Origin of the sequence: Stenotrophomonas sp. A3_2 (genome assembly GCF_036624925.1) — a bacterium.
Classification (GTDB): Bacteria; Pseudomonadota; Gammaproteobacteria; order Xanthomonadales; family Xanthomonadaceae; genus Stenotrophomonas; species Stenotrophomonas hibiscicola.
The window spans coordinates 1-57047 of sequence record NZ_JAZKVY010000235.1 but is presented as its reverse complement, the minus strand read 5'-3'; the positions used below and the strand labels follow the sequence as shown (position 1 = coordinate 57047).

48 protein-coding genes, 1 pseudogene and 1 riboswitch (1 of these 50 running past the window's edge) are annotated in these 57047 nt (G+C 67.3%); of the genes and pseudogenes, 33 read left to right on the top strand and 16 right to left on the bottom strand.

All coding sequences use genetic code 11. The features are described 5' to 3' along the window. The 10 genes and pseudogenes from murF to lpxC form a co-directional block, all read left to right on the top strand. On the top strand, nt 1-1256 hold the 3' portion of the coding sequence (gene murF, locus R5H29_RS08470; RefSeq protein WP_134731232.1) for a UDP-N-acetylmuramoyl-tripeptide--D-alanyl-D-alanine ligase. The gene continues 139 nt to the left of window position 1, outside the view; the window shows 1256 of its 1395 coding nt (coding positions 140-1395); the start codon falls outside the window, past its left edge; the stop codon is at nt 1254-1256. Beyond that, nucleotides 1246-2331 (top strand): phospho-N-acetylmuramoyl-pentapeptide-transferase, encoded by a 1086-nt coding sequence (mraY, locus tag R5H29_RS08465; RefSeq protein WP_019661070.1) that lies wholly within the window; start codon nt 1246-1248, stop codon nt 2329-2331. Before murF ends, mraY begins: the two co-directional genes overlap by 11 nt. Nucleotide 2332: 1 nt before the next feature. After that, nucleotides 2333-3658: a putative lipid II flippase FtsW gene (gene ftsW, locus R5H29_RS08460; protein ID WP_019661071.1), complete on the top strand. Its 1326-nt coding sequence runs from the start codon at nt 2333-2335 to the stop codon at nt 3656-3658. Then, nucleotides 3655-4743, top strand: a complete 1089-nt coding sequence (gene murG, locus R5H29_RS08455) for an undecaprenyldiphospho-muramoylpentapeptide beta-N-acetylglucosaminyltransferase (RefSeq protein ID WP_332329068.1) — start codon at nt 3655-3657, stop codon at nt 4741-4743. The genes ftsW and murG overlap by 4 nt, the downstream gene beginning before the upstream one ends. Nucleotides 4744-4783: 40 nt before the next feature. Beyond that, nucleotides 4784-6220 (top strand): UDP-N-acetylmuramate--L-alanine ligase, encoded by a 1437-nt coding sequence (gene murC, locus R5H29_RS08450; protein ID WP_019661073.1) that lies wholly within the window; start codon nt 4784-4786, stop codon nt 6218-6220. Continuing rightward, nucleotides 6217-7179, top strand: coding sequence for a D-alanine--D-alanine ligase (locus tag R5H29_RS08445; RefSeq protein WP_332329067.1), 963 nt, complete (start codon nt 6217-6219; stop codon nt 7177-7179). The genes murC and R5H29_RS08445 overlap by 4 nt, the downstream gene beginning before the upstream one ends. After that, nucleotides 7176-7853 (top strand): annotated as a pseudogene (locus R5H29_RS08440) (cell division protein FtsQ/DivIB); the annotation flags it as partial. The gene R5H29_RS08445 and the pseudogene R5H29_RS08440, both read left to right, overlap by 4 nt. Before the next feature lie 68 nt (nt 7854-7921). Next, nucleotides 7922-9157 (top strand): cell division protein FtsA, encoded by a 1236-nt coding sequence (gene ftsA / locus R5H29_RS08435; RefSeq protein WP_005408083.1) that lies wholly within the window; start codon nt 7922-7924, stop codon nt 9155-9157. A gap of 177 nt (nt 9158-9334) precedes the next feature. Then, nucleotides 9335-10570 carry a cell division protein FtsZ gene (gene ftsZ / locus R5H29_RS08430; protein ID WP_058980418.1) on the top strand — a complete coding sequence of 412 codons (1236 nt, stop codon included), beginning with the start codon at nt 9335-9337 and terminating at the stop codon, nt 10568-10570. Nucleotides 10571-10741: 171 nt separating this feature from the next. Then, the gene (gene lpxC, locus R5H29_RS08425) at nt 10742-11653 is read left to right on the top strand and encodes a UDP-3-O-acyl-N-acetylglucosamine deacetylase (protein WP_019661076.1); all 912 of its coding nucleotides are present in this window, start codon (nt 10742-10744) and stop codon (nt 11651-11653) included. Nucleotides 11654-11935: 282 nt separating this feature from the next. Here lpxC and R5H29_RS08420 read toward each other — a convergent pair whose 3' ends face one another. Next, the gene (locus R5H29_RS08420; protein WP_026347140.1) at nt 11936-12385 is read right to left on the bottom strand and encodes a DUF721 domain-containing protein; all 450 of its coding nucleotides are present in this window, start codon (nt 12383-12385) and stop codon (nt 11936-11938) included. A gap of 12 nt (nt 12386-12397) precedes the next feature. Between R5H29_RS08420 and R5H29_RS08415 the strand changes: the two genes are divergently transcribed. The 3 genes from R5H29_RS08415 (at nt 12398) to R5H29_RS08405 (ending at nt 17412) form a co-directional block, all read left to right on the top strand. Further along, nucleotides 12398-13354 (top strand): M23 family metallopeptidase, encoded by a 957-nt coding sequence (locus tag R5H29_RS08415; protein ID WP_332329066.1) that lies wholly within the window; start codon nt 12398-12400, stop codon nt 13352-13354. Between the two features lie 267 nt (nt 13355-13621). Continuing rightward, complete coding sequence (secA, locus tag R5H29_RS08410; protein ID WP_332329065.1) at nt 13622-16354, top strand: preprotein translocase subunit SecA; 2733 nt, start codon at nt 13622-13624, stop codon at nt 16352-16354. A gap of 101 nt (nt 16355-16455) precedes the next feature. Further along, nucleotides 16456-17412, top strand: a complete 957-nt coding sequence (locus R5H29_RS08405) for a Nudix family hydrolase (protein WP_171953437.1) — start codon at nt 16456-16458, stop codon at nt 17410-17412. A 51-nt stretch (nt 17413-17463) separates the two neighbouring features. On the opposite strand, the gene R5H29_RS08400 is transcribed toward R5H29_RS08405, so the two are convergent. Together R5H29_RS08400 and metF are read right to left on the bottom strand one after the other, a co-directional pair. Further along, nucleotides 17464-18048, bottom strand: a complete 585-nt coding sequence (locus tag R5H29_RS08400) for a DUF4124 domain-containing protein (protein ID WP_021203435.1) — start codon at nt 18046-18048, stop codon at nt 17464-17466. Nucleotides 18049-18088: 40 nt separating this feature from the next. Continuing rightward, nucleotides 18089-18916 (bottom strand): methylenetetrahydrofolate reductase [NAD(P)H], encoded by an 828-nt coding sequence (gene metF, locus R5H29_RS08395; RefSeq protein ID WP_019661081.1) that lies wholly within the window; start codon nt 18914-18916, stop codon nt 18089-18091. Between the two features lie 203 nt (nt 18917-19119). On the opposite strand from metF, the gene R5H29_RS08390 reads away from it, so the two are divergent. Genes R5H29_RS08390 through R5H29_RS08375 form a run of 4 tightly spaced genes read left to right on the top strand, consistent with a single transcriptional unit; the run spans nt 19120 to nt 22457 of the window. Further along, nucleotides 19120-20046, top strand: coding sequence for an alpha/beta hydrolase (locus tag R5H29_RS08390; protein ID WP_332329064.1), 927 nt, complete (start codon nt 19120-19122; stop codon nt 20044-20046). 24 nt (nt 20047-20070) lie between these two features. Beyond that, nucleotides 20071-21120 (top strand): histidine kinase, encoded by a 1050-nt coding sequence (locus R5H29_RS08385; protein ID WP_332329063.1) that lies wholly within the window; start codon nt 20071-20073, stop codon nt 21118-21120. Next, the gene (locus tag R5H29_RS08380) at nt 21117-21848 is read left to right on the top strand and encodes a LytTR family DNA-binding domain-containing protein (protein ID WP_134735116.1); all 732 of its coding nucleotides are present in this window, start codon (nt 21117-21119) and stop codon (nt 21846-21848) included. The genes R5H29_RS08385 and R5H29_RS08380 overlap by 4 nt, the downstream gene beginning before the upstream one ends. Before the next feature lie 51 nt (nt 21849-21899). Then, nucleotides 21900-22457, top strand: coding sequence for a DUF3228 family protein (locus tag R5H29_RS08375; RefSeq protein ID WP_134731244.1), 558 nt, complete (start codon nt 21900-21902; stop codon nt 22455-22457). Nucleotides 22458-22532: 75 nt separating this feature from the next. Here R5H29_RS08375 and R5H29_RS08370 read toward each other — a convergent pair whose 3' ends face one another. The 3 genes from R5H29_RS08370 to ahcY all read right to left on the bottom strand — a co-directional run bounded on the left by R5H29_RS08370 (nt 22533) and on the right by ahcY (nt 25097). Next, entirely contained in the window at nt 22533-23018 is a 486-nt protein-coding gene (locus R5H29_RS08370) for a hypothetical protein (RefSeq protein WP_332329062.1), read from the bottom strand. Continuing rightward, the gene (gene ybaK / locus R5H29_RS08365; protein WP_134731248.1) at nt 23018-23491 is read right to left on the bottom strand and encodes a Cys-tRNA(Pro) deacylase; all 474 of its coding nucleotides are present in this window, start codon (nt 23489-23491) and stop codon (nt 23018-23020) included. Before ybaK ends, R5H29_RS08370 begins: the two co-directional genes overlap by 1 nt. Before the next feature lie 160 nt (nt 23492-23651). Next, entirely contained in the window at nt 23652-25097 is a 1446-nt protein-coding gene (ahcY, locus tag R5H29_RS08360; RefSeq protein WP_019661087.1) for an adenosylhomocysteinase, read from the bottom strand. A gap of 36 nt (nt 25098-25133) precedes the next feature. Beyond that, nucleotides 25134-25217: riboswitch (S-adenosyl-L-homocysteine riboswitch) on the bottom strand. Nucleotides 25218-25337: 120 nt separating this feature from the next. Between ahcY and R5H29_RS08355 the strand changes: the two genes are divergently transcribed. Together R5H29_RS08355 and ppc are read left to right on the top strand one after the other, a co-directional pair. Then, complete coding sequence (locus tag R5H29_RS08355) at nt 25338-27854, top strand: prolyl oligopeptidase family serine peptidase (protein ID WP_332329061.1); 2517 nt, start codon at nt 25338-25340, stop codon at nt 27852-27854. A gap of 237 nt (nt 27855-28091) precedes the next feature. After that, nucleotides 28092-30803, top strand: a complete 2712-nt coding sequence (gene ppc / locus R5H29_RS08350; RefSeq protein ID WP_332329073.1) for a phosphoenolpyruvate carboxylase — start codon at nt 28092-28094, stop codon at nt 30801-30803. Between the two features lie 67 nt (nt 30804-30870). Here ppc and R5H29_RS08345 read toward each other — a convergent pair whose 3' ends face one another. Both R5H29_RS08345 and metK read right to left on the bottom strand, forming a co-directional pair. After that, nucleotides 30871-31377, bottom strand: coding sequence for an acyl-CoA thioesterase (locus tag R5H29_RS08345; protein WP_019661090.1), 507 nt, complete (start codon nt 31375-31377; stop codon nt 30871-30873). Nucleotides 31378-31517: 140 nt separating this feature from the next. Further along, on the bottom strand, nt 31518-32729 hold the full coding sequence (gene metK / locus R5H29_RS08340) for a methionine adenosyltransferase (RefSeq protein ID WP_005408103.1): 1212 nt from the start codon (nt 32727-32729) through the stop codon (nt 31518-31520). A 327-nt stretch (nt 32730-33056) separates the two neighbouring features. Here metK and R5H29_RS08335 point away from each other — a divergent pair, with 327 nt between their 5' ends. The 3 genes from R5H29_RS08335 (at nt 33057) to R5H29_RS08325 (ending at nt 36739) form a co-directional block, all read left to right on the top strand. Beyond that, nucleotides 33057-34772: a lysophospholipid acyltransferase family protein gene (locus R5H29_RS08335; RefSeq protein ID WP_019661091.1), complete on the top strand. Its 1716-nt coding sequence runs from the start codon at nt 33057-33059 to the stop codon at nt 34770-34772. Next, a complete protein-coding gene (locus tag R5H29_RS08330) occupies nt 34769-35569 on the top strand; it encodes a UDP-2,3-diacylglucosamine diphosphatase (RefSeq protein ID WP_329846531.1) in 801 nt (266 codons plus the stop codon). Before R5H29_RS08335 ends, R5H29_RS08330 begins: the two co-directional genes overlap by 4 nt. Nucleotides 35570-35692: 123 nt before the next feature. Continuing rightward, the gene (locus R5H29_RS08325) at nt 35693-36739 is read left to right on the top strand and encodes a metal-dependent hydrolase (protein WP_332329060.1); all 1047 of its coding nucleotides are present in this window, start codon (nt 35693-35695) and stop codon (nt 36737-36739) included. A 44-nt stretch (nt 36740-36783) separates the two neighbouring features. On the opposite strand, the gene R5H29_RS08320 is transcribed toward R5H29_RS08325, so the two are convergent. From R5H29_RS08320 to R5H29_RS08300, 5 genes are all read right to left on the bottom strand, one after another. Next, nucleotides 36784-37611, bottom strand: coding sequence for a methyltransferase domain-containing protein (locus R5H29_RS08320; RefSeq protein WP_155028968.1), 828 nt, complete (start codon nt 37609-37611; stop codon nt 36784-36786). Between the two features lie 59 nt (nt 37612-37670). Then, nucleotides 37671-38666 (bottom strand): tRNA dihydrouridine synthase DusB, encoded by a 996-nt coding sequence (dusB, locus tag R5H29_RS08315; protein ID WP_155030412.1) that lies wholly within the window; start codon nt 38664-38666, stop codon nt 37671-37673. 147 nt (nt 38667-38813) lie between these two features. Then, nucleotides 38814-39245, bottom strand: coding sequence for a hypothetical protein (locus R5H29_RS08310; RefSeq protein WP_021203449.1), 432 nt, complete (start codon nt 39243-39245; stop codon nt 38814-38816). A 149-nt stretch (nt 39246-39394) separates the two neighbouring features. Next, nucleotides 39395-40360 (bottom strand): ribokinase, encoded by a 966-nt coding sequence (locus tag R5H29_RS08305; RefSeq protein ID WP_019661097.1) that lies wholly within the window; start codon nt 40358-40360, stop codon nt 39395-39397. Between the two features lie 25 nt (nt 40361-40385). Continuing rightward, the gene (locus R5H29_RS08300; RefSeq protein ID WP_019661098.1) at nt 40386-41684 is read right to left on the bottom strand and encodes a NupC/NupG family nucleoside CNT transporter; all 1299 of its coding nucleotides are present in this window, start codon (nt 41682-41684) and stop codon (nt 40386-40388) included. Between the two features lie 193 nt (nt 41685-41877). On the opposite strand from R5H29_RS08300, the gene R5H29_RS08295 reads away from it, so the two are divergent. From R5H29_RS08295 to R5H29_RS08275, 5 genes are all read left to right on the top strand, one after another. Further along, entirely contained in the window at nt 41878-42849 is a 972-nt protein-coding gene (locus R5H29_RS08295) for an aldo/keto reductase (RefSeq protein ID WP_134735121.1), read from the top strand. 262 nt (nt 42850-43111) lie between these two features. Continuing rightward, a complete protein-coding gene (hemP, locus tag R5H29_RS08290) occupies nt 43112-43306 on the top strand; it encodes a hemin uptake protein HemP (protein WP_005412278.1) in 195 nt (64 codons plus the stop codon). A gap of 153 nt (nt 43307-43459) precedes the next feature. Then, nucleotides 43460-45703, top strand: coding sequence for a TonB-dependent hemoglobin/transferrin/lactoferrin family receptor (locus R5H29_RS08285; RefSeq protein WP_332329059.1), 2244 nt, complete (start codon nt 43460-43462; stop codon nt 45701-45703). A gap of 4 nt (nt 45704-45707) precedes the next feature. Then, nucleotides 45708-46307: a Hemin transport protein gene (locus R5H29_RS08280; RefSeq protein ID WP_332329058.1), complete on the top strand. Its 600-nt coding sequence runs from the start codon at nt 45708-45710 to the stop codon at nt 46305-46307. A gap of 73 nt (nt 46308-46380) precedes the next feature. After that, nucleotides 46381-47307 (top strand): DUF6607 family protein, encoded by a 927-nt coding sequence (locus tag R5H29_RS08275; protein ID WP_332329057.1) that lies wholly within the window; start codon nt 46381-46383, stop codon nt 47305-47307. A gap of 107 nt (nt 47308-47414) precedes the next feature. Here R5H29_RS08275 and R5H29_RS08270 read toward each other — a convergent pair whose 3' ends face one another. Together R5H29_RS08270 and R5H29_RS08265 are read right to left on the bottom strand one after the other, a co-directional pair. Continuing rightward, nucleotides 47415-49931: an FtsX-like permease family protein gene (locus R5H29_RS08270; protein ID WP_332329056.1), complete on the bottom strand. Its 2517-nt coding sequence runs from the start codon at nt 49929-49931 to the stop codon at nt 47415-47417. Then, nucleotides 49928-50575, bottom strand: coding sequence for an ABC transporter ATP-binding protein (locus R5H29_RS08265; protein ID WP_019661104.1), 648 nt, complete (start codon nt 50573-50575; stop codon nt 49928-49930). Before R5H29_RS08265 ends, R5H29_RS08270 begins: the two co-directional genes overlap by 4 nt. 75 nt (nt 50576-50650) lie before the next feature. Between R5H29_RS08265 and R5H29_RS08260 the strand changes: the two genes are divergently transcribed. The 3 genes from R5H29_RS08260 (at nt 50651) to R5H29_RS08250 (ending at nt 53521) form a co-directional block, all read left to right on the top strand. After that, nucleotides 50651-51295, top strand: coding sequence for an arylesterase (locus R5H29_RS08260; RefSeq protein ID WP_019661105.1), 645 nt, complete (start codon nt 50651-50653; stop codon nt 51293-51295). A gap of 87 nt (nt 51296-51382) precedes the next feature. After that, nucleotides 51383-52096 (top strand): response regulator transcription factor, encoded by a 714-nt coding sequence (locus tag R5H29_RS08255; RefSeq protein ID WP_002811889.1) that lies wholly within the window; start codon nt 51383-51385, stop codon nt 52094-52096. 153 nt (nt 52097-52249) lie between these two features. Then, the gene (locus R5H29_RS08250; protein WP_019661107.1) at nt 52250-53521 is read left to right on the top strand and encodes a HAMP domain-containing sensor histidine kinase; all 1272 of its coding nucleotides are present in this window, start codon (nt 52250-52252) and stop codon (nt 53519-53521) included. Nucleotides 53522-53614: 93 nt separating this feature from the next. Here R5H29_RS08250 and R5H29_RS08245 read toward each other — a convergent pair whose 3' ends face one another. Beyond that, a complete protein-coding gene (locus R5H29_RS08245; RefSeq protein ID WP_019661108.1) occupies nt 53615-54316 on the bottom strand; it encodes an SGNH/GDSL hydrolase family protein in 702 nt (233 codons plus the stop codon). 212 nt (nt 54317-54528) lie between these two features. Here R5H29_RS08245 and R5H29_RS08240 point away from each other — a divergent pair, with 212 nt between their 5' ends. From R5H29_RS08240 to R5H29_RS08230, 3 genes are all read left to right on the top strand, one after another. Beyond that, nucleotides 54529-54924, top strand: a complete 396-nt coding sequence (locus tag R5H29_RS08240) for a diacylglycerol kinase (RefSeq protein WP_019661109.1) — start codon at nt 54529-54531, stop codon at nt 54922-54924. Between the two features lie 33 nt (nt 54925-54957). Beyond that, nucleotides 54958-55707 (top strand): TerC family protein, encoded by a 750-nt coding sequence (locus R5H29_RS08235; RefSeq protein WP_019661110.1) that lies wholly within the window; start codon nt 54958-54960, stop codon nt 55705-55707. A gap of 226 nt (nt 55708-55933) precedes the next feature. After that, on the top strand, nt 55934-57047 hold a 1114-nt coding region (locus R5H29_RS08230; RefSeq protein ID WP_332329055.1), incomplete at its 3' end, for an MFS transporter.

Sequence of the window (57047 nt, the reverse complement as noted above, 5' to 3'; positions counted from 1 at the left end):
GCTTCGACGGCCATGACTTTGCCGCCGACGCACAGGTGCGCGGTGCCAGCGCGCTGCTGGTCGAGCGCCTGCTGCCGGTCGAGCTGCCGCAGGTGCTGGTGGCCGACAGCGAGCTTGCACTGGCGAAGATCGCCACCGGCATGCAGCGTGACCGGGACACCGAGGTGTTCGCGATCACCGGCAGCAACGGCAAGACCAGCGTGAAGAGCCTGCTGCTGTCGATCCTTCAGCAGGTGGCCCAGCACGCCCACAAGGTGGTCTACGCCAACCCGGGCAACCGCAACAACGAGATCGGCCTGCCGCTGGCGGTGATCGATGCGCCGGAAGATGCCGACTACGCCGTCTACGAGATGGGCGCCGGCAAGCCGGGTGATATCGCCTACCTGACCGAAATCGCCCGCCCGCGCTATGCCCTGGTCAACAACATCGCCCCGGCACACCTGGAACGCATGGGCAGCCTGCTTGGCGTGGCGGTGACCAAGGGCGCAATCTATGCCGCACTGCCGGCCGATGGCGTGGCGGTGATCAACGCCGACGATGCCTACGGCCGCTGGTTCGAACAGCATTTCGTCGGTACCCCGGCACGCTGCCGCGTGCTGCGCTACGGCCTGGAACATACTGCTGATGTGACCGCGCGCGACATCCGCGCAGGTGCGCAGGGCAGCCAGTTCACCCTGGTCTCGCCGGCCGGCGAGGCTCGCGTGGTGCTCGGCCTGCCGGGTCGCCACAACGTCAGCAATGCGCTGGCTGCCGCCAGCCTGGCGCTGTCCGCCGGTGTCGATCTGTCGCTGATCGCGGCTGGCCTGGCCGAGGCGCAGCCGGTACCGGGCCGCCAGATTGCCCATCTGCTGCGCAATGGCGCGGTGCTGGTGGACGACAGCTACAACGCCAATCCCGGTTCGCTGGCCGCGGCCATCGACGCCCTGGCCGCCGCGCCGGAAGAGGGCTGGCTGGTGCTGGGCGACATGCGTGAGCTGGGTCCGGACGCCGGAGCGCTGCACGCGCAGGCCGGGCTCCGCGCGCGGTCGGCCGGCCTCAAGCGCCTGTATGCGCTGGGCCCGCTCAGCGCCGCTGCCGCTACCGCTTTCGGCGAAGGCGGCCGTCATTTCGCCACCCATGACGCGCTGTCGAAGGCGCTGAAGGACGAGCTGCACGCCGGCGTGCGCTGCCTGGTCAAGGGTTCCCGTGGCAGCGCCATGGACACGATTGTCAAAGCGCTGCTGGCGCAAGGAGAGGAATCCCCGCATGTTGTATGAACTGGCTCGATGGTTGCAGCAGTTGGAGAGCCTGTTCGGGCTGTTCAACTACCAGACGTTCCGCGCCATCCTTGCCGCGCTGACGGCCCTGTTCCTGTCGCTGTGGCTCGGCCCGGCGATGATCCGCAAGCTTGCCCAGTTCAAGGGCGGCCAGCCGATCCGCAAGGACGGTCCGCAGACCCATTTCTCCAAGGCCGGTACGCCGACCATGGGTGGCTCGCTGATCCTGCTGACCGTCACCCTGTCGGTGCTGATGTGGGCCGACCTGCGCAACCGCTACGTGTGGCTGGTGCTGGCAGTGATGCTGTGCTTCGGTGCCATCGGCTGGTATGACGACTGGATCAAGATCGTCCGCCGCGACCCGAACGGGCTGAAGTCGCGCTGGAAATACCTGTTGCAGTCGATCTTCGGCCTGGCTGCTGGCCTGTTCCTGTTCCATACAGCCGACGTGCCGGCAGCGCTGACCTTCTACATCCCGATGTTCAAGTCGGTGGCGCTGCCGCTGGCCGGCATCGGCTTCGTGGCCATCGCCTACTTCTGGATCGTCGGCTTCTCCAATGCGGTGAACCTGACCGACGGCCTGGATGGGCTGGCGATCATGCCGACCGTGCTGGTGGCCTGCGCGCTGGGCGTGTTCGCCTACGCCTCGGGCAACGTAGTGTTCGCCAACTACCTGCAGATCCCGCAGATCCCGGGGGCCGGCGAACTGGTCATCATCTGCGCGGCCATCGCCGGCGCGGGCCTGGGCTTCCTGTGGTTCAACACCTATCCGGCCATGGTGTTCATGGGCGACATCGGCGCGCTGGCGCTGGGCGCGGTGCTGGGCACCATCGCGGTGATCACCCGCCAGGAGCTGGTGCTGGTGATCATGGGCGGCGTGTTCGTCATCGAGACGCTGTCGGTGATGATCCAGGTGGCCTCGTTCAAGCTGACCGGCAAGCGCGTGTTCCGCATGGCGCCGATCCACCACCATTTCGAACTGAAGGGCTGGCCGGAGCCGCGCGTGATCGTGCGCTTCTGGATCATCTCCGTCGTGCTCGTGCTGATCGGCCTGGCCACGTTGAAGGTGCGCTGAGATGAACGACCTGTCCCGCCAGGCAACACGCCTTGAAGCCATCGAAGGCAGCTACGACAAGTGGCTGCTGGGCGCGATCATCGCGCTCACCGGCATTGGCGTGGTGATGGTGGCGTCCAGCTCGATCGCGCTGATGAGCAGCCCGTTCTACTACCTGAACCGCCACCTGATCTTCCTGGCGGTGGGTATCGTGCTGGCGGTGCTTGCCGCCCGTACCGAGCTGAAGTCCATCGAGCAGTACAACCAGATGCTGCTGCTGGGCTGCTTCGTGCTGCTGCTGGCGGTGTTCGCGCCGGGCCTGGGCAGCACGGTCAACGGTGCGCGCCGCTGGATCAACCTGGGCATCTCCAAGTTCCAGACGGTCGAGGCGGTGAAAGTGCTCTACATCGTCTGGCTGTCCAGCTACCTGGTGCGCTTCCGCGACGAGGTCAACGCGACCTGGCCGGCGATGCTCAAGCCGCTGGGCGTGGCCGGTGCGCTGGTGGTGCTGTTGCTGCTGCAGCCGGACTTCGGCTCGTCCACCCTGCTGCTGGCGATCACCGCCGGCATGCTGGTATTGGGCGGGGTGAACATGCCGCGCATGTCGATGCCGGTGATCATCGGCCTGGTCGGCATGAGCGCGCTGGCGATCATCGAGCCTTACCGCATGCGCCGCATCACCTCCTTCCTGGACCCGTGGGCCGACCAGCAGGGCGACGGCTACCAGCTGTCCAACGCGCTGATGGCGGTGGGCCGTGGCGAGTGGACCGGCGTCGGCCTGGGCAACTCGGTGCAGAAGCTGTACTACCTGCCCGAAGCGCATACCGACTTCATCTTCTCGGTCACCGCCGAGGAATTCGGCTTCCTGGGCACCTGCGTGATCGTGGCCCTGTACGCGCTGCTGGTCGGCCGGACCTTCTGGCTGGGCATGCGCTGCGTGGAAATGAAGCGCCACTTCTCTGGCTACATCGCCTTCGGCATCGGCCTGTGGATCAGCATGCAGACCTTCGTCTCGATCGGCGTGAACCTGGGCATCCTGCCGACCAAGGGACTGACTCTGCCGCTGATTTCCTCCGGCGGTTCGTCGGTGCTGATGACCTGCGTTGCGATGGGCCTGTTGCTGCGCGTGTCCTATGAACTCAAGCGTGCCGAGCGCCGCCAGGCCGTGCGCATCGGTGGTGCCGAAGACGCAGCTGCTGAGCCGGTGGGCGAGCCAGCCGTGCAGGTGGCCGCCAGCGCGCCGATCAGCGCCGGGGCGACGGCCGCAGCTCCAGCTCCAGCAAACGCCGCGCGCGGCACCAGCCGCCTTCAGTCGCGTATCGAACCGACCTTCGGGAGGCTGTCATGAGCGCGGCCACCGATAGCGTGCGCCCGGTGATGATCCTGGCCGGTGGCACCGGCGGTCACATCTTTCCCGGCCTGGCTGTGGCCCGCGTGCTGCGCGAGCGCGGCGTGCCGGTGACCTGGATGGGCGCCGACGGCGCGATGGAAACGCGACTGGTGCCGCAGCACGACATTCCAATCGACACGCTGGCCATCACCGGCCTGCGCGGCAAGGGCAAGCTGGCCCTGCTAGGCGCGCCGTGGCGGCTGATGCGCGCCCTGCGCGCTGCCGGCATGATCATCCGCAAGCGCCAGCCGCGTGCGGTGGTCGCCTTCGGTGGCTTTGCCTCTGGCCCCGGTGGCATGGCCACCCGCCTGCACGGCCTCCCGCTGCTGGTGCACGAACAGAATCGCGCGCCCGGCATGACCAACCGCATCCTGTCGCGCTATGCGCGCCGCCTCCTCACCGGCTTCCCGGGTACCTTCGCCGAGCGTGAGGAGTTCGTCGGCAATCCGGTGCGCGCAGAGATCGCCGCCACCGCACCGCCGGAACAGCGCTTCGCCGACCGCCACGGACCGCTGCGCGTGCTGGTGGTTGGCGGCAGCCAGGGCGCGCGTGCACTGAACACCGGCGTGCCGCAGGCGATCGCCGCACTCGGCCCCGGCATTCCGGTACAGGTGCGCCACCAGAGTGGCGAGAAAATGCACGCCGAAGCGGTGGAGGCGTATGCAAAGGCCAACGTGCTGGCCGACATCACGCCGTTCATCGCCGACATGGCCGAGGCCTTCGCCTGGGCCGACCTGGTGGTGTGCCGCGCGGGCGCTTCGACGCTGGCCGAGCTGTGCGCGGTCGGTGTCGGCAGTGTGCTGGTGCCATTCCCCGCTGCCGTCGACGATCACCAGACCCGCAATGCGGAGTATCTGGTCGAGCGCGGTGCTGCGGTTTTGCTGAAGCAGGACGGAACGCTGGCCGACGGCATTGCCGCACTGCTGCGCGATCTGTCCGAAAATCCCGCCCGCCGCATGCAGATGGCGCAAGCCGCGCGTGCCCTGGCCAAGGTCGATGCCGCCGAGCGCATCGCCGATATCATTCTTGAGGAAGCTGTATGAAGAAGGCATGCCACCGCGCCTGCCCTGCGCGAGGCCGCGCATGATCCGTCGCCTGCACGACACCAACGACCTGGTGCGCGCGTTCCCGCGCGTGCATTTCGTCGGCATCGGCGGCACCGGCATGAGCGGTATCGCCGAAGTGATGCTGACGCTGGGCTATGAGGTGTCCGGCTCGGACAACGCCGACAACGTGGCAACCCGTCGGCTGGCCAGCCTGGGTGCGCGCATCATGCGCGGCCACTCGGCAGCCAACGTACTGGGCACCGACTGCGTGGTGGTCTCCAGTGCCATCCGCGAAGACAACCCGGAACTGATGGAAGCGCGCAGCCAGCGCATTCCGATCATGCCGCGTGCGGCGATGCTGGCCGAGCTGATGCGCTTCCGCCGCGGCATCGCCGTGGCCGGTACCCATGGCAAGACCACCACCACCAGCCTGACTGCTGCGGTGCTGAGCGAAGGTGGCCTGGACCCGACGTTCGTGATCGGTGGCCAACTGCTGGCGGCCGGTGCCAACGCCAAGCTGGGCGGAGGCCAGTGGCTGGTGGCCGAGGCCGACGAAAGCGATGGCAGCTTCCTGCGCCTGAACCCGCTGATGTCGATCATCACCAACATTGATGCCGACCATCTGGAAAACTACGGCAACGACTTTGCCCGCGTGCAGGCGGCGTTCGCCGAATTCCTGCAGCGCCTGCCGTTCTACGGCCTGGCCGTGCTGTGCATCGATGACCCGGAAGTGGCCGCGCTGGCCGCCAAAACCCCGCGTCACGTGATGAGCTACGGCATGAGCCCGCAGGCCGACGTGCGCGCCGAGAACGTGGTGCAGGAAGGGCCGCGCATGCGCTTCACCCTGCGCCTGCCGCAGGGCACCAGCCAGGAAGTGGTGCTGGCGCTGCCGGGCAGGCACAACGTGCTCAACGCGCTGGCCGCCGCCGCAGTGGGCTGGCAGCTGGGCGTGGCGCCGGATGCCATCGCGCGTGCGTTGGAAAGCTTCGCCGGTGTCGGCCGTCGCTTCAACGATCTGGGCGAAGTGACCACCGCCAGTGGTGCCAAGGTCCGTATCATCGATGACTACGGCCATCACCCGAGCGAGCTGGAGGCCGTGTTCGCCGCGGCCCGCGGTGGCTGGGCTGACAAGCGCCTGGTGGTGGCCTTCCAGCCGCACCGCTACAGCCGCACCCGTGACCAGTTCGACAAGTTCGCTGCGGTGCTGTCCAGCGTCGACGCACTGGTACTGAGCGAGGTCTACCCGGCCGGTGAGGAGCCGATTGCCGGTGCCGACTCGCATGCGCTGGCCCGCGCCATCCGCGCCCGCGGTCGCAGCGAGCCGGTGGTGGTGGGCAAGGCTGCCGAACTGGCCAGCGTGCTGCCGGACGTGCTGCAGGACGGTGACCTGCTGCTGATGATGGGGGCGGGCGATATTGGCGCCGTGGCCACCCACATCGCGGTGGAAGGCTTCAAGGGGGAGGGCGAGGCGTGAGCACGCTGACCTTCCCGCCGCTGCGCGTGACCGACCCGGCTGTGTTCGGTCGCGTCGCCGTGCTGCTCGGTGGCACTTCCAGCGAACGCGAGGTGTCGCTGGATTCCGGCCGCAACGTACTGGAAGCACTGCAGTCGCGCGGTGTCGATGCGTTCGCGGTGGACGGCATTCCGGCGCTGGCCAAGGCGCTGGCTGCCGGCGGCATCGACCGTGTGTTCAACATCCTGCACGGCCACAACGGTGGTGGTGAGGACGGCATCGTGCAGGGCCTGATGGACGCCTTCGGCGTGCCGTACACCGGCTCGGACGTGCTGGGCTCTGCGCTGAGCATGGACAAGATCCGTACCAAGCAGGTGTGGTTGTCGCTGGGCCTGCCGACCCCGCAATACCGCAGGGTCGAAGCATCGAACGTGCATGCACTGGCGGCCGAGCTGGGCCTGCCGGTGGTGGTCAAGCCGGCCAACGAAGGCTCCAGCGTGGGCATCAGCCGGGTCACCGACGAGGCTGGCCTGGACGAGGCCGTGACCCTGGCCGCGCGCTACGACGGCCAGTTGCTGATGGAGCAGATGGTGGTGGGCGATGAGCTGACCGTGGCCATCCTCGGCGACGTTGCCCTGCCGTCGATCCGCATCGTGCCCAAGGGCCAGTGGTACGACTACAACGCCAAGTACATCGCCGAGGACACCCAGTACCTCTGCCCGGGCCTGGACGGTGACGACGAAGAAGAAATCCGGCGCATCGCGCTGGCCGCATTCCGTGCCGCCGGTTGCCGTGGCTGGGGTCGCGTGGACGTGATGCGCGATCGCAGCAGCGGCCGCTTCTTCCTGCTGGAAGTGAACACCGCGCCGGGCATGACCAGCCATTCGCTGGTGCCCAAGGCCGCGGGCCAGGCCGGCATCAGCTTCGAAGAGCTGGTGTGGCGCGTGCTGGAACAGACCCTGGAGGCCTCGCACGCATGAACGCGGTGCTGCGCATCTTCGTCTGGCTGTTGGCGCTGTCGGTGGTTGCACTGCCGGTGGTGGCCGTGGTCAATGGCTGGGTCGGCGCCGAGCGCTGGCCGCTGGCGAAGCTGCGCGTGCATGGCGAGTTCAAGCGGGTACCGGCCGAGCAGCTGCAGCAGGTGCTGCTGCCGTATGCGCGCGCCGGCTTCTTCGCGGTCAAGCTGCAGGACGCGCAGGACGCACTGGAAAAACTGCCGTGGGTGGAAAGCGCGCGGGTGCGCAAGCAGTGGCCGGACGTGCTGGAAGTGACCCTGGTCGAGCACAAGCCGTTCGCGCGCTGGGGCAACGACCGCCTGGTTTCCGAGCAGGGCAAGTTGTTCCCCACGCCGAAGAAGCTGGCCGACCTGGCGTTGCCCGAACTGGACGGCCCGGACAGCCAGACCGAAGAAGTGATGAAGCTGTACAGCGACTCGCGTGCATTGTTCGCACCGGCCGGCGTCGATGTGCGCCGGGTAACGATGGATGCACGCGGCAGCTGGTCGCTGGTGCTGAGCAACGGCACCGAAGTGGTGGTCGGCCGTGACGATGCGCGCTCGCGCCTGCAGCGCTTCGTCAAGGTACTGCCACAGCTCAACCGCCAGGACGCGCCGATCGAGCGCGCCGACCTCCGCTACACCAATGGTTTCACGCTGAGCTGGGGTACCCCGGCCACGCCGGCGAAAACGCCGGCGACCCCAGCCAGCAGGACGCAGGAAAGGACATGAATCGCAAGGGTGACAAATCGCTGATCGTTGGCCTGGACATCGGCACCTCCAAGGTGGTGGCGCTGGTGGGTGAGTATTCGCCGGGCAACCCGATCGAAGTGATCGGCATCGGCTCGCACGAATCGCGCGGGTTGAAGCGCGGCGTGGTGGTGGACATCGAATCGACCGTGCAGTCGATCCAGCGCGCGGTGGAAGAAGCCGAGCTGATGGCCGGCTGCGAGATCCGCTCGGTGTACGCCTCGATCTCCGGCAACCACGTGCAGTGCAAGAACTCGCCCGGCATCGTGCCGATCCGTGACGGGGAAGTGACCTGGGGCGACCTGGATCGCGTGCTCGATGCGGCCAAGGCGGTGGCGATTCCGGCCGACCAGAAGATCCTGCACGCGATCCCGCGCGAGTACGTGCTGGACGATTCGCAGGAAGGCATCCGCAACCCGGTCGGCATGACCGGCGTGCGCCTGGAGGTGCATGCGCACCTGGTGGTGTGCGCGCAGTCGGCCGCAGCCAACATCAGCAAGTGCGTGCAGCGCTGTGGCCTGCAGGTGGACGACCTGGTGCTGTCCTCGCTGGCCTCCAGCGTGGCGGTGCTGACCGCTGACGAACGCGAGCTGGGCGTGGTGCTGGTCGACATGGGCGCCGGCACCACCGACATCGCGGTGTTCGTGCAGGGCGCGATCTGCCACACGGCCTCGCTGCCGATTGCCGGCGACCACGTCACCAACGATATCGCGCACATGCTGCGCACGCCCACCCCGGAAGCTGAGCAGATCAAGGTGCGCTACGCCTGCGCCCTGGCCCAGCTGGCCACCGCCGAGGAAAGCATCCAGGTGCCGTCGGTGGGCGACCGTCCACCGCGCCGCATGCCGCGCCATTCGCTGGCGCAGGCGGTGCAGGGCCGCTACGAGGAGATCTTCGAGATGGTGCAGGCCGAACTGCGCCGCTCCGGCTTCGAGGAACTGGTGCGCGCCGGCATGGTGCTGACCGGTGGCGCCTCGAAGATGGAGGGCGTGGTCGAACTGGCCGAGGAAATGCTGCAGATGCCGGTGCGCGTGGGCATCCCGCAGCACGTCACCGGCCTGGGCGAAGTGGTGGGCAACCCAGTGCACGCCACCGGCGTGGGCCTGCTGCTGATGGGCAGCCAGATCGAGCACCCGCGGCGGCCATCGCTGCCGACCGGGCGCGCTGGAAGCATGTTCAAGAAACTCAAGACCTGGTTCCGCGGCGAGTTCTGACGCGGAACCCGCAACTCCGGGCCCGGCCCGGCGCAACACCCGCAGTACCCGCATCACAACGCAACAACGCAACAACGCAATACACAACCCACACAGCCGCAACGGCAACATGACACGCGAAGGCAGGAGGCCCGACCGTCCATGCCACCGACAAGCGGATACAACGAGGACACGGACATGGCGCATTTTGAACTGATCGAAAAGATGGCACCCAATGCGGTGATCAAGGTGGTTGGCGTGGGCGGCGGCGGCGGCAATGCCGTGGCGCACATGGTCAACTCGGCGGTGGACGGCGTGGAATTCATCACCGCCAACACCGACTCGCAGGCCATCAAGAATTGTGGTGCCAAGCTGCAGCTGCAGCTGGGTACCAACGTGACCAAGGGCCTGGGCGCAGGCGCGAACCCGGAAGTCGGCCGCCAGGCCGCGCTGGAAGACCGTGAGCGCATCATGGACGCGCTGCAGGGCGCGGACATGGTGTTCATCACCGCCGGCATGGGCGGCGGCACCGGCACCGGCGCTGCGCCGGTGGTGGCACAGCTGGCCAAGGAAATGGGCATCCTGACCGTGGCCGTGGTCACCAAGCCGTTCCCGTTCGAAGGCCGTCGCCGCATGCAGGTGGCGCTGAAGGGCATCGAGGAACTGAGCCAGCACTGCGACTCGCTGATCACCATTCCGAACGAGAAGCTGATCACCGTGCTGGGTCGCAACGCGACCATGATCCAGGCCTTCCGCGCCGCCAACGACGTGCTGCAGGGCGCCGTGCAGGGCATCGCCGACCTGATCGTGCGTCCGGGCCTGATCAACGTCGACTTCGCCGACGTGCGTACCGTCATGTCCGAAATGGGCCTGGCGATGATGGGCACCGGCACCGCCCGTGGCGATGACCGCGCCCAGGCCGCCGCCGAAGCCGCCATCCAGAACCCGCTGCTGGACGATGTGAACCTGGCCGGTGCCAACGGCATCCTGGTCAACATCACCGCCGGCGCCGACTTCACCATGGCCGAGTTCGACGAGATCGGCCGCACCATCGATGGCTTCGCTTCCGAAGACGCCACCGTGGTGGTCGGTACCGTGCTGGATCCGGACATGCAGGACGAAGTGCGCGTGACCGTGGTCGCTACCGGCCTGAACCGCGTTTCGGCCAGCAAGACCCAGCGTCCGGGCGAGCGTGCGCCGATCAAGCTGGTCCGCAATGCCACGACCGGCCAGCCGGAGTTCGGCGACTTCGACAACGGTGGCGACGCCGTGTCCAAGGCCGTCGGCGGCATGGGCCTGGGCCTGCGTCGCGCCAGCAGCGATACCGCGGCCGCTTCGGCCCCGTCGGCGCCGTCCTCCTCGGCCCCGGCTGCGGCGGAACTGCCGAACGACTACCTGGACATCCCGGCGTTCCTGCGCCGCCAGGCGGACTGAGCGGGGCGGCCCGGGGTTGTCCTCCCCGGGTAGCGCCACCATGTCCTGAAAACGCGGGCGCCGGGCCAGGATGGGCCCGGCCGCCCTGCTTCACGCGCGTCCTGCCGGCGTTTCAGCCGGGGTAGGGGAGCGTGCGTGTTAATCTAATGTGTCACTTCCGGTCCATCCCCCATGATCCAGCAACGCACCCTCAAGAACACGATCCGCGCCACCGGCGTTGGCCTGCACAGCGGCGACAAGGTCTACATGACCCTGCGCCCGGCACCGGTCAACCATGGCATCGTGTTCCGCCGCGTGGACCTGGACCCGGTGGTGGAAGTGCCGGCCAAGGCCGAGCTGGTCACCGAAGTGACCCTGTGCACCGGCCTGACCTGCAACGACGCCAAGATCCAGACCGTCGAACACCTGATGTCGGCGCTGGCTGGCCTGGGTGTGGACAACATCATCGTCGAACTGTCCTCGGCCGAGCTGCCGATCATGGACGGTTCGGCCGGCCCGTTCGTGTTCCTGCTGCAGTCGGCAGGCATCGTGGAACAGGATGCGCCCAAGCGCTTCATCCGCGTGCTGAAGACCGTGGAAGTGACCGAGGGCGACAAGGTGGCCCGCTTCACCCCGTACGAGGGTTACAAGCTGGGCTTCACCATCCAGTTCGACCACCCGATGATCCCGGCCAAGCAGTCGCGCCAGGAAATCGAGTTCTCGACGCTGGCCTACACCAAGGAAATCTCCCGCGCGCGCACCTTCGGTTTCATGCGCGACCTGGAATACATGCGCGAGCGCAACCTGGGCCTGGGCGGTTCGATGGACAACGCCATCGTGCTGGACGAGTTCCGCGTGCTCAACGAAGACGGCCTGCGCTACGCCGACGAATTCGTGCGCCACAAGATCCTCGATGCGATCGGCGACCTCTACCTGGCCGGTGGCCAGGTGCTGGGCGCTTACGAGGGCTTCAAATCCGGCCACGCGCTCAACAACAAGCTGGTGCGGGCGCTGATGGCCGACGCCACTGCCTGGGAATGGGTCAGCTTCGACTCGCCTGCCACCCCGGGTCCGGTCGAATACGCCACTCCGGCCTATGCCTGATTCCGTAGGCCGTTGAATTTAAAGATAAAAACGCCGCCACCCAAGGCGGCGTTGTTGTTTCCGGCGAAGACGACGCATTCAGTGTGCTTGAAAAGGCATCAAGGCCGGTTCGAGGTCACGGTTTTGTGAACCTGTTGGATCCGAAGCCTGAATTTAACGCCGTTTTAACAACAATCTAACGACAGGCCCCTGGATGGCCGCTAGGATGCGACCCGGCCCCCGAAATGTTTCACGCCGTGGTGACACGCGCGACGGGGAGCGGAGCCGGATGCTCCGTTGCCATCATGACCGTTTCTTCGGTTTGGAAGGAACGTCCTGCAGGCAAGCCAAGGCGTCGCGTAGCCCTTTGTGCGTGGCGGCTGAAACTGCGTGGGGTCCATTCCGGTTGTCGAGCGCTGGGGAGCGCGTGGGAGTGGGAGACGCAGTCTTGATGGTCACCTTGGTGGCCTTCAGCCCGATGGAACGGGCCGCGTCGAGCAACTGGGCTTCGGCAAGCCGCAACTTGGCATGCCAGACCGGGGATTCGACGAGAAAAACGAGGTGTTCCCCGTCCACATTGGCCAGCCGGCAGCGGCTGCGCAGAGGTGGCGGCAACTGGGGGCGCAACTGTCGGTCCAGCGCGTCGAGCCACAGGGCACGCCGCAGCGGGTTCCCGCTTTTGTCCGCCATTACCGCATCCAGCGCCGGTTTCGGTGCCGACGCGGGGCGAACGCTGGATTTCGGCTCAGACATGAAAACTCACTGATGGCATTCAAAAAGATCGTAATCAAAACGCGTGAAGGACAGGCCAAATCGTCGCCGATCACGCGTTTGCGGTTCTATTTCGAGGACCGCCCCCGCGCCCTGCTGGGCAGCGTGCTCGGGGTAGGCTGCATTATCGGCCTTGCTGGCGGCATTGGCGTCAGCGCGCTGAATGATTCCCGGCTGCAGGCCAAGGTCGAGCGCCAGGATGCGGAGCTGGCCAAGGTCAAGCGCGATGCGCAGACCCAGGTCAACGCGCTGGCGGCCCGTCTCGGCGAGCTGCAGGCCCAGGCCACCCGCCTCAACGCGCTCGGCGAACGGCTGACCCAGATGGGCAAGCTGGAGGATGGCGAGTTCGACTTCAACGAGACCCCCGGTCTCGGTGACGGTGACGCAGGCGGTCCGACCAGCGACATCCCGGTCAAGGACGTCAACGCCGACTTACAGGTGCTGGAGCAGCGCTTCGCTGCTTCAGGCCGCCAGTTGTCGGTGATGGAGTCGCTGATGTTTGACCACCAGCTGCAGCAGAACGCCGTGCCTTCGCGCATGCCGATCCGCAACAGCTACGTGACCTCCGGCTTCGGCACCCGTGCCGACCCGTTCGGCCGAGGCGCCGCCACCCACAAGGGCATGGACTTCCACGCCAAGGTCGGTGACCCGGTGATGGCCGTGGCCGAAGGCGTGGTCAGCTTCGCCGGCGTGAAGGGGGGCTACGGCAACGTGGTCGACGTCGACCACGGAAATGGCTACGTCACCCGCTACGCGCACAATTCCCGCCTGGTGGTGAAGGCCGGCGACCTGGTCCGTGCCGGCCAGGAAGTGGCCAAGGCTGGTTCCACCGGTCGTTCGACCGGCGCCCACGTGCACTTCGAGGTGTGGGAGAACGGCAACGTGGTCAACCCGCGCAAATTCCTCGGCGACGGCGGCAACACGCCGGTCGGCCGCATCAGCCGCGGTTGAACCCAACGCCGGGCATGGCCCGGCGCTACCGGCACGCCGTCGGATCCCGGCGGTAGCGCGGGGCCATGCCCCGCGAGCGCGAAGCGCGGCCGCCAGGACCCTGGTCCCGGCCGCCTGGACGACCGCAAAGGGTTGAAACCCCTCACGGCCGTCCCAAGCTACAATGGGTGTTGCCATCGACAGGGCGCCAGGCGCCCTGTTTCGTTTGCGGCGGACGGATCCCCAGGGGGAGGCCGGGCGTCGTGTCCATCCAACCCGGTTCCTTCAATGATCAACAGCCTGCTTACCCGCGTATTTGGCAGTCGTAACGAACGACAGCTGCGCCAGCTCAACCGCATCGTCGCCAAGATCAATGCGCTGGAGCCGGAGATCGAGAAGCTTTCCGACGAGCAGCTTCAGGCCAAGACGCCGGAGTTCAAGCAGCGCATTGCCGGTGGTGAAGCCCTGGACAAGGTGCTGCCGGAAGCGTTCGCGGTGTGCCGCGAAGCCGGCCGCCGCGTGCTGGGCATGCGCCATTACGATGTGCAGCTGATCGGCGGCATGGTGCTTCACCTGGGCAAGATCGCAGAAATGCGTACCGGTGAAGGCAAGACCCTGGTGGCGACCCTGCCGGTGTACCTCAACGCGCTGGAAGGCAAGGGCGTGCACGTGGTCACCGTGAACGACTACCTGGCCCGCCGCGACGCCGCGCAGATGGGCAAGCTGTACAACTGGCTGGGCCTGAGCGTGGGCGTGGTGTATCCGGGCATGCCGCACAGCGACAAGCGCGAAGCCTACGCTGCGGATATCACTTACGGCACCAACAACGAATTCGGTTTCGACTACCTGCGCGACAACATGGCGCTGTCCAAGGCCGACCGCTACCAGCGCGGCCTGCACTACGCCATCGTCGACGAAGTCGACTCCATCCTGATCGACGAAGCGCGTACCCCGCTGATCATCTCGGGCCCGGCCGACGATTCCCCGGAGCTGTACATCCGTGTCAACCGCGTCGTGCCGCACCTGGTCAAGCAGGAGAGCGAGGACGGCGAAGGTGATTTCTGGGTCGATGAGAAGGGCAAGCAGGTGCACCTGTCCGAAGCGGGCATGGAGCACGCCGAGCAGCTGCTGGTTGAAGCCGGCATCCTCAACGGCGAAACCGAAGGCCTGTACGCGGCGCAGAACCTGACCGTGGTCCACCATCTCAACGCCGCCCTGCGCGCGCACGCGATCTACCAGCGCGACGTTGACTACATCGTGCGCGACGGCGAAGTGGTCATCGTCGACGAGTTCACCGGGCGTACCCTGGCCGGCCGCCGCTGGTCCGATGGCCTGCACCAGGCGGTGGAAGCGAAGGAAGGCGTGCCGGTCCAGCGCGAGAACCAGACGCTGGCGAGCATCACCTTCCAGAACCTGTTCCGCATGTACAAGAAGCTGTCCGGCATGACCGGCACGGCCGATACCGAAGCCTTCGAGTTCCAGAGCATCTACGGCCTGGAAGTGGTGGTGATCCCGACCAACCGCCCGACCATCCGCAAGGACAGCCCGGACCAGGTGTTCCTCAACCGCAAGGGCAAGTTCAATGCGGTGCTGGCCGACATTGAAGAGTGCGCCAAGCGCGGCCAGCCGGTGCTGGTCGGTACCACCTCGATTGAAACTTCGGAAATGCTGTCCGAGCACCTGAGCAAGGCCGGTGTGAAGCACGAAGTGCTCAATGCCAAGCAGCACGACCGCGAAGCGACCATCGTCGCCAACGCCGGCCGTCCGGGCGCGGTGACCATCGCCACCAACATGGCCGGCCGTGGTACCGACATCGTGCTGGGCGGTTCGCTGGAAGCAGAGCTCCACGCGCTGGGCGAGGACGCGACCGACGAGCAGAAAGCCGCGGTCAAGGCCGACTGGCAGAAGCGCCACGAGGCAGTGAAGGCGGCGGGCGGCCTGCACATCGTCGGCACCGAGCGCCATGAGTCGCGCCGTATCGACAACCAGCTGCGTGGCCGTTCCGGCCGCCAGGGTGACCCGGGTTCGTCCCGCTTCTACCTGTCGCTGGAAGACAACCTGATGCGCATCTTCGCCTCCGACTGGGTGCAGAAGGCCATGCGCATGATGGGCATGAAGGAAGACGACGTCATCGAAGACCGCCTGGTCAGCCGCCAGATCGAGAAGGCGCAGCGCAAGGTCGAGGCCCACAACTTCGACATCCGCAAGAACCTGCTGGACTTCGACGACGTCAACAACGACCAGCGCAAGGTGATCTACGCCCAGCGCGACGAGCTGCTGGACGCCGAATCGGTGAAGGACAACGTCGACGGCATCCGCGACGACGTGATCTTCGACGTGGTGGCCCGCTTCGTGCCGCCGAACTCGATCGACGAGCAGTGGGACCTGCGAGGCCTGGAAGCGACCCTGGAGTCGGACTTCGGCCTGCAGATGTCGCTGACCGACCTGGTCAAGGAACACGAGGAGCTGGACGCCGAGGCGATTGCCGCCAAGGTGCAGGAACGCGTCAACCAGCACTTCGCCGAGAAGGAAGCCGGCGTGGGCGAAGAGACCATGCGCGCGCTGGAGAAGCACGTGATGCTGACCGTGCTGGACCAGAGCTGGAAGGAGCACCTGGCGCGCATGGATTACCTGCGCCAGGGCATCTACCTGCGTGGTTACGCGCAGAAGCAGCCGAAGCAGGAATACAAGAAGGAAGCCTTCGAGCTGTTCTCGGACATGCTGGAAAACGTCAAGCGCGAAGTGGTGACCCTGCTGTCGCGCGTGCGCATCCGCAGCGACGAGGAAGTGCAGGCGCTGGAAGCGGCCGAACGCCAGCAGGCCGAAGCCCGCCTGAGCCAGTCGCAGTTCCAGCACCAGGACGTGGGCGGCTACAGCGCCGACGAGGAAGCCGCGCAGGTGCAGGCTGCCCAGCAGGGCGTGGCGCAGATGCAGCGCGACGAGCCGAAGATCGGCCGCAACGATCTGTGCCCGTGCGGCAGTGGCAAGAAGTACAAGCACTGCCACGGCCAGCTGAGCTGATGCCGAAGAGCCCCGCGAAAGCGGGGCTTTTCGTTTGTGGCAGGGGAGTTGCAGCGGATCCGTGATTGCGCCGGCCGCCCTGTTCTGGGCATGCTTCCTCCATGCCTTCCCCCACCCGATCGATCCATGTCGTGGCCGCCGTCATCACCGACGCCCGTGGCCGCGTGCTGCTCAACCGCCGTACCGAGAACCGCGACATGGCCGGCCTGTGGGAGTTTCCCGGCGGCAAACGCGAATCCGGCGAGACCTCCGAACAGGCGCTGGTGCGCGAGCTGCGCGAGGAACTGGGCATCGAGGCCGATGTCGGCGAGTGGCTGATGGATGTGCCGCAGCGCTATCCGGACAAGCACCTGACCCTGGAGGTGCGCCACGTGCGCAGCTGGAAGGGGACACCGCGTGGGCGGGAGGGCCAGGCGATCACTTGGGTGGCGCCGGACAAGCTGGGCCGCTATTCAATGCCGCCGGCAGACCTGCCGGTGGTGGCCGCCCTGCGCCAGCCCGACAGCTACCTGATCACCCCGGCGCCGGCCGATGATGAGGGCGGTGTGCAGCATTGGCATGAACAGCTGCAGCGCGTGGTGGCTGCGGGCCAGCAGCGCATCCAACTGCGGTTGCCGACGGCCCATCCGCAGCGGCAGGCGATGGTCGAGCAGGTCGTGCGTGCGCATCGCCGCAGCGGCGTGCAATGGTTGCTCAACCGCGATATCGAACTGGCGCGTGCGTTGGGCGTGGGCGTGCACCTGGGCAGCGAACAGCTGCTGCAGCTGTCGCAGCGCCCGCTACCCCAAGGCCAGCTGGTGGCTGCATCCTGCCACGACCTGCAGCAACTGCAGGCCGCACAACAGTTGGGCTGCGACTTCGCTGTGCTGGGCCCGGTGCAGGCCACGCCCAGCCATCCAGATGCCGTGCCGATGGGTTGGGATGCCTTCGCCGAGCTGCGCGCGCAGGTGTCACTGCCGATCTACGCGCTGGGTGGCATGGGCAGTGGCCACATCAGTGAGGCGCGTCGCCATGGCGGGCAAGGCATTGCCGCCATTCGCGGGCTGTGGCCGGAGTGAGCCGGCATGCGGGGTCAGATCCCTGCGCAGCAGGGCTCTGACCCCTCCCGATCACAACGTGATCCAGAAACACCCGTACTGCCGCCGTAATCCCACCACCGTCGAGGCACGCGCCACGCTGCCTGGCAGGGTCTGCTCCAGGCGCAGGCCGACCGGATGGCGAACAGCCGTCGGCTCAGGGGCGGATCCCTGCGCAGCAGGGCCCTGGCCCTCGTCAGTCACTGCGTCCTGGCCCTGTCCTGGATACACCGGCACGACGTCCACCAGCGGCCGCCGCACCAGCGATTCCAGTTGACCGAGGATTCGCTGCGCGCCCGCATCGGAGACCGCGCCCCACAGGTACAGCGAGGACAGCCGGTTCACATCATTGCTGACGATGCCGTTGCGCAATGCGTCCACCAGTTCACTCAGCCGCCGCGGGCAGCGTGCCCCCAGGGTATCGCGCTGCAGGATGTTGCCGCTGGGCGCAGGCGGTGGCACCCGCGACCGCGCACCCACACTGTCGCAAGGTCGGTCGGTATACACGCTTTGGCCCTGCGCATCGGTACAGCGGTTCAGGCGCATGGACTGTGCCTGGGCGACGCTCGGCAGCACGCACAGCGGCAGCAGCAACAGCAGGAAGGAAAGCCGGATCATTCCTGCAGGGTAGCGCCGATCACGCTTGCGCGTCGTGCTCTCAGCCCTGCAGCAGCTTCAGCACCGAGGTGGTCGGCTTGGCCAGGTTCAGGGTGTAGAAGTGCAGGCCGGGTGCGCCGCCCTCGATCAGGCGCTGGCACAGCCGGGCCACCACTTCCGTGCCGAATGCACGCACCGACTCCGCATCATCGCCATAGGCCTGCATCTTGCGACTGATCCAGCGCGGAATCTCCGCACCACACTGTTCGGAGAAGCGGCGCAGCTGGCTGAAGTTGGCGATCGGCATGATGCCCGGCGTGATCGGCACCTGCACGCCCAGCCGCCGCACTTCATCGACGAAATGGAAGTACGCGTCCGGATTGAAGAAATACTGGGTGATGGCCGCATCGGCACCGGCATCGATCTTGGCCTTGAAGTGCTTCAGGTCAGCCAGTGAATCGGAGGCCTGCGGATGCGTCTCCGGATACGCGCCCACTTCGATGTGGAACGCATCGCCGTGCTCGGCGCGGATGAAGGCGATCAGTTCGGCGGCATAGCGCATGTCGCCGGGAAAGCCCATGCCCGAGGGCAGGTCGCCACGCAGCGCGACCAAGCGGCGGCAGCCGATGGCGCGGTACAGCTTGAGCAGCTCGCGGATCTCCTGGCGGGTGCCGCCCACGCATGACAGGTGCGGCGCCGCATCGAACCCATGGTGCTGGTTGAGGTGGCGCACGGTCTCGGAGGTGTAGCTCAGGGTCGAGCCACCGGCGCCGAAGGTACACGACACGTACTCGGGGGCGTAGTCCTTCAGCTTGGCCGCAGCACGGTCCAGCTGGCTGCGCTGTTCGTCGGTCTTGGGCGGATAGAACTCGAAGCTGATGGCGGTCATGGCGCGGATGGCGGCGGTCGGTGCGAAGCAGTATATCTCTTCATCAAGATGGATGCTTGAAGATTGCGTGAGGGCCAGCCGTCCCCAACCCGCGACCGTTCGCCCCGCCGTCCGGCCGCTGCTCCGAAATCGCAACCGGCATGCGTCGGCCGGGCCCACGCTGCTCCCATCCCGGCAGCACCCACCCGATGAAGGAGCAGACGATGAAGATCTTCCTGGCACTCTGGTACGCAATGAAGGCGCTGGCCCGGCTGGCGATGATCGGCATGGCAATGGCGGTGCTCGGCTCCGGTTCGGCCCATGCGGCGGCCGCCACCGGCACCGGGAAGGTGCAGGTCGAGGTGGTCGGCAAGGGCCGTCCGCTGCTGATGATCCCCGGCCTGAACAGCAGCGCCGAGGTCTGGCGCGAGACCTGCCTGGCGCTGAAGGACGTGCAGTGCCATCTGGTGCAGCCGCCGGGCTTTGCCGGCGCTGCGCCTGCCGACCCGCGCCCGGCCGAATTCCTGACGGCGATGCGCGGACAGCTGCTGGCCTACCTGCACGACCAACAGCTGGGCCCGGTGGTGGTGATCGGCCACAGTCTTGGCGGCCTGCTGGGGCTGCAGGTGGCGCAGGCCGAGCCGAAGGCGGTCAGCGCACTGGTGGTGGTCGATGCATTGCCGTTCCTGCCGGCCGCGCGTGACCCGAACGCCACCGCAGACAGCGTGCGGCCGATGGCCGACCAGCTGCGCAAGGGCATGCTCGCCGCCGATGTCGCGCAGTGGCAGGCGCAGCTGAAAGCCGGCCTGCCGGGCATGACCCGCGATCCGCAGCGGCAGGCCGAACTGGGGCGCTGGGGCGAAGCCAGCGACCGCCAGACCACCGCTGACGCCATGCATGCGGTGATGACCACTGACCTGCGCGACAGCATCGCCTCGATCACCGCACCGACACTGGTGCTGGGCAACTGGGCCGGCTACCAGCCGATGGGCGGCACCGAGGACAGCACGCGCGCGGTGTTCCAGGCGCAGTACGCGAAACTGCAGGGCGTGCAGATCGCGATGAGCGCGCAGGGTTTCCACTTCCTGATGTGGGATGATCCGCGCTGGCTGCAGGAGCAGGTGCAGCGTTTCCTCGCCGCGCACCCCTGACCCTTGTCCTCGCCGAGAGCCCGCATGGACGCCACCACCTCATCCCGCCATTTCTGGACGCTCAATGCATTGGCATGGGCGGGTTATGCGATGTACGGGCTGTGGGCGGGGATGCGGATCGGCGGCGGCGTGGTATTCAGCGGCATCGTGTTGATCACCGTCAGCGTGGCCGCCTGCCTGTGGCTGTGCAGCGGCATGCTGCGCGCGGTGGCGCTGCGCCAGCGCTGGTGGGAGGGGAGCCTGGGCAGCCTGGTGTTGAAATTGGCCGCCGGTGTGGTGGCCGGTGCCAGCGTCGCACAGGCGATGACGGCGGCGTTGCTGCTGCCGGCGCTGGCACTGGGCTGGGTGCAGCTGCCCGGTGGCCACGCGGATTACCGATGGTCTTCGCTGCTGGTGTACTGGATGAACACCGCGCTGTTCCTGCTGATGTGGACCGGCCTATGGGCCGGCCTGCACGGTCTGCGCCGGGCGCGCCACAGTGAACTGGCCCGGCTGCGAGCCGAAGCAGAACGCAGCGCGCTGGAGCGCGATGCACTGCGTGCACGGCTCAACCCGCATTTCATGTTTAATGCGCTGAACAACCTGCGCGCGCTGATCCTGGAAGACCCCGAGCGCGCCCGCGACATGGTCACGCGCCTGTCGCGCACGCTGCGCCAGGCGCTGGCGCACAACCGCAGTGAGCAGGTCACGCTGGCCGAAGAACTGGCGGTCGTGGACGACTACCTGGCCATCGAGGCAGTCCACTTCGAACAGCGCCTGCAGGTGAACCGGCAGATCGATGCCGACGCCCTGCAGGCACAGCTGCCGGCGATGGCGCTGCAGCTGCTGGTGGAAAACGCGATCAAGCATGGCATCGCCAGCCGCCCGGGCGGCGGCGGGATAGAGATCCGGGCCACGCTGGACAATGACGTACTGCGCCTGCAGGTGGACAATCCGCTGGGCGGCGCCAACGAGCCCACCCATGGCCATGGCGTCGGCCTTGCCTACCTGCGTGCGCAGCTTGGCACGCAGGGGAGTTTCATGTTGCAGCCGGTCGGCGACCGCATGCAGGCCCTGCTGGAGATTCCGCAATGAGTGCCATGCTGCGTGTGTTGATCGTTGATGATGCACGGCTGGCGCGCCAGGAGCTGCGCACGCTGTTGTCGGCGCTGCCGTGGGTGCAGTGCGTGGGCGAGGCCGACGATGTGCCCGCTGCACGCGAGGCGATCGCCACACTGGCCCCGGACCTGGTGCTGCTGGATGTACAGATGCCCTCCGGCAGCGGCTTCGATGTGCTGGATGGGTTGGAGGCGGTGCCGGCGGTGGTGTTCGTTACTGCCTACGACACCTACGCGGTGCGCGCCTTCCAGGCCAATGCGCTGGACTATCTGGTGAAGCCGGTCGAGGCGCCGCGCTTGCTGGAAGCGTTGCAGCGGGCGCGCCAGCGCGAGGTGGTGGCGGGCGAAACGCCGGAGCCGCGCAGCACGCTGGGCGCGCAGGACCAGGTGTTCGTGCGCGAGGGCGAACGCTGCTGGTTCGTCGCGGTCTCGGAGATCCGTCGGCTGGTGGTGGATGGCAACTACACACGGCTATGGTTCCGCGACCAGAACGCCCTGCTGACCCGCAGCCTGATCGCGCTGGAAGCACGCCTGCCGCCGGAGTTGTTCTTCCGCGCCAACCGCAACACGCTGGTCAACCTGCGCCGCATTCGTGGCGTGACGCCCAGCATTGCAGATGGCTACGACCTGACGCTGGACGACGGCAGCGAGGTGGAGGTATCGCGGCGGCAGGCACGTGAACTGCGCGAGCGGATGGCGTTATAGGGGCTGCCAGCAGTTACCCTGTGCAGCAGAACTCCTGATCACACCTGAGCCATGTCCATCGTCCTCACCGATTTCGCCCGTCCCCGCCTGTTCCCGCGCGTGCCGCGCGGCAACACCATCCAGGACTGCACTGCCGAGCAGTTCGAGGCACACCTCAATGCGCACGCACCGCTGAAGGTGCTCGACGGCTACGCCCCGTTCTGCAAGCTGTTCGTCTACGAGAACTGGACCAGCACGCGCTGCCTGACGGTGCCGGTCACCGAGGCCAACCGCCACCTGCTGCGCAGTGGTTACGAAGCGCGCAACCGCGAGGAATTGCCGGTGCTGGTGCGTTGGTTCGAGGGCGTGGAATCGCCGCGTGCGAACTATCTGGTGGTGATCCTGTACAGCGCCGAGCAGCTGGCCAGGGAAGGTTCGCCGATCGAGGCCGACTGGGGCATCGTCGGCTGCATCTACACCGCCGAACCGGAAGAGGTGCCAATGGCGCCGATCACGATGATGCGCAATGCGCTGGGCGTGGAGGAGGGCGGCTCCGGCGTGCCGCTGGACCGTGAGGCGTACCGGCGTTCTGTCGAGTTCTGGGAGAACAACGCGAACTGGCGGCCGTGAGCAATATTTGCCATCCACGCATCGCGTGAATGTGCGGACCGCAGTAGAGCCACGCCATGCGTGGCTGCTTGGCCTTCAGGCAGCTTTCCATTCCCACCACGGGTAATGGTACTCGCGGTCGATGGCCTGCCAATGCTGGCCGCATTGCGTGCAGGCAACGGTGTGGCAATCGCCCCAACCATCCTCGGCCTCCTGCAACGAGAGCAGCTGCATCTGCCCTTGTTCGATCAGGCGACGCGGATCGAAGAACGGGTAGCCGGGGTTGAGCGCACACAGGCATCCCTTACGCGCCTGCCAGTAGCGTAGCCGTTGCAGGCCCGCCTTGAGGTGTGCCTGGTTGCTGATCAGCATGCCGCCCAGGGCGATGCCCTCGCAGCTGCGTTCGATCAGGTCGACATGTGTGGCCAACGCGTCCAACGATGAGGCACTGAACAGCCGTGCGACGCTACGTGCGGCATCGGTGATGCGCGTTGCGTCGCGCGACAACAGGTCCTGCAGCAGCACGTCGGCCTGTGCATCGTCGAGCCGGGGAATCGGTGCTGCAGACCACGGCCAGCGCATCAGCGTGACTTGCCGATGGCAGCGTAGTGGCCGGCGGTGAGGCGCAGCAGGTCAGCCGGAGCCAGTTCCACTTCCAGGCCGCGGCGACCGGCGCTGACATGCAGCGCGGGCAATGCCTGAGCGCTGGCATCCAGGAAGGTGCGCAGGCGTTTCTTCTGCCCGAGCGGGCTGATGCCACCGACCAGGTAACCGGTCGCGCGCTGCGCGGCGTCAGCAGCAGCCATCTCGCACTTCTTGCAGTCGGCCGCTTCGGCCAGTGCCTTCAGGTCCAGCTGGCCGGCCACCGGTACGATCGCCACCAGCAGTTCGTGTGTCTCGGTGCTGGCCAGCAGGGTCTTGAACACCTGGGCTGGATCGAGGCCGAGCTTGTCCACGGCTTCGCCGCCATAGGATTCGGCGTGGGCGTCGTGCACGTAGCTGCGCACGGTGTGGGCGATCTTCTCGCGCTTGAGCAGGTTGATGGCCGGGGTCATGGCTGCATCGTAGCGCGCGCTGGGCGCGTTGCCTTGACCGAGGCTACTGCGGGTGGATGCGCGGCGGTGGCGCGCCAATGCAGAACGGGCGCCCGAAGGCGCCCGTTCCGTTCTTTGCATGCACCGGTAGTGCCGGCCGCTGTCCGGCACCCTGAAGGCATCAGTAGCGGTAGTGGTCCGGCTTGAACGGGCCTTCCACCGGCACGCCGATGTAGTCGGCCTGTTCCTGGGTCAGGGTGGTGAGCTTCACGCCGATCTTTTCCAGGTGCAGGCGCGCCACTTCCTCGTCCAGCTTCTTCGGCAGCAGGTACACCTTCTTCTCGTAGCTGTCCTTGTTCGCCCACAGGTCGATCTGTGCCAGGGTCTGGTTGGCGAAGCTGTTGGACATCACGAAGCTCGGGTGGCCGGTGGCGCAGCCCAGGTTCACCAGGCGGCCTTCGGCCAGCAGGAAGATCGCGTTGCCGTTCGGGAAGATGTACTTGTCCACCTGCGGCTTGATGTTGACGTGCTTGATGCCCGGGTAGGACACCAGTGCGTCGACCTGGATCTCGTTGTCGAAGTGGCCGATGTTGCAGACGATGGCTTGGTCCTTCATCGCGCTCAGGTGCTCGATGCGGATGATGTCGCGGTTGCCGGTGGTGGTGACGTACAGGTCGGCACGGCCCAGGGTCGATTCGATGGTGTTGACTTCATAGCCTTCCATCGCCGCCTGCAGGGCGCAGATCGGGTCGATCTCGGTGACGATCACGCGCGCACCGTAGGCACGCAGCGAGGCCGCGCAGCCCTTGCCGACGTCGCCGTAGCCGCAGACCACGGCCACCTTGCCGGCCAGCATAACGTCCATCGCGCGCTTCAGGCCGTCGGCCAGCGACTCGCGGCAGCCGTACAGGTTGTCGAACTTGCTCTTGGTGACCGAGTCGTTGACGTTGATCGCCGGGATCAGCAGGGTGCCGGCTTGGGCCAGCTGGTACAGGCGGTGCACGCCGGTGGTGGTCTCCTCGGAGACACCCTTCCAGTCCTTGACCACGCGGCCCCAGTAACCGGGGCGCTCCTTGGCCACGCGCTTGAGCAGGTTCTTGATGACCTGTTCTTCGTGCGAGGCGGAGGCGGTGTTGACCCAGTCGCTGCCGTTTTCCAGCTCGTAGCCCTTGTGGATCAGCAGGGTCACGTCACCGCCGTCGTCCACGACCAGCTCCGGGCCGGTCAGGGTGCCATCGGCCAGGGTGAAGGTCAGCGCGTCCAGGGTGCAGTCCCAGTACTCTTCCAGGGTCTCGCCCTTCCAGGCAAACACCGGGGTGCCGGTGGCGGCAATGGCGGCGGCCGCGTGGTCCTGGGTCGAGAAGATGTTGCACGAGGCCCAGCGCACGTCGGCGCCGATGTCCTTCAGGGTCTCGATCAGCACGGCGGTCTGGATGGTCATGTGCAACGAGCCGGTCACGCGCACGCCCTTCAGCGGCAGCTCGGCCTGGTACTTGCGGCGGATCGACATCAGGCCCGGCATTTCGTGCTCGGCGATGTCCAGTTCCTTGCGGCCCCAGTCGGCCAGCGTGATATCGCGGATCTTGTAATCACCTTCGGTGGAGAAGGTCTTGGCAACAGCGTTCATTCGTGTGCTCCGGTTGTGGACGAGCGGGTGCTCGCATCTAGCCGGGCGCCGTTGTTACAAAGCCACCTTACCGAGCCTGGCCGGGCCTCGTGGGATCCGGTCGCAGCGCCCCTCGGCAGGGGAGAACCCCCATTATATCGCGGCCCCGGCATGACATCGGCATGACCCAACCATCGGCAGATGGGGCCGCGTGCACGGCCTGTTAAGGTCGGTGTTTTCACGCATCACACAGGTGGAACGATGAGCATGCACGCGCGCCGTACGCGGCGGTGGACCGGCCTGGTCCTGTCGATGGGGCTGCTGGCGGTGGCCCCGCTGGCCTGGGCGGCCGCCTCGCAGCCAGCTCCGGCGCAGGCGCAGGGCGTCAATGGCTACGAACTGCCATCGGCCGCACTGCAGGCAGTGGTCGACGCCCCGCGCGCGCCGTCGCTGTTCCTGTCGCCGCGCCGCGACGTGGCCGCGATGATGCAGATGCCGTCGCTGCCGTCGATCCAGGTGGTGGCGCAGCCGGAACTGAAGCTGGCTGGCCTGCGCATCAACCCGCGCACGTTCTCCGACAGCCGCTTCAGCTTCGGCGAGAAGCTGTGGCTGATGAACGTGGCCGACGGCAAGGAGCGGCAGATCAGCGGCCTGCCGGCCAAGCTGTCGATCGCCAGTGTGATGTGGTCGCCGGACCAGAAGTGGCTTGCCTTCAACCAGGTCGACGCTGCCAGTGGCGCCAATGAACTGTGGCTGGTGGACGTGGCCGGCGGCAGTGCCCGCCGCCTGGTTGCCGGCCTGAACACGGTGATCGGCAGCGGCTACCAGTGGCTGCCGGACAGCCGCGGCCTGGTGGTGTTCACCCGCCCGGCCAACCTCGGTGCGGCCCCGCCCGCCGATGGCATTCCGACCGGCCCGGCCGTGCAGCAGACCAGCCAGGGCGGCGGCGTGGTGTCGATCCGTACCTACCAGGACCTGCTGAAGAACGAGGCCGACGCACGCCAGTTCGACTACTACGCCACTACCCAGCCAATGGAAGTCGGCCTGGATGGCAGCACCCGCGCGATCGGCGCGGCCGGCATCTTCATGGGCTTCTCGGTGTCGCCGGATGGCCGCTTCGTGCTGCGCCAGCCGGTGCAGCGCCCGTACTCCTACGTGGTGCCGGTGAGCAGTTTCCCGCGCCGCATTGAAGTGATCGACCGTGCCAGCGGCAAGCTGGTGCACACCGTCGCCGTTCGCCCGCTGGTGGAAGGGCTGCCGACCGGCAACGATGCCGAAGTGACCGGCGTGCGCGACATCAGCTGGCGCGGTGATGCCGACGCCACCCTCGTCTGGGCCGAAGCGCAGGACGGCGGCGACCCGAACAGGGACGCCAGGGTGCGCGATGCGGTGCTGATGCAGGCCGCGCCGTTCGACAAACCGCCGGTCACCCTGGCCCAGCTTGGCAGCCGCCTGGCCGGCATCAGCTGGGGCCGCGGTGACCTGGCCCTGCTGACCGAATCGTGGTGGAAGACCCGCAGGACCAAGACCTGGCTGATCGCCCCGGACAACGCCGGTGCCGAGCCGCGCCTGCTGTGGGATCGTGACGCGCAGGACCGCTATGCCGATCCGGGCCGGCCGCTGCTGGCCAGTGACGAGCGGGGTCGTTCGCTGCTGCAGACCAGCCCCGATGGCAGCAGCCTGTACCTGGCCGGTGCCGGTGCTTCGCCGGAAGGCGACCGTCCGTTCGTGGACCGCTTCGACATCGCCACGGGCAAGGCAACGCGCCTGTTCCACTCGCAGGCGCCGAGCTATTCGCTGCCGGTGGCGTTGCTGGACGACCAGGCCAGCTCGCTGCTGCTGAGCCGCGAGAGCCCGGATGAGCCGGCCAACTTCTACGTGCAGTCGCTGGCCGATGCCGGTGCTGCACCGCGCGCGCTGACACGTTTCGCGCACCCGCTGCCGCAGTTGAAGGGCGTGCAGAAGGAGCAGATCCGCTACAAGCGCAAGGATGGGGTCGACCTGACCGCGACCCTGCTGCTGCCGCCGGGCTACGACCCCAAGCGGGACGGCCCGCGGCCGCTGCTGATGTGGGCCTACCCGGGTGAGTTCAAGAGCGCGGCTGCGGCCAGCCAGGTGACCGATTCGCCGTACCGCTTCAACGCGGTCAGCTACTGGGGCCCGCAGGCGTTCCTGGCCAAGGGCTATGTGGTGCTGGCCAGCCCGTCGATGCCGATCATCGGTGAGGGCGACAAGGAGCCGAACGACACCTACATCGAACAGCTGGTGGCCAACGCGCAGGCAGCGGTGGATGAGGTGGTGCGCCGTGGCGTGACCGATCGCGATCACATCGCCATCGGCGGCCATTCCTACGGTGCGTTCATGACCGCCAACCTGCTGGCACACACCCGCCTGTTCAAGGCCGGCATCGCCCGCAGCGGCGCCTACAACCGCACGCTCACCCCGTTCGGCTTCCAGGCCGAGGAACGCAACTACTGGCAGGCACAGGAGGTCTACCAGAAGATGGCGCCTTTCAACTACGCCGACAGGATCAAGGATCCGATCCTCTTCATCCACGGCGTGGACGACAACAACTCCGGCACCTTCCCGATCCAGAGCGAGCGCATGTTCGCCGCGGTGAAGGGCCTGGGTGGCACCGCGCGGCTGGTGATGCTGCCGAACGAATCGCATGCCTACCGCGCACGCGAATCGATCATGACCATGCTGGCCGAGAGCGAGCGCTGGCTGGAGCAGACCATTGGCCCGGCCGAGCAGGGCAAGGCGAAGAAGAAGCGCTGATACGTGCATGAGGGTGGCCGCTGCAACAGCGGCCGCCTGTGCGGCTGCGCCGCCGCCCGAGCATGGGCTCGGGCGCTACACGGTGTCACGCGCCATGACGCTTGTAGAGCCGAGCCCATGCTCGGCTGCGTCCGCCATGGATACGTGCAGATGAAACCATTTTTGCATCGCAGCACGCTGCCCGTTCTGGTTTAGGCTTGGGGTCTGGATCCGTTGACCGAGGCCTGTGCGTCGCCGATGAACGAGTACCGCAGCAGCATCGAGTTTGCTTCTCCCGATCTTCCTCTTCGCGATGACGTGCGCCGGCTCGGCGCGCTGGTCGGCGACCTGCTGGTTGAACAGGTCTCCGCCGCTTTCCTCGACGATGTCGAGGACGTGCGCACCCGCGCCATCGCCCGCCGCGAGAACCAGGCGGCGTTGTCCGAGCTGGCCGAAGGGCTGGCCGGGCGCACGCCGCAGCAGGCCGAGACCATGGTGCGGGCGTTCAGCACCTATTTCCAGGTGGTCAACATCGCCGAGCGCGTGCATCGCATCCGCCGCCGCCGTGACTACCAGCGTGCCGGTACCGCAGGGGCGCAGCCCGATGGCCTGCAGGATGCGCTGCAGCACCTGAAGGCGCAGGGCGTGACGCTGGACGAGCTGGCGCAATGGCTGCCGCGCATCGACATCGAACCGGTGTTTACCGCGCACCCGACCGAAGCGGTGCGCCGCGCGCTGCTGGAGAAAGAGCAGCTGATGGTGGCCAGCCTGGTCGACAACCTTGATGGCCAGCGCACGCCGGGGGAAGCGGCCGCCGATGCCGCGCGCTTCCGCATGGCGCTGACCGCTTCGTGGCAGACCACCGATTCCTCGCCGGTGCGGCCCACCGTGGACGACGAGCGCGAGCACGTCGGCTTTTATCTGGTACAGGTGCTGTACCGGGTGATCCCGGTGCTGTACGAATCGCTGCAGCAGGCGCTGCGCGATACCTTCGGCGAAGAACTGCCGCTGCCGCGCCTGCTGCGCTTCGGCACCTGGGTGGGCGGCGACATGGACGGCAACCCGAACGTGGATGCCACCACCATCCGCAACACGCTGGATGCACAGCGGCAGGCAGTGCTGGGGCGCTACCAGAAGGAACTGCTGCAGCTGGCCAGCCTGCTCAGCCAGTCTACCGAGCGAGTGGGCGTGAGTGATGCGTTGCAGGCACGCGTGGCGCAGTACCAGCAGCTGCTGCCGCAGGTGCAGTCGCGCCCGCGCCATGCCGACATGCCGTACCGCCTGCTCAACGACCGCATGCGCGCACGCCTGCAGGCCACGCTGGATGATGGCAGCGGCGCCTACGCCGGCCCCGCCGAACTGATCGACGATCTGCAGCTGATCCTCGACAGCCTGCGCGCCAATCGCGGCGAACATGCCGGCGGCTTTGCCGTGCAGCGTCTGCTGTGGCGGGTGAAGACGTTCGGCTTCCATCTGGCGCGGCTGGATGTGCGCCAGGAATCGAGCGTGCATGCGCGTGCGCTGGCCACGGTGCTGGGCAGTGACGTAGCGTGGGACGATCTCGATGCCGTGGGGCGTGCGCGCCTGCTGGCGCCGCATGCGAGTGGTGACACGCCGTTGCCGAAGGGCGACGACGAAGGCAACCAGCGGCTGGATGCGGTGTTTGCCGCGCTGGCTGATGCACGCGCACGCCATGGCGGCGATGCACTGGGCAGTTACATCATTTCGATGGCGCACGACCGCAGCGACGTGCTGGCGGTACTGGCGCTGGCGCGGCGTGGTGGCCTGGTCGACGCCGATGACACGGTGCCGCTGGACATCGCGCCGCTGTTTGAAACCGTGGATGACCTCAAGCGTGGCACGGCCACCCTGCGTGACCTGCTGGCCGACCCGGTCTACCGCGCCCATCTGCGTGCGCGCGACGACGTGCAGATGGTGATGCTCGGCTATTCGGACAGCAGCAAGGACGGTGGCATCGCCGCCTCGCGCTGGGGCCTGCAGCGCGCGCAGGTGGAACTGCTGGAGGTGGCGGCCGAGGCGGGCATCCGCCTGACCTTCTTCCATGGCCGTGGCGGCTCGATCAGCCGTGGCGGGGGGAAGACCACGCACGCGGTCGATGCGTCACCGCGCGGCAGCATCGATGGCCGCCTGCGGGTGACCGAGCAGGGCGAAGTGATCCATCGCAAATATGGTATCCGCGCGCTGGCCCTGCGCTCGCTGGAACAGGCCACCGGTGCGGTGCTGCGCGCCAGCCTGCGCCCGCGTGCCGCCGAGCCGCGCGAGGATGCGTGGCGGCCGGTGATGGACGCGGTGTCATCGGCCAGCAGCGAGGTGTATCGCGCCTTTGTTGGCCAGGCCGGCTTCATGGACTACTTCCGTACCGCCACACCCATCGACGTGATCGAGCGGATGACGCTGGGCTCGCGTCCTTCGCGCCGGCTCGGCCAGGATGCGGCACTGGGCAACCTGCGTGCGATTCCCTGGGTGTTTGCCTGGAGCCAGGCGCGTGCCGTCATTCCCGGCTGGTACGGCGTGGGCAGCGGCCTGCAGGCGGCGGTGGACGCTGGCCATGAAGAGACCCTGCGCGAAATGGCGCGTGACTGGCCGTTCTTCCGCACCTTCCTGGACGACATCGCGATGGTGCTGTCCAAGGGCGATATCACCATCGCCGAGCAGTTCTCGCTGTTGTCTGGCGACCTGCACGGGCGCTTCTTCCCGCAGGTACAGCGCGAACTGGAACTTACCCGGCACTGGCTGCTGGCGCTGATGGACCAGAAGACGCTGCTGGACCATGATGCGCGGCTGGCGCTGTCGATCCGCCTGCGCAATCCCTACGTCGATCCGATCAGCGTGCTGCAGGTGGATCTGCTGCAGCGCTGGCGGGCCAGCGGGCGCGAGGATGACGAGCTGCTGCGCGCGCTGGTGGCGTGCGTGAACGGTGTTTCGCAGGGGGTGCAGAACACGGGTTGATGCGTATCCGCCGGGCATGGCCCGGCGCTACCTGCCTCGGTGGGTGCGGGGCGTGCCCCGCACACCCTCACTCCTCCGGCGACGGAGGATTCGATGCCAGCAGTTCCAGGTGGCGCTGTTCCATTTCCTGGCGCAGTTGGCGGCGGATCAGCGCTGCGGCCTGGCGGCGCTTCTCGTCCGAGGTGACCGGCTGCAATGTTGGCACCGGCGTCGGCCGGCCTTCCTCATCCACGGCCACCATCGTGAAGAAACAGCTGTTGGCGTGGCGCACGCTGCGCTTGAGGATGTCTTCGGCCACCACCTTGATGCCGATCTCCATCGACGAGGTGCCGGTATGGTTCACCGAGGCCAGGAAGGTGACCAGCTCGCCCACCGCGATGGGCTGGCGGAACATCACCTGGTCCACCGACAGGGTGACCACATAGCTGCCGGCGTAGCGGCTGGCACAGGCATAGGCGACCTGGTCGAGCAGCCTCAGGATCGCGCCACCGTGGACCTTGCCGGAGAAATTGGCCATGTCCGGCGACATCAGCACGGTCATGGACAGCTGGTGGGTTTTCAGTTCGGTCGACATGGGCCGATTGTATCGGCGTGGCGTAGCTCTTGTAGAGCCGAGCCCATGCTCGGCTGCTCTTGTCGCAAGAAAAAGAAAGCCGAGCATGGGCTCGGCTCTACAGAAAGCAGAAGGGCCGCGTGAGCGGCCCTTCGTGTTTCTTACTTCAGCTTCGCATCGGCGCGCAGGGCGGCGGCGCGGTCGGTCTTCTCCCAGGAGAAGGCCGTGGCGTTGACGGTCTCGCCTTCGCCGTTGAGGTAGCTGAACTCCTTCGGCTTGCGGCCGAAGTGGCCGTAGGCCGCAGTCTGCTGGTACATCGGGTGGATCAGGTCCAGCATCTTGATGATGCCGTACGGGCGCAGGTCGAAGTGCTTGCGGATCAGCTTCTCGATCTTGTCATCGCTGATCTTGCCGGTGCCGAAGGTGGTGACCGAGATCGAGGTCGGCTCGGCCACGCCGATGGCGTAGGAGACCTGCACTTCGCAGCGGTCGGCCAGGCCGGCAGCAACCACGTTCTTGGCGACGTAGCGGGCCGCGTAGGCAGCCGAACGGTCGACCTTGGACGGGTCCTTGCCGGAGAACGCGCCACCACCGTGACGGGCCCAGCCGCCGTAGGTGTCGACGATGATCTTGCGGCCGGTCAGGCCACAGTCGCCCACCGGGCCGCCGATCTCGAACTTGCCGGTCGGGTTGATGTGGAACTTGGTGCCCTTGTGCAGCCACTTGGCCGGCAGCACCGGCTTGATGATTTCTTCGCGGACGGCCTCGATGAGGTCCTTCTGCTTGATGCCCGGGGCGTGCTGGGTCGACAGGACCACGGCGTCGATGGCCGAGACCACGCCGTTTTCATAGCGCAGGGTGACCTGGCTCTTGGCGTCCGGGCGCAGCCACGACAGCGGCGAGTTCTTCTTCTTGCGGATCTTGGCCTGCTGCTCGACCAGGCGGTGCGACAGGTGGATCGCGGCCGGCATGTAGCTGTCGGTCTCGTTGGTGGCATAGCCGAACATCAGGCCCTGGTCGCCAGCGCCCATTTCTTCCGGCTTCTTGCGGTCCACGCCCTGGGCGATGTGCGGCGACTGCTTGCCGATCAGGTTCAGCACGCCGCAGGTGGCGCCGTCGAAGCCGACGTCGGAGCTGTCGTAGCCGATGTCCGTGATGACCTTGCGGGTCAGCGCTTCCAGGTCGATCCAGGCGCTGGTGGTGATTTCACCGGCCACGATGGCAACGCCGGTCTTGACCATGGTCTCGCAGGCCACGCGGGCACGCTGGTCCTGGGTCAGGATCGCGTCCAGCACCGCATCGGAGATCTGGTCGGCAACCTTGTCCGGATGGCCTTCAGAGACCGACTCGGAGGTGAAGAGATAGCTGGACATCAGGCGTAATATCCCTTGATTCGGATGGAAAGATGGGCGCGCATGATACACGGGGTGCGCCGCCTGTGCATTGTGAACCGGTACCGGTTGCCGGTGGTTAAGCCCGCGTAGGCCTGGCAGGGGCCGTCGTGACGGGATTGGGGCCCGGCCTCGAGGCCCAGTGTTCCACCAGCGTGACGACGGACGGGGCTGTCCAACCCCGGACCGCGCAGGCCGCGACCCTGCCGGACCGGCCGTCATCGTTCTGCCCCGAAACCGCCATCTGGCTGCCGCCTGCCGGGCGCAGGCTGTCGGCCAATCCGGCCGCCGGGCATGAGTGGATCCGCCATGCAGGAACTCGAACAGCGTCTCCAGCAACGCTTCCCCGATTGGTTCCATGGCCGTCGTGGCCAGCTGGCACGGCCGCTGCTGCGCAGCGTCGGTCGCTGGTCGCGGTTGGACCAGATCGAGGCCTTCCTGAAGCGCAGTGCAGGGTTGCGCGGATTCGGCTTCGTCGCCGCCGCCCTGGAATTCGTCGATGGCCAGTACCAGGTGGATCCGGCCGCGCTGGCGAAGATCCCGGCCACCGGCCGCCTGCTGATTGTTGCCAATCATCCGTCCGGGGCGCTGGACGCGCTGGCGCTGCTGGACGCGGTCGGCCGTATCCGCCGTGACGTGCGGATCGTGGCGAACGATCTGTTGGGGGCTATCGCGCCACTGCAGGATCTGCTGTTGCCGGTGCGCATCCTTGGCGGCAAGGCCCAGCGCGGCAGTCTGCACGCGGTGGAGGAGGCGCTGGCCGCCGAGCAGTGCGTGATCGTGTTCCCGGCCGGCGAGGTCTCGCGCCTCTCGCTGCGCGGCATCCGCGATGGTCGCTGGCAGCGCGGGTTCGTGCGCTTTGCCCGCGCCGCCGGGGCGCCGGTGCTGCCAGTGCGGGTGGAAGCGCGCAACTCGGCGCTGTTCTACGGCGCATCAACCCTGTTCAAGCCGGCCGGCACCGCCCTGCTGGCACGCGAGATGTTCACCCGTCGTGGCCGCCCGCTGCGGCTGAGCATCGGCGAGCCGATGCGGCTGGGCGATGGCGGTGACCCGGGCGCACAGCTGCTGGCGGTACGTCGCGCGCTGTATGCGCTGGGCCGCAATGGCGCGGCCGGCAATGCCGCTGCCTGCGCAGGCCCTGAGCCGCTGGCCGCCCCGGTGCCCCCTTCGCAGGTCGCTGCAGGGATTGCCGCAGCGACCCAGCTGGGCCAGACCGCCGATGGCAAGCAGATTCTGCTGGCCACCTGTACTGCCGATTCGCCGCTGCTGCTGGAGCTGGGCCGCCTGCGCGAACTGACCTTCCGCCAGGTGGGCGAGGGCACCGGGCGCAGCCGTGACCTCGACAACTACGACCCGCAGTACGAGCACATCGTGATCTGGGACGCCGCCGCGCAGCGAATCGCCGGCGCGTACCGGATCATGCGCGGCGCCCACGCACTGGCCCGGCACGGCCTGTCCGGGCTCTACAGCGCGTCGCTGTTCCGCTATTCCGACGATGCCATCACCCACATCGCCGAGGGCCTGGAACTGGGCCGCAGCTTCGTGGTGCCCGACTACTGGGGCAGCCGCAGCCTGGACTATCTGTGGCAGGGCATCGGCGCCTACCTGCAGTGCCGGCCGGGCATCCGCTACCTGTTCGGCGCCGTGTCGATCAGCGCGGCGCTACCGCGTGAAGCGCGCGAGCAGCTGGTGGCGTACTACCAGCGCTATTACAGCGGTACCGCTGGCCTGGCCGAATCGAACCGCCCGTTCCAGTACTTCGCCGCACCGCCCAGTTTCGGTGAGCTGGATGCAGGCGCCGCGTTCGAGGTGCTCAAGGCCAACCTGGCTGCGCTCGGTACCGGCGTACCCACGCTGTACCGCCAGTACACCGATCTGTGTGAACCCGGTGGTGCCCGCTTCCTCGCCTTCGGTGTCGACCCGGACTTCAGCGATTCGATCGACGGCCTGATCGAAGTGGACCTGTGTGCGATCCGGCCGAACAAGCGCAAACGCTACCTGCGCGACGCGGGGACGCCGGCATGAGCGCGCTGGCGAACCTGTCGCCGCACCGGCGCGCAGTGTTCGTCTCCGATGTGCATCTGGGTTCACGTCATTGCCATGCCACCGAGCTGGCACGGTTCCTCTTGCAGCTGCGTTGCGAACGGTTGTACCTGGTCGGCGACATCATCGACCTGTGGTGGATGGCGCATCGCCGGGCCAATTGGCGGCAGTCACACAGCGAAGTCATCCAGGCCCTGCATGCATTGCGCCGTGCGGGTACCGAGATCATCTACATCCCCGGCAACCACGATGCCTCGCTGCGCCAGGTCTGTGGGCTGATGCTGCCGGCGATGCAGGTCCGCCGCCGCGCCATCCACGTGACCGCCGATGGCCGCCGGCTGCTGGTCGCGCATGGGGACGAGTACGACGGCGTGACCCACTTCGGCGGCCTGCAGGAGAAATTCGGCGATTGGCTGTACTACCGCATCCTGACCGGCAACCAGGCGTTGAACGCGGTGCGGCGCCTGCTGGGGATGCGCTACTGGTCATTGTCTGAATTCCTGAAGAAGCGCAGCGGCGCCGCCGAACGCTACATCGAACGCTTCGTGCAGGCCGGGCTGGACGATGTCCGCCGTCGCGGACTGGATGGCATCATCTGTGGCCACATCCACCGCGCTGCGTTGATTGAACGCGATGGCCTGGTCTACGCGAACGACGGCGACTGGGTGGAAAGCCTGACCGCGCTGGCCGAAGACCACGATGGCGCGCTGCGCCTGCTGGACCACAACGGCCAGACGCTGGTGGAGCTGCCGGGCGCGCGCCTGTCGCAGGCGGCGTAACCCGCCCGCGTCTGTACCCTTGTAGAGCCGAGCCCATGCTCGGCTGCCGTTACACGCAATGAAGAGCAGCCGAGCATGGGCTCGGCTCTACATGCACCGCCCGCAAGCCGCTAGCATCGGCCCATGGACTCCCTGACCCAGATCGTGCTCGGTGGCGCCGTCGCTGCTGCCATCGCCCCGCCTGGCCACCGCCGCGCGGCCCTGCTGGCCGGTGCCGCGCTTGGCACCCTGCCGGACCTCGACGCCCTGTGGCTCGGTTTCACCGCAGCCGATCCGGTGGCGAACATGATCGAGCACCGCAGTTTCAGTCATTCGCTGCTGGTGCTGCCCTGGGTGGCCGCATTGATCTGGTGGCTGTTCAAGCGCTTCGGCAACGGCCGCGTTGCGCAGTCACCGGTGCGCTGGTTCTGGGCGATCCAGCTGGCGCTGGTCACCCATCCGCTGTTGGATGCATTCACCGTCTACGGCACCCAGTTGTGGTGGCCGTTGCGGCCGCACCCGACCATGGGTTCCAGTGTCTTCATCATCGACCCGGGTTACACGGTGTGGCTGCTGCTGGGCTGCGTGCTGGCCTGGTTTGGCCGCGCCCGGCCGTGGGTGGGCAAGGTGCTGGGCGTGGCGCTGCTGATCAGCAGTGGCTACCTGGGCTGGGGCCTGATCGCCAAGGCACTGGTCGACCGTGCCGCGCAGCAGAGCCTGTCCGCGATGGGCCTGGGCGATGCGCCGCGCTTCTCGGTGCCGATGCCGTTCAACACCCTGCTGTGGCGGGTGGTGGCGATGACGCCCAACGGCTACGTGGTGGGTGATCGCTCGCTGGTGGCCGACCACGGGCCGATGCGGTTCGAAGGCCATGCGTCCAACGTGCAGGCCTTGCGCGAAGCGGGGGGCATTCCGGCAGTGCGGCGCCTGCAGTGGTTCAACCGTGGCTTCATGCGTGCGCAGGTCGTGGACGGCCGGCTGGTGCTGAGCGACCTGCGCATGGGGCTGGAGCCGGACTACACCTTCAATTTCGTCGTGGCCGAGCAGGCCGACGGGCAGTGGCGGGCAATCGTTCCCGAGCAGGTGCGGGCGGATTACAGCAGTCCCGCCGCGCGCGCTGATGCCGGGCGCCGGCTGGCGGCGATGTGGCAGCGGATCTGGCATGCGCCCGTAGTCGGCGCTGTCGAGTAGATCCACGCCATGCGTGGATGCGGGAGCATTGGTGCCGCGTCGGCTCAATACACCGTGGCGCGGCCCTGCACGAACGAATAGAAGAACACCGCATTCGGGTCGTTCTGCACCAGGCGGAACTCGCGGCGCATGCCTTCCACGGTTTCCTCGTCCACCGAGCCGGCCTGCAGCAGCTGGTCGGCCGCCGACAGCAGCAGCTGCTCCCAGAACGCGATCATCGTCTTGCGGCGCGCCGGTTCACGGTTGTCCAGGTGGATGGTCTTGATCTCGGTGTGCACGTCGCGGAAGCCGCCGGCCAGCAGCAGGTTGCCCAGCTTGGCGCCGACGAACGGGTCGCCACCATGGTCGTACTGGAAATCGTTGAAGGCCATCCAGTAGCGCCAGATGTGCGGCGAATACGGGTCGAGCAGGAACGAGGCATTCATCACCTCGGTGATGTAGACCGGCGAACCCGGTGCCAGCACCCGGCGCACCTCGCTCAGCACGCGCGCAGGTGACGGCACGTGCTCCAGTACCCAGCACAGGAACGCCGAGTCGAAGCTGCGTGCCTCGAACGGGAGCTCGCCGGCGTCAGCCTGCTGCAGGGTGTAGCGATCGCTGCACCACGGCGTGCGCGCCAGGTTCTCGCGCGCGGTGGTCAGCTGGGTCTCGCTCAGGTCCACACCGGTCACGTGCAGCTCGGGGAAGCGGCGCAGCAGGATCTCGGTCTGCGCACCCACGCCGCTGCCGACTTCCAGCAGGCGCCGCGCGCCGCTGTAGTCGATCTGGCCGAAGATGCTCGATTCCAGCAGGCGCGCCTGGGTCATCAGGCGCTGCTGCTCGGTGCCGGAGAACCCGTGCAGGTAGGTCGGGGAGGAGATCGGCGGGGTCATGGGGCGGGCTCTTGTAGCGTCGAGCAGGCTCGACTGTCCGGAAACGCAGGATTGGCGGCTCAGGCCGCCGAAGACAACGCCGGTTCCCCGGCGATCAGGCGGTCGAAGTACTCGGTGGTCAGCGCGACCTGGCTCTGCGGGTCTTCGGCGCGGTTGACCACGGCGCGGAAGGCCGCATTCTCCGGCCGGTCCTTGGCATACCAGCCCAGGTGCTTGCGCGCGATGCGCACGCCCTGCGGCTCGCCATAGAACGCATGCAGTGCGTGCAGGTGGCCGAGCAGGATGTCGCGCACTTCCGCCAACGACGGTGGTGGCAGTTCCTCACCGGTGGCCAGAAAGTGCGCCACTTCGCGGAAGATCCACGGCCGGCCCTGTGCCGAGCGGCCGATCATCACCGCGTCCACGCCGGTCTGCTGCAGCACGTATGCCGCCTTCTGCGGCGAATCGATATCGCCGTTGGCGATCACCGGAATGCGCAGCGCGGCCTTGATCTCGCCGATCGTGGCGTACTCGGCCTGGCCGGTGTAATGCTGGTCGCGGGTGCGGCCATGCACCGCCAGCGCGGCGATGCCGCTGTCCTCGGCGATGCGGGCGATCACCGGGCCATTGCGATGGTCGCAGTCCCACCCGGTGCGGATCTTCAGCGTGACCGGAACGTCCACCGCGTTGACCACGGCCTCGAGGATGCGCGCCACCAGCTGCTCGTCACGCATCAGCGCCGAGCCGGCCCAGGCGTTGCACACCTTCTTGGCCGGGCAGCCCATGTTGATGTCGATGATCTGCGCGCCGTGGTCGACGTTGTAGCGTGCGGCCTCGGCCAGCTGCTGCGGCTCGGTGCCGGCGATCTGCACGCTGATCGGTGCCGGTTCGCCGTCATGGTCCATGCGGTGGATCGACTTGCGCGTGGTCCAGAAGCGCGGGTCGCTGATGGTCATTTCCGAGGCGGCCAGGCCCGCGCCCAGCCGTTTGCACAGCAGGCGGAAGGGTTTGTCGGTGACGCCGGCCATGGGCGCCAGCACGACGTTCGGAGCAATGGTGTACGGGCCGATCTGCATGCGCCCATTGTAGGGCGCCGACAGCGACGCGGCCGTATCGGCTGCGCCCCGGTTCAGGCCGATCGGCACCGACCTCATGCCGTACCGGCATCAGCAGATGCTTGACGGTTGCTTCCGCCGCCCCCAAGGGCGGGCGAAGGTGGGCGGCTACCCCAGGCGCTGCCAGGCCTGGCGGGTACCCAGGGCGAAGGCCAGCCCCAGGCTGAGGCAGACCAGTGAACTGACCATCCAGAAGCGCCGGCCGTTGTAGCCGGGCCGCAGCAGCGCCAGCCCGAAGCCCATCGCGGCGCGCAGCAGCAACAGCAGGGCGATGCCCGACAGGACCAGACGACTGGCCGGCAGTGGCGAATGCCAGCCCGCAGCGGCCAGTGCGTACAGCGTCCAGGCCACCAGCACGGCCGTGATGCCGGCGGTCATCAGCGGTGGCCACCAATGCCCGGCCTGTGCCAGCCGGACCACGCGCTGGCCGGCACCGAAGTACCTGTACCACGCGGCGCCGAAGGCGATGCAGCCGATATGCAGCAGCGCCGCAGCGGCACTGCCTGCGGCCGCGACCAGCAACCAGGGGAATCCGTCCATGTCCTGCCCGTGCAAGGAAGCTGCGCGGATCGTGAGCGAGGGGCAGGATGTGGGCAATGCGACAGGCGGTCGCAGGGGCTGGGCAATGGGCGAAAGAAAGGCCCAGGTGCCTGTGCACCCGGGCCTTGTCATCCACGCGTGGCGTGGAATTACTTGGCTTCGGCGTCGGCCGGGGTGAAGCGCGGCATCGCCGCTGCAGCGCCTTCCTTCTCGGTCGAGCGACCGGCGAACTGGTTGGCAAAGCGCACGTGGCGGGCGAACGGTGCATCGGCCACCTGTGCCAGCGACGCAGCCAGCGCACCGTTGAAGGCATCACCAGCACCGGTGGTGTCGATGGCCTGCACCTGTTCGGCACCGACGCGGTAGTACGGCTGGGTATCGCCGCGCAGGTTCTCGTCGGCGTGAGAGACGAACACGCCCACCGAACCCAGCGTCACCACCACCGTGCCGTTGCCGACCAGCTTGCGGCACAGCGCATGCAGGCTGGCGCCATCCAGCGCCGCGACGTCGTTGGCATCCACGCGCTCGCCGACATGGCGGCCGAGCAGGGCGGCGAACTCGGTCTCGTTCGGGGTGATCACATCGGCCAGCTTGAGCAGGCCGATGGTCGAGGGCGCATCGGCCGGCGCGGTGTTGAGCACGGTGGTGACACCGGCCTCGCGGGCCGTGGCCAGCGCCGCTTCGATGGTCTGCACCGGCGATTCCAGCTGCACCAGCACCACCTTGGCACCGGCCAGCAGGGCCTGCTGCTGTTGCAGGAAATCGGTGCCCAGCGCGGCATTGGCGCCGGGGCCGATCACGATCGTGTTGCGGCCACGGGCATCGACGTAGATGCCGGCGGTGCCGGTCGGCTCGCTGCTGGCCTCGGCGATCAGCGCGAAGCCATCGTGCGCAGCCAGTTCGCGCGCAGTGGCGCCACCGGCGTCATCGCCCAACGCACACACGAAGTGGGTGTCCGCACCAGCGCGGCAGGCCGCCACGGCCTGGTTGAAGCCCTTGCCACCGGGGCCGGTGCTGTAGCGGCCGGCAATGGTCGCACCCGGTGCCGGCAGCGTTTCGCACCGCCACACGTGATCGACATTGAAGGAACCGACGACAACGACACTGCTGCTCATAGGAAATCTTTTCTCAACCAGGGGTTCAACTGAAGTGCGTCAGCACGCCGGCGATGGTCGCCGTCATGAAGGTGGCAATGGTACCGCCCAGCACCGCGCGCAGGCCGAACTTGGCCAGGTCGTGGCGGCGCTCCGGCGCCAGGCCACCGATACCGCCGATCTGGATCGCGATCGAGCTGAAGTTGGCGAAGCCGCACAGCGCGTAAGTGGCAATCAGGCGGCCTTCGGCGGACAGGCTCACGCCCGGGATCTGGCCGTTCACGATCTGCGACAGTTCGGTGTAGGCGACGAACTCGTTGATCACGACCTTCTGGCCGATCAGCGAGCCGACGGTGGTGGCGTCGGCCCACGGCGTGCCGATCACCCAGGCGATCGGGGCCAGCAGATAGCCGAAGATGGTCGACAGGTTGGTCGGCTTGCCGATGGCAGCGGCCAGGCCGGTCACTTCGCCCACCCAGGTCAGCGGCGCGTTCAGCAGCGCGATAAGGGCGATGAAGGCCAGCAGCATCGCGCCGATGTTCAGTGCCAGCTTCAGGCCGTCACCGGCGCCGGCAGCGGCGGCATCGATGATGTTGCTAGAGGTCTTTTCGACTTCCATCTTCACCGTGCCGCGGGTCAGCGGGGTGCCGGTTTCCGGAATCAGCAGCTTGGCCACGACCAGGGTGGCCGGGGCCGCCATGATGCTGGCCGCCAGCAGGTGCTTGGCGTAGAAAGCCTGCTGCGCCGGATCGCCGCCGCCCAGCATGCCCACATAGGCCGCCAGCACGCCGCCGGCGATATGCGCCATGCCGCCGATCATCATGGTCAGCAGTTCGGACTGGGTCATCCTGGCGATGTACGGGCGAACGGTCAGCGGCGCCTCGGTCTGGCCGATGAAGACGCTGGCGCAGACGCTGGTGGTTTCCGCGCCGGACACGCGCATCACCTTGGTGATCGACCAGGCCATCACGCGCACGATCGCCTGCATGACGTTGAGGTGGTACATCACCCCCATCAGCGCCGAGAAGAAGATGATGGTCGGCAGCACCTGGAAGGCGAAGATGAAGCCGTAGTTCTTGGTGTCCATCAACGAGCCGAAGATGAAGCCCGAGCCCTCGTTGACGAAGCTGAGGATCTTGACGAAGCCCTTGCCCAGCGCATCGAACACGTCGCGCCCGCCCGGCACCAGGATCACCAGCGCCGCAAAGGCGATCTGCAGGGTGATACCGGTGGCAACCAGCTTCCAGTCAACTGCACGCTTGTTGTTGGAAAACAACCAGGTGATGCCGATCAGCACCGCCAACCCGAACAGGCCGAAGCCGATCCTGCCCAAACCTTCGACCATGTGAGTGACTCCCCTGGGGCGTCGCGAAAAACGGGAAGCCTAGTGCAGGGCAGGGGCCGGGGCAAGAAAAAGCAGCGTGCGCGCACCCAACGGTACCGATCGGGCCAGCAACGGCAAGGGCTTGCGGCCGGCGGCGGCAGGTAGAATGGAGTTCGATCCCGGCCCGGATGCGGGCCCGCAGCAGGAGATTCGCATGCAATACCGTCGCTTGGGCTCCACCGGCCTGCCGATTTCCGCCCTGTCCTTCGGCGCCTGGGTGACCTTCGGTGACCAGATCCCGCGCGACGAGGCCCGCAACCTGGTGGCGGCCGCCTGGGATCATGGCGTCAACTTCTTCGACAATGCCGAGGGCTATGCCAACGGCCGCGCCGAACAGGTGATGGGCGATGTGATCGCCGACCTGCGCCTGCCGCGCGACGGTTTCTGCGTCTCCAGCAAGGTGTTCTTCGGCAGCGCCAAGGACCCGCGGCCGACCCAGCGCGGCCTGTCGCGCAAGCATGTGACCGATGCCTGCCACGCCGCGCTCAAGCGCCTGCGGGTGGATTACCTGGACCTCTATTACTGCCACCGCCCGGATCCGGACGCACCGGTCGCCGAGACCGTGCATGCCATGGACACCCTGGTGCGGCAGGGCAAGATCCTCTACTGGGGGACCTCGGAGTGGTCGGCCGTGCAGATCCAGCAGGCGCTGGACATCGCGCAGGCGCGCAACCTGCAGGGCCCGTCGATGGAGCAGCCGCAGTACAACCTGCTGCACCGCGAGCGCGTGGAGGTCGAGTACGCGCCGCTGTATGCCGGCGCCGGACTGGGCACCACCATCTTCTCGCCGCTGGCCTCGGGCCTGCTCACCGGCAAGTACGACCAGGGCATTCCGGCCGATGCGCGGCTGGGCCGGGAAGGCATGCAGTGGTTGCAGGACCTGGTGCTGGGTGCCGACGCCGAAGCCCGCCTGGCCCAGGTGCGCCGCTTCAGCGAGGTGGCGCGTGCGCTGGGGCAGGCGCCGGCCACGCTGGCCATCGCCTGGTGCCTGCGTAACCCGAACGTCTCCAGCGTGATCCTCGGTGCCAGCCGGGTCAGCCAGCTGCTGCAGAACCTGCAGGCACTGGAAGCGCTGGAGCAGGTCGACGCCGCCGGCTGGGCCGACGTCGAAGCCGCCTTCGCCTGAACTCCGGGGCCGACCGGGCCTGGGCCTCGGTCGGGCCGGCTCGGGCCCGTGCCTCGGTAGAGTCGGCTGTTGGTCGACTGCTGTTGCTCGAAGCAGTCGACCAACAGTCGACTCTACACTCATGCGTCGCCATTTGATTGATGCTATCTATCGAATCTGAAAATTCGATCATTAATCCAATCAATCAAGTTGAGAATGGTTGTTGATTGTCAACTGAGAATCATTATCATTTAACTCGTCCCTCGCACGAGTCCAGATGCTCATGAATGCTCAACCTGTACTGCTGCGCCCCGAAACGCTGACCCTCCGCGATCGTCCGGTCCGTGTCGTTCCGCCGGAAGAGGTCATCGACAGCGAAGCCCTGCTCAAGGGCCGTCGTGAAATCCTGATCCAGCACGGCGACCGCTTCTATCGCCTGCGGCACACCAGCAACGACAAGCTGATCCTGACCAAGTAATCGCGGTCTGGTCGCCCGCCTCCCTCCCTCCTGCCGGCAGCGCCGACAGGGTGGGCGACCCGTCCGCTCCCGCTCTCTCCCCCTCGGTCTACCGCGTGCACCTTCCGGGTGCGCCGGTAACCGGGGGTTCCCCTGCCTGACCGAACGAACCCGATGACCCGCCATACCGCCCTTTGCCTTGCTGTCTGGATGGCGCTGCCGCTGTCCGCCCACGCTGCTGCCACTGCTGCCCCCGATGCGCGCGAATTCGATCGGGTGCAGGTCACCGCCACCCGCACCGAGCGGGCGCTGAGTGACGTGGCGGCCACCGTGGATGTCATCGACCGTGAGCAGATGGACCGGCACCTGGTGCAGGACATCAAGGATCTGGTGCGCTACGAGCCGGGCCTGTCGGTCACCCGCAGCGCGACCCGCTTCGGCCTGGATGGTTTCCGCATCCGTGGCCTGGACGGCAACCGCGTGCGCATCCAGACCGACGGCATCGTCATGCCGACCCGGTTCGACATCGGTTCGTTCGCCAGTTCCAACCGCAACTTCACCGACCTCGATACGCTCAAGCGCGTCGAGATCGTGCGTGGACCGGCCAGCCCGCTGTACGGCTCCGATGCACTCGGTGGCGTGGTCGCGTTCGTGACCAAAGACCCGGCCGACTATCTCAAGGACGGCAAGAACAGCTACTTCGGCCTGAAGTTCGGCTACGACGGTGAGTGGAAGGGCCTGCTCGGCGGTGCCACGGCCGCCTTCGGTGGCGACCACTGGAGCGGCCTGGTCAACGTCAATCACCACCAGGGCCAGGAAACGGACAACAAGGGCACGGTTCGCAGCGACAACGACACCCGCACCGCGTCCAATCCGCAGGATCGCGACGGCCGCAGCCTGCTCAGCAAACTGGTCTATGCACCCAGCGAGGACCAGCGCTTCCGCCTGACCGTGGAAGGCAACGAAGACACCACCGATACCAATGTGCTGTCGGCGATCGCCAGCGTTGCACCGCGCCCCGGCGCGATGGCTGCGGCCACTGGCATGAAGTCCCACGACACCCAGAAGCGCAACCGCGTCTCCTTCGCCCACGAGATGGATGCGCTGGACCAGCCGTTCGCCGACAGCCTGCATTGGCAGGTGTACGCGCAGAACAGCGAAACCCGGCAGCAGACCGACGAGACCCGCACCGACGGCACCCGTCGCCACCGCGTGTTCTCCTTCGACCAGCATGCCTATGGCCTGCAGGCGCAGTTCAACAAGGCGTTCGCCACCGGCAGCGTCGAGCACGCATTGACCTACGGTTTCGAAGGTACCCGTACCGAGATCCGCCAGAAGCGCGACGGCTATCAGGTCAGTAAGGCTGGCGTGGTCAGCAACACGGTGCTGCCGGACACCTTCCCGGTGCGTGACTTCCCGATCAGCAAGACTACCGAGCTGGGCCTGTATGCACAGGATGAGATGCGCTTTGCCGATGGCAGGCTGTCGCTGGTGCCGGGCGTGCGCGTGGACCGCTACGAGCTGAAGCCGGAAGTGGACAGCATCTTCGCCGAAGACAACCCGACCACGGCCGTGGCGCAGCTGAAGAAGACCAGCGTGTCGCCGAAGCTGGGCATGGTCTGGCGCTTTACCGACGAATGGTCGCTGTTCGCCGGTTATGCGCGTGGCTTCCGTTCGCCGCCGTACAACGACGTCAACATCGGCCTGACCAACATCGCCTTCCGCTATACCGCCATCGCCAATCCGGACCTGAAGCCCGAAACCAGCGACGGTTACGAACTGGGCCTGCGCTTCATCGCGCCGGCGGCGTACGTCAGCGTCAGCGGCTACTACAACGACTACAAGGATTTCATCGAGTCCAACGTCGATACCGGTCGCAACGCGCAGGGTTTGACCGTGTTCCAGTCGCAGAACATCGCCGACGCGCGCATCTATGGCGCGGAAATGAAGGCCGGCATCGAGTTTGGCGAACTCAGCCCGGCGCTGAAGGGCTGGGCGCTGCGCAGTGCGTTGGCATGGTCGCGTGGTGACAACCGGACCGATGACGAACCGCTGGCCTCGGTCGATCCGCTGCGTGGCACGCTGGGCCTGATGTATGACGCCGATACCTGGGGCGTCGAACTGGCCGGTACCTTCGTGCAGCGCAAGAAGCGCCTGCCGCCGCCTGCGGCGCAGACCAATCCGAACGCACCGGCGCCGTTCGTCTACCAGCCGGCCGGCTACGGCGTGCTGGACCTGATGGCGCATTGGAACTTCGCGCCGGGTGCCACCTTCAATGTCGGCGTGTTCAACCTGGCCGACAAGCGCTACATCGAATGGTCGTCGATCACCCCGAGCCTGATCACCGATCGCGCACTGAGCGATCGTTTCAGCAGCCCGGGCCGCACCTTCTCCGCCAGCCTTGCCGTTTCCTGGTGATCTCATGAGCCGAGCCTTGTCCGCACGCAGGAATGACTCCATCGCCGCGCCGAACAGCGCGGCCTGGCCGACCCCGGCACAGCTGGCCACGCTCGGCACCGTGTTGTGCCTGTACCACGCCGACGGCAACGAGCTGGGCGGCTGGCGCCAGGCCGTACGCGTACACACCTGCCAGGGCGTGGACAGCGAGGGCCTGCGCGAAAGCCTGTGCTTCCTTGATGGCCGCGGCCGCTGCGTGTGGCGCCTGTACCTGCTGCTCGACAGTGATTTCCTGGCCTGGGACCGTCTGGTCGCGCCGCTGCCGCCGGGACCGGAACACGACAGCGAGGCGAGCGTTGGCGAACGCCTGTGGCGGCGCCTGGCCGGCCATCTTGGCGGCCAGCGCTGGCGCCTGTGCGCGCTGCGCCTGCATGCCGCCGACGACGGACGCACGCTGGCCGCCAGTCTGTCGACCCTGTCCTCGCTGGGCGCGGCCACCGCGCGCCGCATCGCACGCCTGGAAGGTGCTGAAGGCGAGCTGGTGATCGACGACTGCTGCTGTGCCGACGCCGCCCGGCGTCCGGCGCCCCAGATTCCCGGCGACCTGCCGCTGATCCGCCTGTGACTCTCTCCTGATGGAACGCCCGTTGGCCACGGATGGCCCCTCAATGAATCTGCAACCCCGAAGGAAGACCCCGATGAAGCTCCAGACAGCCAGCGCCATGCTGCTGCTCGCCGCCAGCGGCGTGGCCAGCGCGCAGCCCTCCGATATCGCCCGCGACCACGACAGCATCCTCGCCATGCAGGGTGAGTACACCGTGGACTTCGCCTTCGACGAGACCGTGCTGCTGAAGCCGGGCTACGAGCGTGCACCGGCGATGCGCAGCGGCGGCAGCGAAGTGGTCATCGTGGTTGAGGACACCCCGAAGCGCATCGTGCTGCAGCACCTGCTGCTGGATGAAAAGAGCGGCCACATCACCAAGCACTGGCGCCAGGACTGGGTGTACGAAGCACCGAATCGTTTCGAGTTCAGCGCCGACCAGACCTGGAAGGTGCGCAGTATTCCGTCGGCGGTGAACCAGGGCGCCTGGACCCAGTGCGTGTACGAAGTGAGCGACGCACCGCGCTACTGCGGCACCGGTAAATGGACGTACACCAACAACGTGCCGAGCTGGACCAGCGACCTGAGCTGGCGGCCGTTGCCGCGCCGTGAGTACACCAAGCGCAGCGACTACAACGCGCTGGCCGTGGTCAACCGCCACACGCTCACGCCCAATGGCTGGACCCACGAGCAGTTCAACACCAAGGTGCAGCGCAACGCCGATGGCAGCCAGGTGGAGATCGCACGCGAGTTCGGCTTCAACGATTACGTGAGAACCACCGAGATCAACTTCACCCCGGCCCGTGACTACTGGAAGGCCACTGCCGGTTACTGGGCCAAGGTGCGCCAGCGCTGGGACGGTTTCCTCGGCCAGGCCCCAGGCGTGCACCTGAAGACCAAGCTCGATGGCATGGCGATGATCATTCCGCTGTTCACCCAGGCCGAAGCGATCCAGTCCGGCAAGAAGGTGAAGGACAAGCAGATTGACGACGTGTTCGCCAAGTACGTGGAAAAGGCCCAGTAGAGCCACGCCATGCGTGGATGTGCTTGTTCCTTGAACACTGGCAACGCCGTCATGTGCACTTGGTAGGTGCCGAGCTTGCTCGGCACGCGCCCCGGTCCGGCGCCGCCTCAGGCCTCACGCAGCGCCAATGCCGGCGGCGTATGCAGGATCGCCCGCGTACCCCACCAGCCTGCCAGCAGGCTCAGCCCGATGCCGACCACGCCGCCGATCAGCAGGCCCGGCCACGGCGGCAGCAACGGCAGCTCGAACACCTTCTGCGAGGCTGCCACGCCGATGACGGCCGCCGCGCCCACCGCGAGCAACGCGGCCAGCGTGCCCAGTGCGCCGAACTCAACGAGCACCGCGCCACGCAGCTGGCGCCGGGTCGCGCCCAGCGTGCGCAGCACCGCGCTGTCGTAGCGGCGCTCGCCCGCCGTGGCCTGCAGTGCGGCCAGCAGCACCAGCACGCCGGCCAGCAGGCTGAACACCATCACCAGCTGCACCGCCTGCGCGACCCGCTCCATCACATCGCGCACCTGCGAGATCACCGCGTCCACGTCCAGCAGCGACAGGTTGGGCTGCGCGCGCACCAGCTCGCCCAGCCCGGCCGCGTTGCCGGCCGGCAGATGGAACGCCGACAGCAGGTTGTGCGGGGTGTCGCCCACCGCATTGGGATTCAGCAGCACGAAGAAGTTCGGCCGGAAGGTGTTCCAGTCGGCCTTGCGCACACTGGTGACGGTGAACTCGCGCTCCTGCTCGCCTACTGAAATGGTGATGCGGTCGCCCGGATACACGCCGTAGCGCTTGGCCCAGCCGATTTCAACCGACGCCTCCGCCGCCGTGCTGTCGGGCGTCCAGAAGGTGCCGTTCATCAGCGTGTTGGCCGGCGGGAAGCTGCTGCGCCAGCTGAAGTTCAACGGCCGGTTCTCGTCGTCGTCATCGCGCTGGGCTTCGCCTGACGCCGGCTGCCCGCTCTGGTCCGGCGAGCGATCCACGCGCAGCGGCGGCTTGCCGTTGATCGCGATCAGGCGGCCGGTGGCCATCGGTTCGATGCTGGCGTCGTTGGCCCCCAGTCCGCGCAGCGCGGCCAGCACGCTGTCACGCTGTCCGGGCTGGATATTGATCAGGAAGTAGTTCGGCGTATCCGCGGGCAGGCGTTCGCGCCACTGCTGCAGCAGGCCGGGGCCGGTCACCGCCAGCAGCAACAGCGCGCACAGCGACAGCGACAGCCCGACCAGCTGCATCACCGCCAGCATCCGGCGCCGGGTCAGCGCCGCCAGGCCCAGCCGCCAGTGGCCGTGCAGACGGTGCTGCAGGCCGCGCAGCAGCTGCAGCAGCACGAAACCGACCACGCCGGCCGCCACCGCCAACGCGGCCAGGCCGCCCAGCACCCATAGCGCCAGCTTGAGATCACCGGTCACCTGCACCGCCAGCAGCAGGCTGGCCGCCAGCGCTGCTACGTAGGCCAGCAGCGAGGCCGGGGGCAGGGCGGCGAAGGAGCGGTTGAGCACGCGCATCGGCGGCACCCCGCGCAGGCGCAGCAGCGGCGGCAGGCCGAAGCCGAACAGCAGCAACAGGCCGATGCCGGCGCCGGTCAGCGCCGGCATTGCCTCGGGTAGCGGCAAGCGCTGCGGCACCAGGCTGCCCAGTACCTGCACCAGACCTTCCTGCGCAGCCATGCCCAGGCCGATGCCGAGTGCGCAGGCCGGCACTGCCAGCATCAGCAGCTGCAGTGCCAGACCGGACAGAATGTCGCGCTGGCGCGCGCCCAGGCAGCGCAGGATCGCCACCTGGTCGATGCGGCGCAGGGCAAAACGGTTGGCCGCCAGCGCGGTCGCCACGCCGGCAAGCAATACCGCCAGCAGCGCGCTCAGGCCGAGGAAGCGCCCGGCAAGATCAAAGGCCTGGCGCACGCCGCGCTGGGTGTCGTCCACGCTCAGCAGGCGAAGGCCTTTCACCTGTGGCAGCAGCCACTGGCGCAACGCGGCAACCTGGTCGGCGGAGCCGGCGAACATCAGCCGGTAGTTGATGCGGCTGCCGGGGCCAAGCAGGCCTGTGCCTTCCACATCGGCGCGGTTGACCAGCAGGGTGGGGGAGAGCGTCAGCAGGTCGCCACCGGTATCCGGTTCGGCCTCGATGATGCCGGCGATGCGCAGCGTGCCGGCGCCGAATTCGAGGTCATCGCCGGCTTTCAGCCCCAGTCCCTGCAACAGGCGCGGGTCGGCATAGGCCTGGCCCTTGGGCGGCATGCCGGCATCGGCGATCAGGGCGCCGCCGGGTGTGGCCCGCACCCGCAGCGTGCCACGCAGCGGATAGCCCGCCTGCACCGCCTTGATGCTGGCCATCTGGCTGGCATCACCGTTGAACAGCACGCTGCCGAAGCTGGCGATGCGGGTGTAGGCCAGTCCACGCCGCTGTGCCTCGTCGGCGAACGCCTGCGGCGGGTCATCGCGCCCGACGATGCCAAGGTCGCCGCCGAGCATTTCCGCAGCGCTGCCGGTCAGCGCCAGGTTGACCCGGTTGACCAGCGTGCCCACCGCGGTCATCACCGCCACGCCCAGCACCAGTGCGGCGAACACGGTCAGCAGGTCACCGGCCAGGGCCTCGCGACGCAGCGCGCGCCACGCGTGCCGCAGCAGGTTCATGCCTGCGCCCCATGCTCGACCGGCAGCAGCCGGCCCTCGTCGATGCGATGGATGTACTGGCAGCGCTGGGCCAGGCGCAGGTCGTGGGTGACCAGCACCAGGGTGGTGCCGCTGCCGGCGTTGAGTTCGAACAGCAGGTCGCTGATGTGCTGGCCGGTGGCGTGGTCCAGCGAGCCGGTCGGTTCGTCGGCGAACAGGATGCGCGGGCGGGTGACGAACGCACGCGCCAATGCCACGCGCTGCTGCTCGCCGCCCGACAACTGGCGCGGATAGTGGCGGGCGCGATGGGCCAGCCCGACCTGGGCCAGCACTTCATCGACCCGCGCACGGTCTTCGCGCCCGGCCAGTTCCAGTGGCAACGCGACGTTTTCGGCGGCGGTCAGCGCCGGTAGCAGGTGGAAGCTCTGGAACACGAAGCCAACCTCACGCGCGCGCAGCTGGGCCCGCGCTTCTTCATCGAGGTCGCCCAGGTCCTGGCCCGACAGCGCAATGCGGCCGCGGCTGGGCAGGTCCAGCCCGGCCAGCAGGCCGAGCAGGGTGGTCTTGCCCGAACCGGAGGCGCCGACGATGGCCGCGCTGGTGCCTTCATGGACGGTCAGGGTGATGTTGTCCAGTATGTGGACTTCACCCTCCGGGCCCTGCACGGATTTGCCGACCTGGTCGACGGCGATGGCGACGGGCGCGCTGCGGGGGGACAGGCTGTCGATGAGGAGACTCCAATGCGCAAGACGGGATGGAGCCGGCGAGCCGGCGCGATGGTGGTGCTGCTGCTAGGGTTCCTGCTGTTGCCGGGGCTGGCCTGTGCCAAAGGTCCGGCCCGCACCGTGCTGGTGCTCGGCGACAGCCTCAGTGCCGCCCACAATATCCCTGCCGACGCCGGCTGGGTCAGCCTGCTGCAACAGCGGGTCAGGCAGCAGTCGAAAACCCCGGCGCGCATCGTCAACGCCAGCATGAGCGGCGAGACCACCGCCGGCGCGCTGACCCGCCTGCCGGGCCTGCTGGCGAAGGAAAAGCCCACGGTGGTGGTGATCGCGCTGGGCGGCAATGACGCATTGCGTGGGCTGACCCCGGCGCAGGTGCAGGGCAACCTGGAAAAGATGGTGCAGGCCAGCCAGAAGGCCGGCGCCAAGGTATTGCTGCTGGGCATTGACGTACCGCCCAACTACGGGCCGGCCTATCGCCAGCGCCTGGCTGCGGCCTACAAGGCGCTGGCCACGCAGTACGAGGTGCCGCTCCTGCCCTTCCTGCTGGAAGGCGTGGCCCTGCAGCCGGGCATGATGCAGGCCGACGGCCTGCACCCCACGGCGCAGGCGCAACCGAGGGTGCTGGACAACGTCTGGCCGCTGCTCAGGCCGCTCCTCTGAACCGTTTGTGTACCTCTTGACGAAACTTCACATCGCGTCCACCGTCGATCCGGCATGTTTCACAAAGCTGAAGTTAGAGGGAATCACATGCGTCAGACGAAGGAGACCTCCGGCTTGGTGCTGGTGGTCGAAGACAACCGCAACATCTCCGAGATGATCGGCGAATACCTGGAAGGTCGCGGCTTCGAAGTCGACTATGCACAGGACGGCCTGGATGGCTACCGCCTTGCGGCGGAGAACAGCTATGACGTCGTGGTGCTCGACTTGATGCTGCCGCGCCTGGATGGCATCGAAGTGTGCCGTCGCCTGCGCAACGATGCGCGCAAGTCCACCCCGGTGCTGATGCTCACGGCACGCGACACGCTGGACGACAAGCTCACCGGCCTCGGGTTCGGCGCCGATGACTACCTGACCAAGCCGTTCGCGATCCAGGAGCTGGAAGCCCGCCTGCGCGCGCTGATCCGCCGCGAACGTCGCCAGGTGGGTTCGGAGGTGCTGAAGGTCGCCGACCTGGTGCTCGATCCGGTCAGCATGCGGGCCACCCGTGCCGGTACCGAGCTGCAGCTGTCGCCGATCGGCCTGCGCCTGCTGACCATCCTGATGCGCGAATCGCCGCGCGTGGTCACCCGCCAGGAGATCGAACGCGAGATCTGGGGCAATGGCCTGCCGGACTCGGACACGCTGCGCAGCCATCTGTACAACCTGCGCAAGATCATCGACAAGCCGTTCGACCGTCCGCTGCTGCACACCGTGCAGAGCGCCGGCTACCGCATTGCCGATATCGCACAGCCGATGGCCTGATCGGGGCCGGGCCGGTGCAGCATCAGGCCCGGCCGGGCAACGACCCCGCATCGGGCACGGATGACCGGCCGGCGCTGCCGCCGGTCAGCGTCCGTGCACGACTACGGCGCAGCGCGCTGCCTATAATCGCAGCGCTCTGACCGGGACCCCGCAATGCCGCACGGCCTGCCGCGCAAGATCCGTATCGCCTTCATCCTGCAGGCAGTCCTGGCCAGCCTGGGCATCCTGCTCGGTGCCTGGCTGGTGTCGCTGGTCATCAAGCACAGCCTGGTCGGCGCCGCCCTGCGCGAGGAAGCGGCCTATTACTGGACGCTGCACGAGGCGTCGCCGGTGCAGCCGCCGCCCAACACCCAGAACATCCGCGGCTACCTGCTGGAAAGCGGGCAGTCGGCGCTGTCATTGCCGGCCAACCTGCGCAACCTGGAGCCCGGCTTCCACGAACTGCCTCAGGATGACCAGCTGGTGCTGGTCGATGTGCGCCCCGCCGGTCGCCTGTACCTGGTGTTCCTGCGTTCGCGTGCGGAGATGCTGGCGTTCTGGTTCGGCATCGTGCCGGTGCTGCTGACCCTGTTGGCGGTGTATGGCGCCAGCTGGGTGACCTATCGGGCTTCCAAGCGCCTGGTGTCGCCGGTGAACTGGCTGGCACGGCGCGTCTCGCGCTGGGACCCGGGCCACCCCGAAGCGGCCGATCTGGAGCCGAACAAGCTGCCGGCGGACATGCAGGGCGAGACCCGCCAGCTGGCGGCCGCACTGCATTCGCTGGCCAACCGGGTCAGCGCGCATGTGGCGCGCGAGCGCAATTTCACCCGCGACGCCAGCCATGAACTGCGCACACCGCTGACCGTCATCCGCGTCGCCAGCGACATGGCCCTTGGCGATGAAACCCTGCAGCCGCGCCTGCGCCGCAGCCTGCAGCGCATCCAGCGGGCTGGCCGCGACATGGAGGCGGTGATCGATGCGTTCCTGATCCTGGCCCGCGAGGCCGATGTCGAACCGCAGATCGAGCTGTTCGACGTCAACGACATCGTCCGCTACGAGGTGGACAATGCCAACGAACTGCTGGGGTCTCGCCCGGTGTCGGTGCACCTGCACAGCGACGGCCCGGTGCAGTTGCATGCGCCGCCGCGGGTGCTGCAGGTGGTGATCAGCAACCTGGTGCGCAATGCCTGCAGCTACACCGACGAGGGGCGCATCGACGTGCATGTGCACAACGACCGGGTGGTAGTGCGCGATACCGGTATCGGCATGTCTGCCGACGCCCTGTCGCGGGCCTTCGAACCGTTCTACCGCGCCGAGCCGAGCCGCCCGCAGGGCACCGGCCTGGGCCTGTCGATCGTGCGCCGGCTGTGCGACCGCTTCGGCTGGAAGGTCAGGCTGGCCAGCGAGCCAGGGCAGGGCACGGAGGCCACGGTCATCTTCCGCTGATCCTCCGACCCCATTGCCCGTGATTCAGTAGATCCACGCCATGCGTGGATGGGGTTGCGGTAGCGCCGGGCCATGCCCGGCGTCCGCAGTCCCTCAGTTGCAGTTGACCTTCGGCGCCAGCGCCTTGGTCCAGATCGCATAGCCGGCCGGGGTCATGTGCAGCATGTCCTCGCGGAACAGCGTTGCATCCGGCTGGCCATCGGTGCCCAGCATCGGCGTGTAGATGTCGGTGAAGCCGGTGTTGGGCAGCGTGGCCAGGGCGGCCTTGATCAGCGTATTGGCCTCGTTGATCGCCGGCAGCAGATGCGCACGCGACGGGCTCGGCTTGATCGACAGGTACTCGACCCGGGTCTTCGGCAGGTCGCGATGCACGCGCTGCACGAAGGCAACCACATCGTCGCGCACCTGCACGGCGCTGCGGCCGCTGTTGAGGTCGTTGTCGCCCGCGTAGAAGAACACCTTGCACGGTGCATACGGCACCACGATGCGATCGGCATACCAGGTGCTGTCACGCACTTCCGAACCCCCGAAGCCGCGGTTGAACACCGGCTGGCCGGGGAAGTCGGTGGCCAGGCTCTCCCACATGCGGATCGAGGAGCTGCCGATGAACTCGATACCGCCACGCGGCGGCGGGCTGGCCTGGTCGGCGCTGGCGAAGTGGGCCATGTCGCTGGCCCAGGCCACGTTGGAGACCTGTTCGGGTACCCGCGGTGACTTGGCCGGGCCCAGGGCCTGGGCAAGGGGGGCGGCGGTCAGCAGGCCCAGCATCAGCAGGCAGGTACGGCGATGGGACATCAGGCGCTCCGGCAGGGTAGGGACGACCATGATAGAAGCTGGGGCAGGTCGAAGCTTGCCCCTGGCAGTCCGTTCACCGGGCCGGTGCCAGGCGGCGGCGGGCGGCCTTGTGGCAAAATGGCGGCCATCTGCCTATTCCTGTGCGCCCATGATCCCCTGCCGTGCGTCTGAGCGGTCGCTGCGCCGCGTCCCTGTTGCTGGATGTTCGCCCCGTGGCTGATCAGTTCGGCCATCTGCCGCGCGGCCCGCGCCGCATCTTCCAGGCCGCCCGCTGGTCCTGGCAGGGCCTGCGCGCTGCCTGGCTGCACGAGTCGTCGTTCCGGCTGGAGGTCTACCTGCTGATCCTGCTGACGCCGCTCGCGATCTGGCTGGGCCAGACGCCGGTCGAACGCGCGCTGCTGATCGGCTCGATGCTGCTGGTGCTTGCGATGGAGCTGGCCAACTCGGCCATCGAAGCGGTGATCGAACGTTACGGCAGCGAGATCCATGAACTGGCCGGCCGCGCCAAGGACATGGGCTCGGCGGCGGTCTTCGTGCTGATGATGAACGTGCTGCTGTGCTGGGCGCTGGTCGTGGTTCCGCACGCGCTGGCCGGCAACTACGGCTGAAACCCCATTCCCCCACTGCCTTGAAGAGTTTCCATGTCCTTTGAGTTCCTCGCCGACCCCAATGCCTGGGTAACCCTGTTCACGCTCAGCGCGCTGGAAATCGTGCTCGGCATCGACAACCTGGTGTTCATTTCCATCGCGGTCAGCAAGCTGCCGGAAGAGCGTCGCCCGTTCGCCCGCAAGCTTGGCATCGCGGTGGCCTGCATCACCCGCATCGCGCTGCTGGTGTCGCTGGCCTACCTGGCGCACATGGCGGCCAACCTGTTCACCGTGGCCGGCATGGGCATCTCCATCCGCGACCTGGTGCTGATCGTTGGTGGCCTGTTCCTGATCATCAAGGGCTGCATGGAGATCAAGGAGCTGATCAGCGGCGGCGAGGATGAAGATCCCAGCACCACCAAGGCCTCGGCCGTGTTCGGCTACGTGATCGCGCAGATCGCGGTGATCGACATCGTGTTCTCGCTGGACTCGGTGATCACCGCCGTCGGCATCGCCGACCACATCCCGGTGATGGTCGCCGCGATCCTGCTGTCGGTGATGGTGATGCTGCTGGCCGCCAACCCGCTGGGCCGCTTCATCGATGCCAACCCGACCGTGAAGATGCTGGCCCTGGCCTTCATCCTGATGATCGGTGCGGTGCTGATACTGGACGGCCTGGACGTGCACGTGCCCAAGCCCTACATCTACGCCGCGATGGGCTTCTCGGTGCTGGTGGAGTGGCTGAATCTGCTGATGCGCCGCCGCGCCCGCGAGCACAACGTGCCGGGTGCCGGCAACTGGTAAGCGCGCCACAGGCGTGTGAGTCCCTCAGAACCCCCGGCATGCCGGGGGTTCTGCGTTGTGGGGGAGGTTGGCTCTGCAACGGCACTGCGGTTTTTGCACTTTTGGCTGCGTTCCGGCCTCCACTTGTGAATCAGGATCAACAGTGTTTTCCCGGGGCGAGGCTTAATCCGGCGCAGCAAAGCGCGCAGGCTACGCACTCCCGATTCCCGCCCCCCAGGACTCCCCCATGAATTCCAGAGCCGCCTTGCTGGCGCTTGCCGTTGGCGCCTTCGCCATCGGAACCACCGAGTTTGCCCCGATGGGCCTGTTGCCGGTCATCGCCGACGGCGTCGGCGTTGGCATCCCCACTGCGGGCATGCTGATCACCGCCTATGCCGTGGGCGTGATGCTGGGCGCGCCGGTGATGACCCTGCTGATGGGGCGTTTCGGCAAGCGCACCGCGCTGATGCTGCTGATGTCGATCTTCGTCGCCGGCAATCTGTTGTCTGCGCTGGCGCCGAACTACGGGATGCTGCTGCTGTCGCGCCTGGTCACCAGCCTCAACCACGGTGCCTTCTTCGGCATCGGTGCGGTGGTCGCTGCGAGCCTGGTGCCGAAGGAAAAGCAGGCTGCGGCCGTGGCCACCATGTTCATGGGCCTGACCATCGCCAACATCGGCGGCGTGCCGCTGGCGACCTGGGTCGGCCAGCAGCTGGGCTGGCGCCTGTCCTTCGCCGGGACTGCGGCGCTGGGCCTGGTCGCGATCACTGCGTTGGGCTTCGCGCTGCCCGCGTCCGCACCGGGACCGCGCCCGGACGTGCGCCGCGAACTGAAGGCGATCCTGCAGCCGCAGGTGCTGCTGGCCATGGCCACTACCGTGCTTGGTGCGGGTGCGATGTTCACGCTGTACACCTACGTCGCACCGGTACTGACCGAGTTGACCGGCGCCTCCAATACCTTCATCGCGATGGCGCTGGCCCTGATCGGCATCGGCTTCACCCTCGGCAACGGCATCGGCGGGCGCATGGCCGACTGGTCGCTCGATGGCGCCACCCGTATCCTGCTGGCTGCCCTGGCGGTGCTGATGTTCGTGCTGCCGCTGGCTTTCATGAGCCACGCCACCGCGGCGCTGGGTGTACTGCTGTTCGGCGCGGCGACCTTCGCCCTCGTGCCGCCGCTGCAGATCCGGGTGATGCAGGTGGCCAGCGAGGCGCCGGGCCTGGCGTCGTCGATCAACGTGGGTGCATTCAACCTGGGCAATGCGGTAGGTGCTGCGCTGGGTGGTGCGGTGATCAGCTCGGGACTGGGCTACGCCGCGATTCCGGTGGCCGGTGGCCTGCTGAGTGATATGGGGTTCCGGG

Excerpts from the sequence above, each read along its gene's own strand:
- mraY (WP_019661070.1), top strand. The coding sequence starts at position 1,246 with ATGTTGTATGAACTGGCTCGATGGTTGCAGCAGTTGGAGAGCCTGTTC.
- ftsW (WP_019661071.1), top strand. The coding sequence starts at position 2,333 with ATGAACGACCTGTCCCGCCAGGCAACACGCCTTGAAGCCATCGAAGGC.
- murG (WP_332329068.1), top strand. The coding sequence starts at position 3,655 with ATGAGCGCGGCCACCGATAGCGTGCGCCCGGTGATGATCCTGGCCGGT.
- murC (WP_019661073.1), top strand. The coding sequence starts at position 4,784 with ATGATCCGTCGCCTGCACGACACCAACGACCTGGTGCGCGCGTTCCCG.
- ftsA (WP_005408083.1), top strand. The coding sequence starts at position 7,922 with ATGAATCGCAAGGGTGACAAATCGCTGATCGTTGGCCTGGACATCGGC.
- ftsZ (WP_058980418.1), top strand. The coding sequence starts at position 9,335 with ATGGCGCATTTTGAACTGATCGAAAAGATGGCACCCAATGCGGTGATC.
- lpxC (WP_019661076.1), top strand. The coding sequence starts at position 10,742 with ATGATCCAGCAACGCACCCTCAAGAACACGATCCGCGCCACCGGCGTT.
- R5H29_RS08420 (WP_026347140.1), bottom strand. The coding sequence starts at position 12,385 with ATGTCTGAGCCGAAATCCAGCGTTCGCCCCGCGTCGGCACCGAAACCG.
- R5H29_RS08415 (WP_332329066.1), top strand. The coding sequence starts at position 12,398 with ATGGCATTCAAAAAGATCGTAATCAAAACGCGTGAAGGACAGGCCAAA.
- secA (WP_332329065.1), top strand. The coding sequence starts at position 13,622 with ATGATCAACAGCCTGCTTACCCGCGTATTTGGCAGTCGTAACGAACGA.
- R5H29_RS08405 (WP_171953437.1), top strand. The coding sequence starts at position 16,456 with ATGCCTTCCCCCACCCGATCGATCCATGTCGTGGCCGCCGTCATCACC.
- R5H29_RS08400 (WP_021203435.1), bottom strand. The coding sequence starts at position 18,048 with ATGATCCGGCTTTCCTTCCTGCTGTTGCTGCTGCCGCTGTGCGTGCTG.
- metF (WP_019661081.1), bottom strand. The coding sequence starts at position 18,916 with ATGACCGCCATCAGCTTCGAGTTCTATCCGCCCAAGACCGACGAACAG.
- R5H29_RS08390 (WP_332329064.1), top strand. The coding sequence starts at position 19,120 with ATGAAGATCTTCCTGGCACTCTGGTACGCAATGAAGGCGCTGGCCCGG.
- R5H29_RS08385 (WP_332329063.1), top strand. The coding sequence starts at position 20,071 with ATGGACGCCACCACCTCATCCCGCCATTTCTGGACGCTCAATGCATTG.
- R5H29_RS08380 (WP_134735116.1), top strand. The coding sequence starts at position 21,117 with ATGAGTGCCATGCTGCGTGTGTTGATCGTTGATGATGCACGGCTGGCG.
- R5H29_RS08375 (WP_134731244.1), top strand. The coding sequence starts at position 21,900 with ATGTCCATCGTCCTCACCGATTTCGCCCGTCCCCGCCTGTTCCCGCGC.
- R5H29_RS08370 (WP_332329062.1), bottom strand. The coding sequence starts at position 23,018 with ATGCGCTGGCCGTGGTCTGCAGCACCGATTCCCCGGCTCGACGATGCA.
- ybaK (WP_134731248.1), bottom strand. The coding sequence starts at position 23,491 with ATGACCCCGGCCATCAACCTGCTCAAGCGCGAGAAGATCGCCCACACC.
- ahcY (WP_019661087.1), bottom strand. The coding sequence starts at position 25,097 with ATGAACGCTGTTGCCAAGACCTTCTCCACCGAAGGTGATTACAAGATC.
- R5H29_RS08355 (WP_332329061.1), top strand. The coding sequence starts at position 25,338 with ATGAGCATGCACGCGCGCCGTACGCGGCGGTGGACCGGCCTGGTCCTG.
- ppc (WP_332329073.1), top strand. The coding sequence starts at position 28,092 with ATGAACGAGTACCGCAGCAGCATCGAGTTTGCTTCTCCCGATCTTCCT.
- R5H29_RS08345 (WP_019661090.1), bottom strand. The coding sequence starts at position 31,377 with ATGTCGACCGAACTGAAAACCCACCAGCTGTCCATGACCGTGCTGATG.
- metK (WP_005408103.1), bottom strand. The coding sequence starts at position 32,729 with ATGTCCAGCTATCTCTTCACCTCCGAGTCGGTCTCTGAAGGCCATCCG.
- R5H29_RS08335 (WP_019661091.1), top strand. The coding sequence starts at position 33,057 with ATGCAGGAACTCGAACAGCGTCTCCAGCAACGCTTCCCCGATTGGTTC.
- R5H29_RS08330 (WP_329846531.1), top strand. The coding sequence starts at position 34,769 with ATGAGCGCGCTGGCGAACCTGTCGCCGCACCGGCGCGCAGTGTTCGTC.
- R5H29_RS08325 (WP_332329060.1), top strand. The coding sequence starts at position 35,693 with ATGGACTCCCTGACCCAGATCGTGCTCGGTGGCGCCGTCGCTGCTGCC.
- R5H29_RS08320 (WP_155028968.1), bottom strand. The coding sequence starts at position 37,611 with ATGACCCCGCCGATCTCCTCCCCGACCTACCTGCACGGGTTCTCCGGC.
- dusB (WP_155030412.1), bottom strand. The coding sequence starts at position 38,666 with ATGCAGATCGGCCCGTACACCATTGCTCCGAACGTCGTGCTGGCGCCC.
- R5H29_RS08310 (WP_021203449.1), bottom strand. The coding sequence starts at position 39,245 with ATGGACGGATTCCCCTGGTTGCTGGTCGCGGCCGCAGGCAGTGCCGCT.
- R5H29_RS08305 (WP_019661097.1), bottom strand. The coding sequence starts at position 40,360 with ATGAGCAGCAGTGTCGTTGTCGTCGGTTCCTTCAATGTCGATCACGTG.
- R5H29_RS08300 (WP_019661098.1), bottom strand. The coding sequence starts at position 41,684 with ATGGTCGAAGGTTTGGGCAGGATCGGCTTCGGCCTGTTCGGGTTGGCG.
- R5H29_RS08295 (WP_134735121.1), top strand. The coding sequence starts at position 41,878 with ATGCAATACCGTCGCTTGGGCTCCACCGGCCTGCCGATTTCCGCCCTG.
- hemP (WP_005412278.1), top strand. The coding sequence starts at position 43,112 with ATGAATGCTCAACCTGTACTGCTGCGCCCCGAAACGCTGACCCTCCGC.
- R5H29_RS08285 (WP_332329059.1), top strand. The coding sequence starts at position 43,460 with ATGACCCGCCATACCGCCCTTTGCCTTGCTGTCTGGATGGCGCTGCCG.
- R5H29_RS08280 (WP_332329058.1), top strand. The coding sequence starts at position 45,708 with ATGAGCCGAGCCTTGTCCGCACGCAGGAATGACTCCATCGCCGCGCCG.
- R5H29_RS08275 (WP_332329057.1), top strand. The coding sequence starts at position 46,381 with ATGAAGCTCCAGACAGCCAGCGCCATGCTGCTGCTCGCCGCCAGCGGC.
- R5H29_RS08270 (WP_332329056.1), bottom strand. The coding sequence starts at position 49,931 with ATGAACCTGCTGCGGCACGCGTGGCGCGCGCTGCGTCGCGAGGCCCTG.
- R5H29_RS08260 (WP_019661105.1), top strand. The coding sequence starts at position 50,651 with ATGCGCAAGACGGGATGGAGCCGGCGAGCCGGCGCGATGGTGGTGCTG.
- R5H29_RS08255 (WP_002811889.1), top strand. The coding sequence starts at position 51,383 with ATGCGTCAGACGAAGGAGACCTCCGGCTTGGTGCTGGTGGTCGAAGAC.
- R5H29_RS08250 (WP_019661107.1), top strand. The coding sequence starts at position 52,250 with ATGCCGCACGGCCTGCCGCGCAAGATCCGTATCGCCTTCATCCTGCAG.
- R5H29_RS08245 (WP_019661108.1), bottom strand. The coding sequence starts at position 54,316 with ATGTCCCATCGCCGTACCTGCCTGCTGATGCTGGGCCTGCTGACCGCC.
- R5H29_RS08235 (WP_019661110.1), top strand. The coding sequence starts at position 54,958 with ATGTCCTTTGAGTTCCTCGCCGACCCCAATGCCTGGGTAACCCTGTTC.